Annotated in this window: 57 protein-coding genes and 1 tRNA gene (2 of these 58 running past the window's edge); 48 read left to right on the forward strand and 10 right to left on the reverse strand. The window is 71.0% G+C overall.

Annotation, left to right across the window (positions count from 1 at the left end):
- From OG522_RS27385 to OG522_RS27400, 4 genes are all read left to right on the forward strand, one after another.
- A protein-coding gene (locus tag OG522_RS27385; RefSeq protein WP_329465666.1) for an NYN domain-containing protein crosses the window boundary here: on the forward strand, positions 1–1,099 show its 3' portion. 158 nt of this gene lie to the left of the window's left edge; only the last 1,099 of its 1,257 coding nucleotides appear in the window; its start codon lies beyond the left edge, outside the window; it ends in the stop codon at positions 1,097–1,099.
- Between the two features lie 72 nt (positions 1,100–1,171).
- Positions 1,172–2,179, forward strand: a complete 1,008-nt coding sequence (locus OG522_RS27390; protein WP_329465667.1) for an ABC transporter ATP-binding protein — start codon at positions 1,172–1,174, stop codon at positions 2,177–2,179.
- Positions 2,176–3,012 (forward strand): ABC transporter permease, encoded by an 837-nt coding sequence (locus OG522_RS27395; RefSeq protein WP_329465668.1) that lies wholly within the window; start codon positions 2,176–2,178, stop codon positions 3,010–3,012. Before OG522_RS27390 ends, OG522_RS27395 begins: the two co-directional genes overlap by 4 nt.
- Positions 3,013–3,046: 34 nt before the next feature.
- Positions 3,047–3,712 carry an ABC transporter permease gene (locus OG522_RS27400; protein ID WP_329465669.1) on the forward strand — a complete coding sequence of 222 codons (666 nt, stop codon included), beginning with the start codon at positions 3,047–3,049 and terminating at the stop codon, positions 3,710–3,712.
- Positions 3,713–3,875: 163 nt separating this feature from the next.
- Here OG522_RS27400 and ybaK read toward each other — a convergent pair whose 3' ends face one another.
- From ybaK to OG522_RS27420, 4 genes are all read right to left on the reverse strand, one after another.
- Complete coding sequence (gene ybaK, locus OG522_RS27405; RefSeq protein ID WP_329465670.1) at positions 3,876–4,370, reverse strand: Cys-tRNA(Pro) deacylase; 495 nt, start codon at positions 4,368–4,370, stop codon at positions 3,876–3,878.
- A 17-nt stretch (positions 4,371–4,387) separates the two neighbouring features.
- Complete coding sequence (locus tag OG522_RS27410; protein WP_329465671.1) at positions 4,388–5,164, reverse strand: LON peptidase substrate-binding domain-containing protein; 777 nt, start codon at positions 5,162–5,164, stop codon at positions 4,388–4,390.
- Between the two features lie 5 nt (positions 5,165–5,169).
- On the reverse strand, positions 5,170–6,207 hold the full coding sequence (locus tag OG522_RS27415) for a hypothetical protein (protein ID WP_329465672.1): 1,038 nt from the start codon (positions 6,205–6,207) through the stop codon (positions 5,170–5,172).
- A 172-nt stretch (positions 6,208–6,379) separates the two neighbouring features.
- Positions 6,380–7,984, reverse strand: a complete 1,605-nt coding sequence (locus tag OG522_RS27420; protein WP_329465673.1) for an oxidoreductase — start codon at positions 7,982–7,984, stop codon at positions 6,380–6,382.
- A 135-nt stretch (positions 7,985–8,119) separates the two neighbouring features.
- Between OG522_RS27420 and hisD the strand changes: the two genes are divergently transcribed.
- From hisD to OG522_RS27470, 10 genes are all read left to right on the forward strand, one after another.
- Positions 8,120–9,451, forward strand: a complete 1,332-nt coding sequence (gene hisD / locus OG522_RS27425; RefSeq protein ID WP_329465674.1) for a histidinol dehydrogenase — start codon at positions 8,120–8,122, stop codon at positions 9,449–9,451.
- Complete coding sequence (locus tag OG522_RS27430; protein ID WP_329465675.1) at positions 9,448–10,560, forward strand: histidinol-phosphate transaminase; 1,113 nt, start codon at positions 9,448–9,450, stop codon at positions 10,558–10,560. The genes hisD and OG522_RS27430 overlap by 4 nt, the downstream gene beginning before the upstream one ends.
- Positions 10,557–11,150 (forward strand): imidazoleglycerol-phosphate dehydratase HisB, encoded by a 594-nt coding sequence (gene hisB, locus OG522_RS27435; RefSeq protein WP_329465676.1) that lies wholly within the window; start codon positions 10,557–10,559, stop codon positions 11,148–11,150. Before OG522_RS27430 ends, hisB begins: the two co-directional genes overlap by 4 nt.
- Before the next feature lie 2 nt (positions 11,151–11,152).
- Positions 11,153–11,317, forward strand: a complete 165-nt coding sequence (locus tag OG522_RS27440) for a hypothetical protein (RefSeq protein WP_329465677.1) — start codon at positions 11,153–11,155, stop codon at positions 11,315–11,317.
- Complete coding sequence (gene hisH, locus OG522_RS27445) at positions 11,314–11,958, forward strand: imidazole glycerol phosphate synthase subunit HisH (protein WP_329465678.1); 645 nt, start codon at positions 11,314–11,316, stop codon at positions 11,956–11,958. Before OG522_RS27440 ends, hisH begins: the two co-directional genes overlap by 4 nt.
- Entirely contained in the window at positions 11,958–12,686 is a 729-nt protein-coding gene (priA, locus tag OG522_RS27450; RefSeq protein WP_329465679.1) for a bifunctional 1-(5-phosphoribosyl)-5-((5-phosphoribosylamino)methylideneamino)imidazole-4-carboxamide isomerase/phosphoribosylanthranilate isomerase PriA, read from the forward strand. Before hisH ends, priA begins: the two co-directional genes overlap by 1 nt.
- A complete protein-coding gene (locus OG522_RS27455) occupies positions 12,683–13,084 on the forward strand; it encodes a RidA family protein (RefSeq protein ID WP_329465680.1) in 402 nt (133 codons plus the stop codon). Before priA ends, OG522_RS27455 begins: the two co-directional genes overlap by 4 nt.
- On the forward strand, positions 13,081–13,836 hold the full coding sequence (gene hisF / locus OG522_RS27460) for an imidazole glycerol phosphate synthase subunit HisF (RefSeq protein WP_329465681.1): 756 nt from the start codon (positions 13,081–13,083) through the stop codon (positions 13,834–13,836). Before OG522_RS27455 ends, hisF begins: the two co-directional genes overlap by 4 nt.
- A gap of 113 nt (positions 13,837–13,949) precedes the next feature.
- Complete coding sequence (locus tag OG522_RS27465; protein ID WP_329465682.1) at positions 13,950–14,537, forward strand: ArsR/SmtB family transcription factor; 588 nt, start codon at positions 13,950–13,952, stop codon at positions 14,535–14,537.
- A gap of 41 nt (positions 14,538–14,578) precedes the next feature.
- The gene (locus OG522_RS27470; protein WP_329465683.1) at positions 14,579–15,823 is read left to right on the forward strand and encodes an MFS transporter; all 1,245 of its coding nucleotides are present in this window, start codon (positions 14,579–14,581) and stop codon (positions 15,821–15,823) included.
- Positions 15,824–15,850: 27 nt separating this feature from the next.
- Here OG522_RS27470 and OG522_RS27475 read toward each other — a convergent pair whose 3' ends face one another.
- Positions 15,851–16,483, reverse strand: a complete 633-nt coding sequence (locus OG522_RS27475) for a TIGR03085 family metal-binding protein (RefSeq protein WP_329465684.1) — start codon at positions 16,481–16,483, stop codon at positions 15,851–15,853.
- Between the two features lie 83 nt (positions 16,484–16,566).
- Here OG522_RS27475 and hisI point away from each other — a divergent pair, with 83 nt between their 5' ends.
- Together hisI and OG522_RS27485 are read left to right on the forward strand one after the other, a co-directional pair.
- On the forward strand, positions 16,567–16,917 hold the full coding sequence (gene hisI, locus OG522_RS27480) for a phosphoribosyl-AMP cyclohydrolase (RefSeq protein ID WP_329465685.1): 351 nt from the start codon (positions 16,567–16,569) through the stop codon (positions 16,915–16,917).
- Positions 16,918–16,922: 5 nt separating this feature from the next.
- Positions 16,923–18,407 (forward strand): anthranilate synthase component I, encoded by a 1,485-nt coding sequence (locus OG522_RS27485; RefSeq protein WP_329465686.1) that lies wholly within the window; start codon positions 16,923–16,925, stop codon positions 18,405–18,407.
- Here OG522_RS27485 and OG522_RS27490 read toward each other — a convergent pair.
- Positions 18,397–19,614, reverse strand: a complete 1,218-nt coding sequence (locus OG522_RS27490; RefSeq protein WP_329465687.1) for a S53 family peptidase — start codon at positions 19,612–19,614, stop codon at positions 18,397–18,399. The two genes, OG522_RS27485 and OG522_RS27490, sit on opposite strands and share 11 nt — an antisense overlap.
- Positions 19,615–19,911: 297 nt before the next feature.
- Between OG522_RS27490 and OG522_RS27495 the strand changes: the two genes are divergently transcribed.
- The 9 genes from OG522_RS27495 to lgt all read left to right on the forward strand — a co-directional run bounded on the left by OG522_RS27495 (position 19,912) and on the right by lgt (position 26,805).
- On the forward strand, positions 19,912–20,565 hold the full coding sequence (locus OG522_RS27495) for a TIGR02234 family membrane protein (RefSeq protein WP_329465688.1): 654 nt from the start codon (positions 19,912–19,914) through the stop codon (positions 20,563–20,565).
- Positions 20,566–20,674: 109 nt separating this feature from the next.
- Positions 20,675–20,944, forward strand: coding sequence for an HGxxPAAW family protein (locus OG522_RS27500; RefSeq protein WP_329465689.1), 270 nt, complete (start codon positions 20,675–20,677; stop codon positions 20,942–20,944).
- A gap of 73 nt (positions 20,945–21,017) precedes the next feature.
- Complete coding sequence (locus OG522_RS27505) at positions 21,018–21,464, forward strand: DUF2752 domain-containing protein (protein WP_329465690.1); 447 nt, start codon at positions 21,018–21,020, stop codon at positions 21,462–21,464.
- A 166-nt stretch (positions 21,465–21,630) separates the two neighbouring features.
- The gene (gene trpC / locus OG522_RS27510) at positions 21,631–22,440 is read left to right on the forward strand and encodes an indole-3-glycerol phosphate synthase TrpC (RefSeq protein WP_329465691.1); all 810 of its coding nucleotides are present in this window, start codon (positions 21,631–21,633) and stop codon (positions 22,438–22,440) included.
- Positions 22,441–22,444: 4 nt separating this feature from the next.
- The gene (trpM, locus tag OG522_RS41270; RefSeq protein WP_366342946.1) at positions 22,445–22,588 is read left to right on the forward strand and encodes a tryptophan biosynthesis modulator TrpM; all 144 of its coding nucleotides are present in this window, start codon (positions 22,445–22,447) and stop codon (positions 22,586–22,588) included.
- 176 nt (positions 22,589–22,764) lie between these two features.
- Positions 22,765–24,054 carry a tryptophan synthase subunit beta gene (gene trpB, locus OG522_RS27515; RefSeq protein WP_329465692.1) on the forward strand — a complete coding sequence of 430 codons (1,290 nt, stop codon included), beginning with the start codon at positions 22,765–22,767 and terminating at the stop codon, positions 24,052–24,054.
- Positions 24,051–24,866, forward strand: a complete 816-nt coding sequence (gene trpA / locus OG522_RS27520; RefSeq protein ID WP_329465693.1) for a tryptophan synthase subunit alpha — start codon at positions 24,051–24,053, stop codon at positions 24,864–24,866. The genes trpB and trpA overlap by 4 nt, the downstream gene beginning before the upstream one ends.
- A gap of 84 nt (positions 24,867–24,950) precedes the next feature.
- Positions 24,951–25,784, forward strand: coding sequence for a DsbA family protein (locus OG522_RS27525; protein ID WP_329465694.1), 834 nt, complete (start codon positions 24,951–24,953; stop codon positions 25,782–25,784).
- Between the two features lie 79 nt (positions 25,785–25,863).
- Positions 25,864–26,805 (forward strand): prolipoprotein diacylglyceryl transferase, encoded by a 942-nt coding sequence (gene lgt, locus OG522_RS27530; protein ID WP_329465695.1) that lies wholly within the window; start codon positions 25,864–25,866, stop codon positions 26,803–26,805.
- 160 nt (positions 26,806–26,965) lie between these two features.
- On the opposite strand, the gene rbsK is transcribed toward lgt, so the two are convergent.
- A complete protein-coding gene (gene rbsK / locus OG522_RS27535) occupies positions 26,966–27,853 on the reverse strand; it encodes a ribokinase (RefSeq protein ID WP_329465696.1) in 888 nt (295 codons plus the stop codon).
- A 214-nt stretch (positions 27,854–28,067) separates the two neighbouring features.
- Here rbsK and OG522_RS27540 point away from each other — a divergent pair, with 214 nt between their 5' ends.
- From OG522_RS27540 to OG522_RS27555, 4 genes are all read left to right on the forward strand, one after another.
- Positions 28,068–28,799 carry a VIT1/CCC1 transporter family protein gene (locus OG522_RS27540; protein ID WP_329465697.1) on the forward strand — a complete coding sequence of 244 codons (732 nt, stop codon included), beginning with the start codon at positions 28,068–28,070 and terminating at the stop codon, positions 28,797–28,799.
- Positions 28,800–29,227: 428 nt separating this feature from the next.
- On the forward strand, positions 29,228–33,793 hold the full coding sequence (gene gltB, locus OG522_RS27545; RefSeq protein ID WP_329465698.1) for a glutamate synthase large subunit: 4,566 nt from the start codon (positions 29,228–29,230) through the stop codon (positions 33,791–33,793).
- Positions 33,786–35,246 (forward strand): glutamate synthase subunit beta, encoded by a 1,461-nt coding sequence (locus tag OG522_RS27550; RefSeq protein WP_329465699.1) that lies wholly within the window; start codon positions 33,786–33,788, stop codon positions 35,244–35,246. The genes gltB and OG522_RS27550 overlap by 8 nt, the downstream gene beginning before the upstream one ends.
- 275 nt (positions 35,247–35,521) lie before the next feature.
- Entirely contained in the window at positions 35,522–36,238 is a 717-nt protein-coding gene (locus OG522_RS27555; RefSeq protein ID WP_329465701.1) for a hypothetical protein, read from the forward strand.
- A gap of 542 nt (positions 36,239–36,780) precedes the next feature.
- Here OG522_RS27555 and OG522_RS27560 read toward each other — a convergent pair.
- Positions 36,781–36,854, reverse strand: a tRNA-Cys gene (locus OG522_RS27560).
- A gap of 338 nt (positions 36,855–37,192) precedes the next feature.
- Between OG522_RS27560 and OG522_RS27565 the strand changes: the two genes are divergently transcribed.
- The 14 genes from OG522_RS27565 (at position 37,193) to OG522_RS27630 (ending at position 50,278) form a co-directional block, all read left to right on the forward strand.
- Positions 37,193–38,431, forward strand: a complete 1,239-nt coding sequence (locus OG522_RS27565; RefSeq protein WP_329465702.1) for a hypothetical protein — start codon at positions 37,193–37,195, stop codon at positions 38,429–38,431.
- Positions 38,432–38,530: 99 nt separating this feature from the next.
- A complete protein-coding gene (gene pdxH, locus OG522_RS27570) occupies positions 38,531–39,163 on the forward strand; it encodes a pyridoxamine 5'-phosphate oxidase (protein WP_329465703.1) in 633 nt (210 codons plus the stop codon).
- A gap of 26 nt (positions 39,164–39,189) precedes the next feature.
- Positions 39,190–39,882, forward strand: coding sequence for a B3/B4 domain-containing protein (locus OG522_RS27575; RefSeq protein WP_329465704.1), 693 nt, complete (start codon positions 39,190–39,192; stop codon positions 39,880–39,882).
- 56 nt (positions 39,883–39,938) lie between these two features.
- Positions 39,939–40,637 (forward strand): YggS family pyridoxal phosphate-dependent enzyme, encoded by a 699-nt coding sequence (locus OG522_RS27580; RefSeq protein ID WP_329465705.1) that lies wholly within the window; start codon positions 39,939–39,941, stop codon positions 40,635–40,637.
- 42 nt (positions 40,638–40,679) lie between these two features.
- Positions 40,680–42,770 carry an oxidoreductase gene (locus tag OG522_RS27585; RefSeq protein WP_329465706.1) on the forward strand — a complete coding sequence of 697 codons (2,091 nt, stop codon included), beginning with the start codon at positions 40,680–40,682 and terminating at the stop codon, positions 42,768–42,770.
- On the forward strand, positions 42,770–43,816 hold the full coding sequence (trpD, locus tag OG522_RS27590; RefSeq protein ID WP_329465707.1) for an anthranilate phosphoribosyltransferase: 1,047 nt from the start codon (positions 42,770–42,772) through the stop codon (positions 43,814–43,816). Before OG522_RS27585 ends, trpD begins: the two co-directional genes overlap by 1 nt.
- On the forward strand, positions 43,813–44,604 hold the full coding sequence (gene trpC / locus OG522_RS27595) for an indole-3-glycerol phosphate synthase TrpC (protein ID WP_329465708.1): 792 nt from the start codon (positions 43,813–43,815) through the stop codon (positions 44,602–44,604). The genes trpD and trpC (OG522_RS27595) overlap by 4 nt, the downstream gene beginning before the upstream one ends.
- A 51-nt stretch (positions 44,605–44,655) precedes the next feature.
- Entirely contained in the window at positions 44,656–45,279 is a 624-nt protein-coding gene (locus OG522_RS27600) for a LysE family translocator (RefSeq protein ID WP_329465709.1), read from the forward strand.
- Between the two features lie 64 nt (positions 45,280–45,343).
- A complete protein-coding gene (locus OG522_RS27605) occupies positions 45,344–45,955 on the forward strand; it encodes a phosphoribosylanthranilate isomerase (protein WP_329465710.1) in 612 nt (203 codons plus the stop codon).
- A gap of 19 nt (positions 45,956–45,974) precedes the next feature.
- Positions 45,975–47,372, forward strand: coding sequence for a cysteine--tRNA ligase (cysS, locus tag OG522_RS27610; RefSeq protein WP_329465711.1), 1,398 nt, complete (start codon positions 45,975–45,977; stop codon positions 47,370–47,372).
- A gap of 286 nt (positions 47,373–47,658) precedes the next feature.
- Positions 47,659–48,378, forward strand: coding sequence for a vWA domain-containing protein (locus OG522_RS27615; RefSeq protein ID WP_329465712.1), 720 nt, complete (start codon positions 47,659–47,661; stop codon positions 48,376–48,378).
- 2 nt (positions 48,379–48,380) lie between these two features.
- The gene (locus OG522_RS27620) at positions 48,381–48,935 is read left to right on the forward strand and encodes a HutD/Ves family protein (protein ID WP_329467757.1); all 555 of its coding nucleotides are present in this window, start codon (positions 48,381–48,383) and stop codon (positions 48,933–48,935) included.
- A gap of 41 nt (positions 48,936–48,976) precedes the next feature.
- Positions 48,977–49,501, forward strand: a complete 525-nt coding sequence (locus OG522_RS27625) for a pyridoxamine 5'-phosphate oxidase family protein (RefSeq protein ID WP_329465713.1) — start codon at positions 48,977–48,979, stop codon at positions 49,499–49,501.
- A 57-nt stretch (positions 49,502–49,558) separates the two neighbouring features.
- A complete protein-coding gene (locus tag OG522_RS27630; protein WP_329465715.1) occupies positions 49,559–50,278 on the forward strand; it encodes an SDR family oxidoreductase in 720 nt (239 codons plus the stop codon).
- A 73-nt stretch (positions 50,279–50,351) separates the two neighbouring features.
- On the opposite strand, the gene OG522_RS27635 is transcribed toward OG522_RS27630, so the two are convergent.
- Positions 50,352–51,332, reverse strand: coding sequence for an acyl-CoA dehydrogenase (locus OG522_RS27635; protein ID WP_329465716.1), 981 nt, complete (start codon positions 51,330–51,332; stop codon positions 50,352–50,354).
- Positions 51,332–52,501 (reverse strand): acyl-CoA dehydrogenase family protein, encoded by a 1,170-nt coding sequence (locus OG522_RS27640; protein WP_329465717.1) that lies wholly within the window; start codon positions 52,499–52,501, stop codon positions 51,332–51,334. Before OG522_RS27640 ends, OG522_RS27635 begins: the two co-directional genes overlap by 1 nt.
- 54 nt (positions 52,502–52,555) lie before the next feature.
- On the opposite strand from OG522_RS27640, the gene OG522_RS27645 reads away from it, so the two are divergent.
- The 5 genes from OG522_RS27645 to OG522_RS27665 form a co-directional block, all read left to right on the forward strand.
- Positions 52,556–53,344, forward strand: a complete 789-nt coding sequence (locus OG522_RS27645; RefSeq protein ID WP_329465718.1) for an SDR family oxidoreductase — start codon at positions 52,556–52,558, stop codon at positions 53,342–53,344.
- Positions 53,345–53,359: 15 nt separating this feature from the next.
- A complete protein-coding gene (locus OG522_RS27650) occupies positions 53,360–53,977 on the forward strand; it encodes a TetR/AcrR family transcriptional regulator (RefSeq protein WP_329465719.1) in 618 nt (205 codons plus the stop codon).
- A gap of 43 nt (positions 53,978–54,020) precedes the next feature.
- Positions 54,021–55,178, forward strand: coding sequence for an acetyl-CoA C-acetyltransferase (locus tag OG522_RS27655; protein ID WP_329465720.1), 1,158 nt, complete (start codon positions 54,021–54,023; stop codon positions 55,176–55,178).
- Between the two features lie 205 nt (positions 55,179–55,383).
- A complete protein-coding gene (locus tag OG522_RS27660; protein WP_328313482.1) occupies positions 55,384–55,587 on the forward strand; it encodes a cold-shock protein in 204 nt (67 codons plus the stop codon).
- Positions 55,588–55,708: 121 nt separating this feature from the next.
- Positions 55,709–56,454 carry the 5' end (the start) of a DEAD/DEAH box helicase gene (locus tag OG522_RS27665; protein WP_443074757.1) on the forward strand. Its footprint extends 988 nt past the window's final position, so the window shows 746 of its 1,734 coding nt (coding positions 1–746); it begins with the start codon at positions 55,709–55,711; its stop codon lies off the right edge, out of view.

Here is a 56,454-nt window from a genome sequence, read left to right on the forward strand (position 1 = left end):
GCAACCACTGCTGCGGATCTACTGGTTCGACGGCGCCCCCGACCGCGTGCCGCAGCCGGAGCACCGGCGACTGCGCGTGATGCCCAGGGTGACGGTCCGCCTCGGCGCGCTGACCCGCAGCGACGGCCGCTGGGCGCAGAAGGGCGTGGACGCGGCCATGCACGCCGAGCTGACCGAACTGGCCCGCAACCGCGCCTGCTCGGACGTGGTCCTGGTGACCGGCGACGGCGATCTCCTGCCCGGTCTGATGTCCGCCAAGGAACACGGCGTCGCCGTGCACCTGTGGGCCGTACAGGCCGCCGACGGCGACTACAACCAGTCCGAGGACCTCGTCGCGGAGGCCGACGAGCGCCGGGTGCTCGACCGCGCCTGGATCACCCGCGCGGTCCGGGCCAAGGACCTCAGCGGGATCTGCGCCCCCGCGCCCGCGCCCCGCCCGGAGATCGCCGCGATCCTCTCCGCGCCGCTGCCCGAGTCGGCGCTCGCCGCATCGGCCGAGCGGGCCGCCGAGGCCCAGGCGGTGGCCGCCCGAAACGGCACCGCCCAGCCTGAGGCCCCGGGCGAGAACGGCACCGCGATGCCCGCCCCCGGCGGCGCCAAGGGCGTACCGACACCGAAGGATCTGGCCGGGCTGCGCGGGCCGGCCAGCAGCCCCGCGCCGGCCCCGGCCGCTTCGGCGACCCTGCGCTGGTCCTCCGACAAGGGCTGGGTGGAGCGCCCCGGTGCGGCGCTCGGCGAGTCCCCCGAGACGGCCTCCCTGCCGACGCTGGCGCAGCTCACCAGTGCCGAGCAGCGCTGGGCCGACCGCGAGGAGGACATCACGACGGTCGGCGGCGACCCCTACGAGGTGGGCCAGGTCTTCGCGCGGCGCTGGATGGAACGCCTCCCCGAGCCCTCGCACGTGCAGAAGCTGTCCACGATGTATCCGCGCATCCCGCACCGCATCGACGGTGAACTCCTGCGCTACGCCGCCCGGTTCGGCCTCCTCGCGCACAAGGACGACCAGATCGACGAGCACGACAGGTACGCGATCCGGGCCGGGTTCTGGCGCGAGATCGACGTCCGGGCGGCGGCCGAACGGCAGCCGGTCGGCGAGTAGCCGGACGTGTGGGGTGGCTTGGAACCGCCCCCGGGGCGGGGCGGCCCGCTCGACCCCTTAGGCTCGTTCCCCGTGAGTACCGGCACAGCAGCGGCGCGGGCCGGCACCGTTTGCGCGGTGCGGGGCCTGATCAAGACGTACCCCGCGGCGCGGGGCAGACGGGGCGCACCCGGTACGCCCGAGGTCAGGGCCACCGACGGGGTGAGCCTGGAGGTGACCGGCGGCGAGATCTTCGGGTTGCTCGGGCCCAACGGCGCGGGCAAGTCCACCCTCGTACGCCAGCTCACCGGGCTCATGCGGCCCGACGCCGGCTCCGTCGAGGTGCTCGGGCACGACCTGGTGCGACACCCCGAACGGGCCGCCCGCCTCATCGCCTACCTCGGCCAGGAATCCACCGCGCTCGACGAGCTGACCGTCGCGCTCGCCGCCGAGACCACCGGGCGGCTGCGCGGACTCACCCTGCGCGCCGCCCGCGCCGAACGCGACGACGTACTGGCCGAACTCGGCCTTGACGAGATCGCCGGACGCCCGCTCAAGAAGCTCTCCGGCGGCCAGCGGCGCCTGGCCTGTTTCGCCACCGCCCTCGTCGGCGAGCGCCCCGTGCTCGTCCTGGACGAACCCACCACCGGCATGGACCCGGTGGCCCGGCGCGCGGTGTGGGCGGCCGTCGACCGGCGGCGGGCGGAGCGCGGCGCGACCGTGCTCCTCGTCACCCACAACGTCATCGAGGCCGAGACCGTGCTCGACCGGGTCGCCGTGATCGAACGCGGCAAGGTCATCGCCTGCGACACCCCCGCCGGACTGAAGGCCCGCGTCGCCGACGAGGTGCGGGTCGAGCTCGTGTGGCGCGACCGCGCGCCCATCGAGGTCCCCGAGGTCGCTGCGCTGCGTGCGGCGGCCCAGGAGTCGGGGCGGCGCTGGACGCTGCGGCTGAGCCCTGAGCGGGCGCGGGCCGCCGTCGCCACCGTCACCGGCGGCCCGGCCTTCGCGGCCCTCGACGACTTCACCCTGGCCACGCCGAGCCTCGAAGACGTCTACCTCGCCCTCGGCGGCCGCACGGAAGGGCTGGTGAAGGCATGAGCGCCATTCCCCTGGAGAGCGGCGTGGAGGCCGTGGGCGGCCGGGCTCCGGCGAGCGGCACCGCCGAGCGCCGCACCGACGCCCCGCTCGCCCCCCGCGCCCGGCTGCTGCCCGCGCTCGCCGCCGTCTACCGTGCCCAGCTCTCGCGGGCCCGGGTGGCCCGCATCCCGCTGCTGTTCGTCGCCACCTTCCAGTCCATCGGCATCATGATCCTCATGCGCGGGGTCGTGGACGGCGGGAGCGAGGCGCGGGCCGTGGTCGCCGGATCCAGCGTGCTCGTCGTCGCGTTCGTCGCGCTCAACCTGCTCGCCCAGTACTTCGGGCAGCTGCGGGCCGGCGGCGGTCTCGACCACTACGCGACGCTGCCCGTGCCGCCCGCCTCCGTGGTGCTCGGCACGGCGGGGGCGTACGCCTCCTTCACCGTGCCCGGAACGGCGGTCACGGCCGTGTTCGGCTGCGTCCTGTTCGGGCTGCCGATGGGGCACCTGTGGGTCCTCGCCGCGGTGATCCCGCTCGCCGGCGCCGCGCTCGCCGGGCTCGGAGCGGCGCTCGGGCTGCTCGCGCCGCGCCAGGAACTCGCCACGCTGTTCGGCCAGTTGGGGATGTCGGCCGCGCTGCTGCTCGGGGTGCTCCCGGCCGGGCGCATGCCCGGACCCATCGCGTACGCACGTGATCTGCTGCCCTCCACCTACGGCGTGGAGGCCTTCGCGCGCAGCTTCGACGCGCGCCCCGACTGGGGCGTCGTCGGGCTCGACCTCGCCGTGTGCGCGGCCGTCGGCGCCGTCTCGCTGGCCGTGGCCGCGTGGGCCTATCGTCGGGCGGCGGTCCGGTGAGGCAGCGCACAGCCACGCCTGGCACGATGTCAGGGTGACCGCACCTCTGACACCGCCTCCCCAGCAGCCGCCGGACAACGACCCGTGGCAGACGCACACCGGGAGCTCGCACCCCGGGCCCGTCGAGGAGGTACCCGCAGTGAAGAAGGACGTGCGGGACGCGGTGCTCATCGCCCTCGTGGTGACGCTGACCGGCGTGGTGCTCGGGCTGCTGTGGCTCTGGCTGGCGCCCCGGGTGCCGCTGATCGCCGACGACAAGGCCGTCTTCCTCAAGGACACCGAGGGGGAGGAGGCGATCGGCGGCGACGGAACGTTCATCTTGCTCGCGCTCGGCCTCGGCGCCCTCACCGCCGGTGCGGTCTTCCTGTTCCGCAGGCGCGGCGGCATCGCGGTGGTCCTCGGCCTCGCGGTCGGCGCCCTGCTCGGCTCCGTGCTCGCCTGGCGCCTGGGCATCTGGCTCGGGCCCAACCAGGACGTGGTGGCGGCGGCCAAGGCGGCCGGCAAGGGCGTCACCTTCGACGCCCCGCTCAAGCTCAACGCCAAGGGCGCGCTGCTGACCTGGCCGTTCGCCGCGATGGCCGTCCACCTGGGCCTCACCGCGCTGTTCGGGCCGCGCGACCCGGAACCGGAGTGGGTGCCGGGACCCATGGACGAGATCGGACCGCTCGACTCCGGATCCTCCGGCTCATCGCGGCCGTAGGGCGACGGCGGCCCGGGGCGCTATGCGGGCCGCCTCCCGTGGTTGGCCCGGCCCTTCTTGACGCGCCACTTGCGCTTGCGGGTCCGCTTCGACATGGGCGTACCTCCCGTTCTCGGGTTGTAGCCGAGGACGGGAGGTACGTCGAGCCCCTGGGCGCGGGCTCTTACCCGCGCCCGATCGGAGCCAGTACGGCGTCGGTGAGGGCCGCCAGATCCGCGGGGGACAGCTCGACCTCCAAGCCGCGGCGGCCCGCCGAGACGCAGATCGTCGGATGCCCGGACGCCGAGTCGTCCAGGACCGTGCGCAGCTTCTTGCGCTGGCCCAGCGGGGAGATGCCACCCCGCACGTAGCCGGTGGTGCGCTCGGCCGCCGCCGGATCGGCCATCGCCGCCCGCTTGCCGCCGACCGCCGAGGCCAGTGCCTTCAGATCGAGCGAGCCCGCCACCGGGACCACCGCCACCGTCAGCTCGCCGTCCACGTCGGCGACCAGCGTCTTGAAGACCCGCTCGGCACTCACCCCGAGGGCCTGCGCCGCTTCCTCCCCGTACGAGGCGGCCGCCGGGTCGTGTTCGTAGGCGTGCACGGTGAACGCCGTGCCCGCCCGGGTCAGCGCGACCGTCGCCGGGGTCCCCGCGGACTGCTGCTTCTTCTTGGCCAAGGCGGCCCTCCGGTCGGTCAGTTGGGGCTGGTGGGGGCGCGGGTCAGGTCCACCGCCGGGAGCGAGGGGAGGTGGCGGATGACCGCGGTCTCCTGGCGCAGCAGGTGCAGTTCCTCGCGCAGCCGCGTCGCGGTGTCGGGGGCCTGGAGCAGGCGCTGCTTGGCCGGGACGTCCAGGACCGCGGCGGCGGCGACCAGGTAGGACACCACCGACGGCTCGTCGGGGAGGTCCGCGGTACCGGCGAGCGAGCGCTCGCGGGCCCCGGCGAGCCGCTTCTGGTACGAGCGGAAGGCGCGCAGGACGCCCTCGGCGAGCGCGCCCGCCTCCTCGCCCGACTCCTCCGGAATCTCCTCGATCTCGGCCGTCAGATACGGCCCGCTCGCGTCGACCGACAGGATGCGCACCCGGGTCGTGCCCGTGGCGAGCACCTCGAAGCTGCCGTCCGAGCGCTCCCGGATGGTGGCCGCGTCCGCGACGCAGCCCACCCGGTGGAAGGCCTGGATCGGGTCGGGGCCGAAGCCGGCCGCCGGTCCCTTCTCGGGCTGCGCGGTCTGGTCGGGCAGACCGGGTGCGGTCGGCGCGACCTCGCGGCCGTCCCGGATCGCCACGACGGCGAAGCGGCGCGGCTCGTCGCCGGCTTCGTCGGGCGCGGCGGAGCCGGATCCGTCGGTGCCGGTCTTCAGCAGATCGCGCATCATGGCGCGATAACGCTCCTCGAAGATGTTCAGCGGCAGGACGAGCCCGGGGAACAGAACCGAGTTGAGCGGGAAGAGTGGGAGGCGTGCGGTGGTCACAACGCTCAAGCGTAATGGCCGCCGGACCGGGCTTGTCCGGGCTTCGCCCGCTCCCGCCCCCACGGCATGCCCGCGGCGACCTCGGTTCCCACGAACTCACGTAGTTCCAGGAACTGGCCCAGCGGATCGGCGGCCAGATGCAGCCACGGAAAAGACGTCGCGTACGGCCCGATACGCCGGAATTCCTCCAGCGTTTCCGGCCACCGCCCGCGAATGGCGAGGACGTACGCGAGCAGGTTGCGGACCTCGGCCGGCCACGGGTCGCCCGTCTCGTAGGCGGCGGACAGTTCGATGGCGAGGTCGGCCGCCGCGTCGATGCGCTCGTACGGGATCGCCCGGCCGGCGCCGCCCACCAGGTAGGCGAAGGCCGCGCGGGCCGGGAGCGCGCGGATCAGGGAGCCCGGCAGCGAGTCCTCGGCGGCCCGCTCGGCGAAGTCGAAGCACTCGCGGTGCGAGCCGTACCACTGGGCGGAGAGGTACTGCAGCGCCGCCACGTGGCAGCCGTAGTGGTGCGAGGAACGGCGTATGGCCTCGCCCCACAGTTCCTCGAAGACGGTGTGCGGTGCGTGGGTGCCGCGGGCGTGGTCGAGGGCGATCCGCCAGGGCACCGGGTCGGCCGGGTCGCCGTCCGCCGCCGAGTGGATCAGTGGGGCCACCTCGCGCAGCCGCTCGGCGCGGGCCGGTGAGCCCCAGGCCTGGACGATCGCCAGCTCGGCCTTGACGAGCAGGGCGTCCGGGTCGCGGGGCGCGGCCGCCAGCCAGTCGGCGAGCCAGTCCGGTCTGCTGACCGCGAAGGCCGCGAGCCGCACCGTGTAGCGGTCGCGGTTCTCCCACTCGGCCAGTTCGCGGGTGACGGCGAGCAGTTTCGCCGCCGCCCCGTACTCACCGAGCGCCGCCGAGACCAGCACGGGAGCGAGCCGGGCGTCGGGGGCGTCGAGCAGCACTTCTCGGCCATCCGGCAGCCCGGCGGCGAGGTGGGGCGTATGCCTGGCCCGCCGTGCGGTGCGGATCAGCGCGGATACGAAAGTCATGGTGTGGACCATTGAAATCCGCAGGTGGGAGCCACGCCAGGGGGGTCACTGTGAAGCTTCTGTATCGGTGGTGAGGGTTGTACGGCGCGAAGTCAAGGCCCGGCAAATTCGGCCGCCGACGGCCCGTGGAGGTGTCCGCGCCGGCCCCGCGAAATGGTGCCGCGCGATGTTCCCGCGCCCCAACTCACCCTCTGCGCAAGAGCCGTGAGGCCCCGGCCGCCACCGTCGTCGCCAGGATCCAGCCCAGCATGATCAGCAGGGCCGCCCCCCACTGCCACGCGCCGGTGAGTTTCCAGTAGCCGTCCTGGCCCAGGTTGATCACGGGGATGAGGAGGTCGAGCGCGTAGAGCGGTGCGTTCCACTGGGGGTGCTCGTCGGCCTTGATCGGCTGGGGGTCGTAGTGCGAGAAGGCGAGCGTGCCCGCCGCCCACAGGACCGCCATCCACAGCGCGGCCCGGCCCGGCCGGTAGCCGTACGCCACCGTCAGGTCCTGGAGCACCCCCCACGCCTTCGCGGCCAGCGGCAGCGTCTCGCGGCGCCGGCGCTGCTTGGCCAGCAGCACCTCGCGGGCGTCGGAGTCCTCGCCGCTGTTGCGCAGCACCGCCGCGAGGCGCTCGTACGGCTCCGGGGCGTACTCGGGGGTCGCCGCCGTCACCCAGTCGAGCCGTTCGGCCAGCGTGAAGGTGCCGATCGGAATGAGGTTCTCGTAGGCGAAGCCGTTCATCGCCAGGTTGCCCGGCCCCGGCCAGCTGTCCGCCATGTCGACCAGGTTCACCACCCGGGCGCCGGACAGCACCACCTTGCCGCGCTCCGGGCGCTGACCGGTGAAGCGCAGCTCCGGGGTCTGGATGCGGCGCAGCGACAGCTCCTGGGAATCGGTCAGGACGATCCGGGACTGCGCGAGGTCCACCGCGTCCCCGAACCGCCCGTCGTCAAGGCGAAGCCCGCCCCGGCATTCGAACGGCTGAATAAGGGTGCCCCGCACGGGCGTGTTGGTGTAGTTCGTCCCGTACGGCGGTGTGGTGCCCGCCTCGTTGCCGCTCGGGTAGACCGCCGCCGAGGTCAGATACAGGGTGCGCTCGACGGTCAGCTGCGGGGCGTTGAGCGCCCGCTGGCCGTCCGGGTTGATCAGCCTGCTGCCGCGCAGGCTCAGGGTCACACCGACCTTGGCGGCCCGCAGGCTCACCTCCCCGTACGACTCGATCAGGTCGGCCTGGAGGTCCTGGGCGACGGAGAGCCCGTCGGCCGCGATCGCCCGGCCCCTGCGGTCGGCGTGCACCACGACCTGGCTGAGCAGGAGGTCGGTGCCGATGTGCGCGTCGGTCAGCCGGATGCCGCCGGCGACCCGGCAGCGCGGCAGGTGCAGATCGCCCTCGGTGGTCAGCCGGGCCGCCTCGACCCGCGGAATCGCGCAGCTCACCAGGCGCAGCGTGGTGAAGTGCGCCTCGGGGAGCAGCAGTTCGTTCTCGAAGCGGCAGTTGTTCAGCTCGACGTACGGGGTGACGGTGCCGCCCGACAGGTTCAGCGTGCCGGTGATCTGCACCCCGTTGAGCTTGAGCGCCGCGACCCGGCCCGGCAGCGCCGGCGGCCCGCTGAGCAGCAGGAGCGCCACCACCCTGGCCCGCACGCTGCGCTCGGGGCCCCAGGGACGGACCGAAAACGGATCGTCGCGCACCGGATTGCGGGTGCGCAGATCGTACGTACTGCCGTTGCGGAAGGCCTGCCACAGTCCCAGCTCCGCCGGACTGAGCCAGTCCGGCGCCTCCCCGACATCGGGCGCTTCGGTCAATGCCGTCCCCCTCGCCGTCCACCCTGACAGGAGTAACGCTAGTGCCCGGGGGTGACAGCGGGTGACGTCCGGGTTGCGTATCAGCCACTGATACAGGCGTCCAGTGCTTACGAGCCGTCTGAGAGAATTGGATACGTGATCTCCCGAATCGATCTGCGCGGCAACACCCTCCCCGAGGGTGGCGCCCTGCGCGACCTGCTGCCCCGTGCCGAGTTCGACGTGGAAGCCGCCCTGGAGAAGGTGCGGCCCATCTGCGAGGACGTGCATCATCGCGGCACGGCGGCGCTCATCGAGTACGCGGAGAAGTTCGACGGCGTGCGCCTCACCGAGGTGCGGGTGCCCGCCGAGGCGCTCAAGGAAGCCCTGGAACAGCTCGACCCGCAGGTCAGGGCCGCTCTGGAGGAGTCGATCCGGCGCGCCCGCATCGTCCACCGCGAGCAGCGCCGCGCCGAGCACACCACGCAGGTCGTGCCCGGTGGCACCGTGACCGAGAAGTGGGTGCCGGTCGAGCGCGTGGGTCTGTACGCACCCGGCGGCCGTTCGGTCTACCCCTCCTCCGTGATCATGAACGCGGTCCCGGCGCAGGAGGCGGGCGTGCCCTCGATCGCGCTGGCCTCCCCGCCGCAGAAGGAGTTCGGCGGTCTGCCGCACCCCACGATCCTGGCGGCCTGCGCGCTGCTCGGCGTCGACGAGGTGTACGCGGCGGGCGGCGCCCAGGCCGTCGCGATGTTCGCGTACGGCACCTCGGGGCCCGACGGATGTGCGCCCGCGAACATGGTGACCGGCCCCGGCAACATCTGGGTCGCGGCCGCCAAGCGCTACTTCACCGGCCGCATCGGCATCGACACCGAAGCCGGCCCGACCGAGATCGCCGTGCTCGCCGACGACACCGCCGACCCGGTGCACGTCGCCGCCGACCTGATCAGCCAGGCCGAGCACGACCCGCTGGCCGCCGCCGTCCTGGTCACCGACTCCCTCGCGCTCGCCGAAGCCGTCGAGAAGGAGCTGGCGCCGCAGGTCGCCGCGACCAAGCACATCGAGGACCGGATCAAGCCGGCGCTGGCCGGGCGTCAGTCCGCGATCGTCCTGGTCGACTCGCTCGAAGACGGCCTCAAGGTGGTCGATGCGTACGGCGCCGAGCACCTTGAGGTCCAGACCGCCGACGCCGCGGCCGTCGCCGGCCGGGTCCGCAACGCGGGCGCGATCTTCGTCGGCCCCTGGGCCCCGGTCTCGCTCGGCGACTACTGCGCGGGCTCCAACCACGTGCTGCCCACCGGCGGCTGCGCCTGCCACTCCTCGGGCCTGTCGGTGCAGTCCTTCCTGCGCGGCATCCACATCGTCGACTACACGCGCGACGCGCTCGCCGAGGTCGCCCACCACGTGGTGACCCTCGCCGAGGCCGAGGACCTGCCCGCGCACGGGGCGGCGCTCAAGGCTCGTTTCGGATGGAAGGTGCCGCAACAGTGACCGGCTTCGGCATCGACGACCTCCCCGTGCGGGACGAGTTGCGCGGCAAGTCCCCTTACGGCGCACCCCAGTTGGACACCCCCGTCCAGCTGAACACCAACGAGAACCCGTACCCGCTGCCGGAGCCGCTGGTGGCGCGGATCGCCGAGCGGGTCGCCGAGGCGGCCCGGAGCCTCAACCGCTACCCGGACCGGGACGCGGTCGAGCTGCGCACCGAGCTCGCCAAGTACCTCACCCGCACCGGCAAGCACCCGGTCGCGGTCGAGAACGTGTGGGCGGCCAACGGGTCCAACGAGGTCATCCAGCAACTGCTCCAGACCTTCGGCGGCCCCGGCCGCACCGCGATCGGCTTCGAGCCCTCGTACTCGATGCACGCGCTGATCGCCCGCGGCACCGGTACCGGCTGGATCTCGGGCCCGCGCAACGAGGACTTCACCATCGACCTCGCGGCGGCCGAGCGGGCCATCGCCGAGCACCGGCCGGACGTCGTCTTCATCACCTCGCCCAACAACCCGACGGGCACCGCGGTCGCCGCCGAGACGGTCCTCGCGCTGTACGAGGCCGCGCAGGCCGCGAAGCCCTCGATGGTGATCGTGGACGAGGCGTACGTCGAGTTCAGCCACCGCGACTCGCTGCTCCCGCTCGTCGAGGGCCGCCCGAACATGGTCGTCTCGCGGACCATGTCGAAGGCCTTCGGCGCGGCGGGCCTGCGCCTTGGCTACCTCGCCGCGCACCCGGCGGTGGTGGACGCGGTACAGCTCGTGCGGCTGCCCTACCACCTGTCCGCCGTCACCCAGGCGACCGCGCTGGCGGCCCTGGAGCACACCGACACGCTGCTCGGCTACGTCGAGCAGCTGAAGAAGGAGCGGGACCGGCTGGTCGCCGAGTTGCGCGCGATCGGCTACGAGGTGACCGAATCGGACGCCAACTTCGTCCAGTTCGGCCGCTTCCCGGACGCGCACACCGCCTGGCAGCAGATCCTCGACCGGGGCGTCCTGGTCCGTGACAACGGGGTGCCGGGGTGGCTGCGCGTCACCGCGGGGACCCCCTCGGAGAACGACGCGTTCCTCGACGCGGTCCGTCAACTCAAGAAGGAGCAGAGCGCATGAGCCGCGTTGGCAGGGTGGAACGCACCACCAAGGAGACCTCCGTCCTCGTGGAGATCGACCTGGACGGCACCGGCAAGGTCGACGTGTCGACGGGCGTCGGCTTCTACGACCACATGCTCGACCAGCTCGGCCGCCACGGCCTGTTCGACCTCACGGTCAAGACCGACGGCGACCTGCACATCGACACCCACCACACCATCGAGGACACGGCCCTCGCGCTCGGTGCCGCCTTCAAGCAGGCGCTCGGCGACAAGGTGGGCATCTACCGCTTCGGCAACTGCACCGTCCCGCTGGACGAGTCGCTCGCCCAGGTCACCGTCGACCTCTCCGGCCGCCCCTACCTCGTGCACACCGAGCCCGAGAACATGGCGCCGATGATCGGCGAGTACGACACCACGATGACCCGGCACATCTTCGAGTCCTTCGTGGCCCAGGCACAGGTCGCGCTGCACATTCACGTACCGTACGGACGCAATGCGCACCACATCGTGGAGTGTCAGTTCAAGGCGCTGGCGCGCGCACTGCGCTATGCCTCGGAGCGTGACCCGCGCGCTGCCGGAATCCTTCCTTCCACCAAGGGTGCGCTGTAAGCATGAACGGTCTCAACACCATACTGATCGTGGTCGGCCTCTTCCTGATCGGCGGAATCATCTCCTTCGTCAAGCAGGGGATGCCGAAGAGCCTGATCGTGCTGCTGACCATCGGTGCCGCGATGTGCCTGGTCGCGGGCGTCATGCGGCTGGACGTCTGGTCATGAGCGGATCCGCGAGGAAGGTCGTCGTCTTCGACTACGGCTTCGGGAACGTCCGGTCCGCCGAGCGCGCCCTGGCCCACGTCGGCGCCGACGTCGAGATCACCCGCGACTACGACAAGGCCATGAACGCCGACGGCCTGCTCGTCCCCGGCGTCGGTGCCTTCTCCGCCTGCATGAAGGGGCTGCGCGAGGCCCGCGGCGACTGGATCGTCGGGCGCCGGCTGTCCGGCGGCCGCCCGGTCATGGGCATCTGCGTCGGCATGCAGATCCTCTTCGAGCGCGGCATCGAGCACGGCGTCGAGACCGAGGGCCTGGACGAGTGGCCCGGCGTGGTCGAGCCGCTCAAGGCCCCGATCGTGCCGCACATGGGCTGGAACACCGTCGAGGCGCCGAAGGACAGCGAGCTGTTCGCGGGCCTGGACACCGAGGCCCGCTTCTACTTCGTGCACTCCTACGCCGTGCACGACTGGAGCCTCGAAGTCACCAACCCCAAGATCCGCGCACCCCGCGTCACCTGGGCCACCCATGGCGAACGGTTCGTCGCCGCGGTGGAGAACGGTGCGCTGTGGGCCACCCAGTTCCACCCCGAGAAGTCCGGCGACGCCGGAGCCCAGCTGCTGACCAACTGGATCGGAACCCTGTAATGGCTGCCAAGCTCGAACTCCTCCCCGCCGTGGACGTCCGCGACGGCCAGGCCGTCCGACTCGTCCACGGCGAGTCCGGTTCGGAGACCTCCTACGGCTCCCCCCTGGAGGCGGCCCTCGCCTGGCAGCGCTCCGGCGCCGAGTGGCTGCACCTGGTCGACCTGGACGCCGCGTTCGGCACCGGCGACAACCGCGCGCTGATCGCCGAGGTCGCGGGCGCCATGGACATCAAGGTGGAGCTGTCCGGCGGCATCCGCGACGACGCCTCGCTGGCCGCCGCGCTCGCCACCGGCTGCACCCGCGTCAACCTCGGCACCGCGGCACTGGAGACCCCCGAGTGGGTCGCCAAGGTCATCGCCGAGTACGGCGACCGGATCGCGGTCGGCCTGGACGTACGCGGCACGACGCTGCGCGGCCGCGGCTGGACCCGCGACGGCGGCGACCTGTACGAGACCCTGGCGCGCCTGGACTCCGAGGGCTGCGCGCGTTACGTCGTCACCGACATCGCCAAGGACGGCACGCTCCAGGGCCCCAACCTGGAACTCCTTCGCGACGTGTGCGCGGCGACCGACAAGCCGGTGGTGGCGTCCGGCGGGGTGTCCTGTCTGGACGACCTGCGGGCCATCTCCTCGCTCGTCCCGGCCGGTGTCGAGGGCGCGATCGTCGGCAAGGCCCTGTACGCGAAGGCCTTCACCCTGGAAGACGCGCTGAAGGCGGTCTCCGCATGAGCCACGAGGTTCGCAAGGTCTCCTCCGGCGCCCCCCTGGAGGAGCGCTTCGGCTACTCCCGCGCCGTGGAACTCCCCAACGGCCTTGTCCTGGTGGCCGGTTGCACGTCGACGGTCAACGGCCGCATCGACGAGGGCGGCCCCCACCAGCAGACGGTCACCGCGTTCGGCGTCGCCATCAAGGCACTTGAGGGCCTGGGCCTGGGCCGCGAGGACATCGTGCGCACCCGGATGTACCTCTCGCACGCGCGGGACGTGGAAGAGGTGGGCCGCGCCCACAAGGAGTTGTTCGACGACGTGCGCCCGGCGGCCTCGATGCTGATCGTGTCGGGTTTCGTGGACCCGAGCCTGGTGGTCGAGGTAGAGGTCGAGGCGTACCGGGGAGGTTCGGCGTCATGACCCTGGCGGTACGCGTGATCCCCTGCCTGGACGTGGACAACGGCCGGGTCGTCAAGGGCGTCAACTTCCAGAACCTGCGCGATGCGGGCGACCCGGTCGAGATGGCCAAGCTGTACGACGCCGAGGGCGCGGACGAGCTGACGTTCCTGGACATCACGGCGTCGTCCGGCAACCGCGAGACGACGTATGACGTGGTGCGCCGCACGGCGGAGCAGGTCTTCATCCCGCTGACGGTCGGCGGCGGCGTACGCAGCGCCGACGACGTCGACAAGCTCCTGCGGGCGGGTGCGGACAAGGTGGGTGTGAACACGGCCGCCATCGCCCGCCCCGACCTGATCCGCGAGATCGCGGAGCGCTTCGGCCGCCAGGTGCTGGTCCTCTCCGTCGACGCCCGCCGCACCGCGTCCGGCTCCTTCGAGGTGACGACCCACGGCGGGCGCAGGTCCGCCGGGATCGACGCGGTCGAATGGGCGCACCGGGCGGCCGAGTTGGGGGCGGGGGAGATCCTGCTCAACTCGATGGACGCGGACGGGACGAAGGACGGCTACGACACCGAGATGATCGCGGCGGTCCGCCGCCACGTCAGCGTGCCGGTGATCGCGTCCGGCGGCGCGGGCCGCCTGGAGCACTTCCCGCCCGCGATCGCGGCGGGCGCGGACGCGGTGCTGGCCGCGTCAGTGTTCCACTTCGGCGAGCTGCGGATCGCGGAGGTCAAGGAAACCCTGGCGAAGGCGGGCCACCCGGTCCGCTGAGCCGGGCGAAGGGCCCGGGGGTTCGCCCCTGGGCCCTTCGTCTGCCCATATGTGCAGGATTAATTGCGCAACTTTTATTGCGCAAGTTTTCTTTCGTATCTACTCTTGGTGTCATGACAGCGAAGGAACCCCGCAGGATCACCGACGTGGACACATTGAAGGCGTTCGGTCATCCCCTGCGCATGAAGCTGTACCGGGCCCTGTTCGTGGCCCGCACGGCCACCGCCTCCCAGCTCGCCGAGCAGGTCGACGAGGCGGTCTCGCTGGTCAGCTACCACCTGCGCAAGCTCGCCGACCACGGTCTGATCGAAGCGGCCGAACCGCAGGGCGCGGACGGCCGCGAGCGCTGGTGGCAGACGAGCTCACAGGGGTTGAGCTTCCGGCAGGAGGACTTCCGGGACGCCCCCGAGAAGGCCGCCGCGCACGCCTCGGTCACCCGGCTGATCTTCCAGCAGCGCAGCGACAGCTACCTCCGCTATCTGGACGAGGCGCAGGCCTGGCCCGACGAGTGGAAGAACGCCGCCTCCAGCTCCGATTCGGTGGCCCGGCTCAGCGCCCGGGAACTCGCCGCGCTCACCGACGAGATCCTCGCCCTGATCCGGAGGTACGACGAACAGGGCCGGGCTGCCGAGGCCGGCGGTGACGGCGAGGGACGCGAGAACGTCGCCCTGCACCTGTACGGCTTTCCCTTCCGCGCCTGACGCCACCCCACCCCGACCGCACGAGAGGACCCGCCCCTCCCATGAGCGCCACCCTCACGGCCCCGACAGCCCCCGCCGAGCGCGCCGCGCACCGGGACGGAAACGTGCTGCGCTGGCTCGGCGCCTACACGTCCTCGCTGGTTGGCGACAGCGTGTACTACATGGCGCTGTCCTGGGCGGCCGCCCAGTCCGGCAGCGCCGCCCAGGCGGGCCTGGTGCTCGCCGTGGGCGCCGTTCCGCGGGCGCTGCTGATGCTCGGCGGGGGAGTCGTCGCCGACCGGTTCGGGCCGCGCCGGGTCGTCATCGCGAGCGACGCCGTGCGCTGCGTGGTGATCCTGGCGATGGCCGCGGCCCTGCTCCTCGCCAGCCCCGGCCTGTGGCTGCTCATCTCGGTGGCCCTGGTGTTCGGGGCGGTGGACGCGGTGTTCCTGCCGGCTGTGGGCGCACTGCCGCCGCGCATCACCGGGACGGGCCAGCTGGCCCGCATCCAGGGTCTGAAGGGCCTCGCCGCCCGCATCGCCACCATCACAGGTGCCCCGCTCGGCGGTCTCGCCGTGGCACTCGGCGGCTCGGCCGCGGCCTTCGCCGCGGCCGGTGCGCTGTTCGCCGTCTCCACCGCGCTGCTGACCGGAGTGCGCATCGCCGCGGCGTCGGCCGACGGCGCCAAGGACAGGGGCGCGGCGGGCCGCGAACTCGTGGACGGGCTGCGCTACGTCCGCGGCCACCCCGTCCTCTTCCCGCTGATGCTGGTCATCGCCATCGGCGAGCTGGGCTTCGCGGGGCCGCTCAACATCGGGCTCACCCTGCTTGCCGAGGAGCGCGGCTGGGGCGCCGCCGGCATGGGGTGGATCGTCGCCGCGTTCGGTACGGGTGCGGGCCTCGTGTCGCTGATGCTCTCGGTCCGCGGCCGGGTCCCGCGCGCCGGGCTCGTCCTGCCGGCGTCCCTGCTCGGCGGCGTGGCGTCCATTGCGGGCCTCGCCTACGCTCCCTCGGTGCTGCTCGCCGCCACCGCCGGACTCTTCATCGGTCTGCTCGCCGGGCTGAGCGGCGCCCTGTGCGGGGCGCTGCTCCAGCTGGCCACCGACCAGGCCTACCTCGGCCGGGTCAGCTCGGTGTCCGCCCTTTTCACCCTCGGCGTCGCGCCGCTCAGCTACCCGGTGACGGGCGCCGCGATCGGCGCCTGGGGGACGACGCCCGTCTTCCTGGTCAGCGCCGGGGTGTGCGCGACGGGAGCCCTGATCGGCCTGGCTTCCGCGAACCTGCGCCGCGCCGAGCTCCCCCGATAGGTCAACTGCCCTATGGGCAACCGGAGTTCAGAACCCCAGCTTGGCCTCGATCGCTCGTGTCGTGGCGTCCTTCTCGCCCTCGATCTCGACCTGCGCCGCCTCCTGGCGGCCGGACGCGAACAGTGTCAGTTCGCCCGGCTCGCCGGTCACCGTCACCACCGGGGTGCCCTTGTGCGCCACCGCGGTCTGGCCGTCCGGGCGGCGCAGCACGATGCCGACCGGCGACTTGCGGCCCATCAGCCGGGCCGCCTTCTCCAGGCGGGACCACAGCGCGTCCGAGAACACCGGGTCGAGTTCGCGGGGCGTCCAGTCCGGCTGGGCCCGGCGGACGTCCTCGGAGTGGACGTAGAACTCCACCGCGTTGGCACCCTCGTCCACCTGCTTGAGGTTGTACGGGGAGTACTTCGGCGGGCCCGTGCGGATCAGCTGGATCAGTTCCTCGTACGGCTTGGCGGCGAATTCCGCCTGGACCCGGTCGAGGCGGCTCTTCAGCGCGGGGATCAGTATCCCGCCCGCGGCGTCCAGGCGCCGTTCGCGCACCACGACGTGGGCCGCGAGTTCCCGGGTGGTCCAGCCCTCGCAGAGGGTGGGGGCCTCGGGGCCCGCGGACTCCAACAGGTCGGCGAGCAGAAGCCGTTCACGCTTGGCATGGGTCGACATGTCCGCCAGCGTACGGCCGTCGAAGTCGTCCGGACAGTGGACGCACCGCCCTGGAGCCCGCGCGGTCACGGCAGAATGGGGGCATGACCAGCAATCTCGACCCCGCCATCGCCGCCCGCCTCAAGCGGAGCGCCGACGGTCTGGTCCCGGCCATCGCCCAGCAGTACGACACCGGTGAGGTGCTCATGCTCGGCTGGATGGACGACGAGGCCCTGCACCGCACCCTGACCACCGGCCGGTGCACCTACTGGTCGCGCAGCCGCCAGGAGTACTGGGTCAAGGGCGACACCTCCGGGCACGTCCAGCACGTGAAGTCGGTCGCGCTCGACTGCGACGCCGACACGATTCTGGTCAAGGTCGACCAGGTGGGCGCGGCCTGCCACACGGGTGACCGCACCTGCTTCGACGCCGACGTACTCGACCTCGGGAAGTAGCCCTCATGGATCTGGAGACGTTCCGCAAGCTCGCCGTCGACCGCCGGGTCATCCCGGTCCACCGCCGCCTCCTCGCGGACGGCGACACCCCGGTCGGCCTCTACCGCAAGCTCGCCGCCGAGCGCCCCGGCACCTTCCTGCTGGAATCCGCGGAGAACGGCCGCTCCTGGTCGCGGTACTCCTTCGTGGGCGTACGGTCCGCGGCGACCCTCACCTCGCGCGACGGCGAGGCCCACTGGATCGGCACCCCGCCGGTCGGCGTGCCCACCTCGGGTGATCCGCTGCGGGCCCTGAAGGCCACCGTCGAGGCCCTGCACACCCCGCGCGACATGGTCTCGGGCATGCCCCCGTTCACCGGCGGCATGGTCGGCTACCTCGGCTACGACATCGTGCGCAGGCTCGAAAAGATCGGTGAGCACGGCGGTGACGACCTCCGGCTGCCCGAGCTGACCATGCTGCTGACCTCGGACCTCGCGGTGCTCGACCACTGGGACGGCTCGGTCCTGCTGATCGCCAACGCGATCAACCACAACGACCTCGACACCGGGGTGGACGAGGCGTACACCGACGCGGTGGCCCGGCTCGACGCGATGGAGCGGGACCTCGCCAAGCCCGCCGAGTACGCGCCGGTCGCGCTGCCCGAGTCGGAGCTTCCCGAGTACACGGCGCTGTGGGGCGGCCCGGCCTACCAGGCCGCCGTCGAGGACATCAAGGAACGCATCCGGGCCGGCGAGGCCTTCCAGGTGGTGCCCTCGCAGCGCTTCGAAACCCCGTGCGGGGCGAGCGCGCTGGACGTCTACCGGGTGCTGCGGGCCACCAACCCGTCGCCGTACATGTACCTGTTCCGTTTCGACGGCTTCGACGTCGTGGGCTCCAGCCCCGAGGCGCTCGTCAAGGTCGAGGACGGGCGGGCGATGGTCCACCCGATCGCCGGGACCCGGCCGCGCGGCGCCACCCCGCAGCACGACCAGGCGCTCGCCGACGAACTGCTCGCCGACCCCAAGGAGCGCGCCGAGCACCTCATGCTCGTCGACCTCGGCCGCAACGACCTGGGCCGGGTGTGCGAACCCGGATCGGTGGAGGTCGTGGACTTCATGTCGATCGAGCGGTACTCGCACGTGATGCACATCGTGTCGACCGTGACCGGCCGGGTGGCCCCGGGACGCACCGCCTTCGACGTCCTGACGGCCTGTTTCCCGGCCGGCACGCTCTCCGGTGCCCCCAAGCCCCGCGCGATGCAGATCATCGAGGAGCTGGAACCCAGCCGCCGCGGGCTCTACGGGGGCTGTGTCGGCTACCTCGACTTCGCGGGCGACCTGGACACGGCGATCGCCATCCGCACCGCACTGCTGCGGGACGGTACGGCGTACGTGCAGGCCGGAGCCGGTGTGGTGGCCGACTCCGACCCGGTGGCGGAGGACAACGAGTGCCGCAACAAGGCGGCCGCGGTCCTGCGCGCCGTCAACACGGCCAATCGGCTCAGCCGGTGAAAGCGGCGGTTCCGTTCGGGGTGCCGAGCCCCGACGGGCCGTCGTATCCGCTGCCTCCCTTGCACAGGTAGCTCGGGGAGCAGCTGCCGTTCGAGCCGCTCGTCACGTCGTTGAGCGAGCCGGTGTGGGCGTACGGGAACGAGGCCGGAGTGGAACCCGAGGACGGGGTGCCGGCCAGCGCGTACACCGCGGCGATCAGCGGCGAGGACGCGCTGGTGCCGCCGAAGACCTCCCAGCCCGGGTCGCCGCCGTAGGTGTCGTACACGGCGACACCCGTGGCGGGGTCGGCCACCGCGGAGACGTCGGCGACGGTCCGCTTCGAGCAGCCGGTGTCCTTCTGCCAGCTGGGCTTGGTGTCGTAGGCCGAGCAGCCGGAACCGGCGCCGCTCCAGATGGTGTCGGTCCAACCGCGGGTGTTCGAGGCGGACTTGAGCGAGGTGCCGCCGACGGCGGTGACGTAGCGGGACGCCGCCGGGTACTCGGTGCCGTAACCGTTGTCACCGGAGCTCACGGTGATCGCGACGCCCGGGTGGTTGAAGTACTTGGAGTCGTACGTCGTGTCGGAGGAGGACTCGCCGCCGCCGTAGCTGTTGGACACGTACTTCGCGCCGAGCGAGACGGCCGTGTTGACGGCCGTGCCGAGGTTGGCCATGGAGGCGGTCTTCGCCTCCACCAGCAGGATCTTGCAGTTGGGGCAGGCCGCGCTGACCATGTCGAGGTCGAGGGATATCTCCTCGGCCCAGCCCGCGTTGGCGCTCGGCAGGGTGGACGTGCCGCTCTGACCGACCTTCTTGAAGCAGCCGTTGGCCGTGGTGCAGGCCGAAAGTCCGTACTGCGCACGGTATTTGCCGAGGTCGGCCTCCGCGCTGGGGTCGTCGTAGGCGTCGACGATCGCCACCGTGTGGCCCGAACCGGCCGACGAGGACGGAAGCTTGTAGGCCGCCTGGAGCGAGGCGGGGCCGTAGCCGGAGGGCGCGGCCGCGGCGGTCAGCGCGCGTTCGGCGTTGGCGGACTGGACCGTGCCGCCGGTCACCTTGAGCGCCTTGCAGGCCATGACGTCCTTGTGCGTGGGGGTCGCACAGGAACGCACGGTGGTGACGTGCGCCGCGGTGGAAGAGGTGGCCGCCTGGGCGAGGGGAGTTGCCAGGGCGAGCGCTGCCGCGGCCAGTGTGGCGGCCGCGGCGGTGGGGGAAAGGGATCTGCGCAACTTACTGCCTCCGTGAGTTGGGTGAACCAGGAGTACGTGCGGGTGCGCTGTGCGGGCCGTGACGCGTGGTGCGCGGCATGGACCGGCGGTGACCGTAGAGGTGACCGGGGCATGCCAACAAGTAGCGGGCTGGAATCTCTATCTCCGCTTTGCCTCCGCCGCCCGTTCGAGGACAATTCGCCGCCCGTTCACGGCCAAGCGATGGCCGATCCGTTGCCCGCTCTTGGTTCCCGGCGCCCGGCGCCGTGCGGGAAGCACCGGGCCCCGGGTGACACGCCGGGCCGCGCGCAGGCGATAGTGGAGTACGTGAGTGCCGCATCCGTACCCCAGCCCCGCGCCGAAGCAGCCGCGCCGTCCGCCCGCGGCGGGCGCCGCAGTCTCGCCGCCGCACTGTTCCTCGGCGCGGTCGGTGCCGCCGTCGTCCTGCTGGCCTCCGGCCAGACCTGGGCCAACGGCAAGGCGGCTGTCGGCGGCGGAACGCTGCCCCTGAAGGCGTCCGGCGGCGACATCACGGGCGTCCCCTCCGCCCTCGCGATCGTGGGTCTTGCCGCCCTGGTGGCGGTCTTCGCCGTCCGCGGCGCGGGCCGCGTCCTGGTCGCCGCGTTGCTCACCCTGAGCGGCGTCGGAGCCGCGGTCACCGCCTGGCTCGGCGTCGACGACAGCGCGGCCCTGGACGAGAAGGCCGCCCGCAGCAGCGGCGACGCCGCCGCCGCGATCGGCGCCCTCACCCACACCGGCTGGCCGTACGTCGCGGTCGCGGGCGGCGCGCTGCTGCTGCTCGCCGGGCTGCTCGCGCTGCGCTTCGGCGCGGCCTGGCCAGCGATGGGCGGCCGCTACGAGCGCGACGGCAGCCCCCGCCCCCGCAAGGCGCGCACCGTGCCCGACCCGGAGCGCCCCGAGGAACTCTGGAAGGCGCTGGACCGCGGCGAGGACCCGACGCGCGAGAGCTGACCCCCGCACCAAGGCACCGGCGCCGGTGCTGGACAATGGCAGCGAGCGTCGGGTCCGGTGACCGCGACAACGGCGACGACAACACGGAAACACCTACGAGGAGCAACCCATGGCGAAGAGCGGCCACGGCCACACCCCGGCAGCCTGGACCGGTGTCATCATTGCCTTCATCGGATTCTGCGTGGCCTGCGTCTTCATAGTGGCCGCCAACCCGGTGGGCTTCTGGGCCGGCATCGCCCTCCTCGGCATCGCCGCCGTCGTCGGCGGCGTCATGAAGATGGCCGGCCTCGGAACCCCGAAGGACACGCCCGAGATCCAGCGCATGCGCGAGGACGCCGCCGCCAAGACCCGCGCCCGCCTTGAGGCCCAGGCCGGCTGACCCGGCAGCCACCGCGCAAGGCGCAGCCCCGTTCGGGCTGCGCCTTTCCCTGTGAACGGGGGAGAATCACCCAGTGGACGCAGCCCAGCGAAACCCCGCCCCCACGCCGGCGCACCCGGCCGCCCCCGGCGCCCGCGGACTCCTGGTGCCGTTGGGCACCCTCGGCGCGGTCGCCGCGGCCTTCGCGTACGTGGGCGCGGTCGACCCGAACCACCCCGGCCACTACCCGGTCTGCCCGCTGTTCCGGCTCACCGGTGTCTACTGCCCCGGCTGCGGCGGACTGCGCAGCGCGCACGACTTCATCACCGGCCACTTCGCCGCCGCCGTCCACGCCAACGCGCTGGCCGTCGCGGGCTATGCGCTCTTCGTGGCGCTCTGGATCGTGTGGGCGGTGCGCTCGGCCCGCGGGCTGCCTTTCAAGATCGTGCTCGGTGACCGCCAGTGGTGGTTGATCGGATCCGTTGTGCTGATCTTCTCGGTGGTCCGGAACCTGCCGTTCGGATCGGCGCTCGCGCCGTGACACGCTCGGAGGATCCGCAGGTGGCGTCCCACTTACTGGGACGTCCGTCAACCGGATGCGATCCCTTCGCTCCGGTGCGGATACCATCGACATGGCTGATCGTGACCGTTCCGTACGGTCACCCTCGTCCTGACCGCCATCACCGTCCCGGAAGGGGGCCGCTCGCGTGAGTGTGCTCGACGAGATCATCGAAGGCGTCCGCGCCGACCTCGCAGAGCGGCAGGCGCGCGTCAGCCTCGACGAGCTGAAGGAGCGCGCCGACAAGGCGCCCCCGGCCCGTGACGGGGTCGCCGCGCTGCGCGGCGACGGCGTGAAGGTCATCTGCGAGGTCAAGCGCTCCAGCCCCTCCAAGGGTGCGCTCGCCGCCATCGCGGACCCCGCTGCCCTCGCCGCCGATTACGAGGCGGGCGGCGCGTCCGTCATCTCGGTACTGACCGAGCAGCGCCGCTTCGGCGGCTCCCTCGCCGACCTGGAAGCCGTCCGCGCCAAGGTCGACATCCCGGTCCTGCGCAAGGACTTCATCGTCACCGCCTACCAGCTGTGGGAGGCGCGGGCGCACGGCGCCGACCTGGCGCTGCTCATCGTCGCCGCCCTGGACCAGCCGGCCCTGGAGTCGCTGATCGAGCGCGCCGAGTCGATCGGCCTCACCCCGCTGGTCGAGGTGCACGACGAGGACGAGGTGGAGCGGGCCGTCGAGGCCGGCGCGAAGATCATCGGCGTCAACGCGCGCAACCTCAAGGACCTCAAGGTCGACCGCACCACCTTCGAGCGGGTCGGCCCGGAGATCCCGAACCACATCGTCAAGATCGCCGAGTCCGGTGTGCGCGGCCCGCACGACCTGATCGCATACGCCAACGCCGGCGCCGACGCCGTCCTCGTCGGCGAGTCCCTGGTCACCGGCAAGGACCCGCGCGCCGCCGTCGCCGACCTGGTCGCCGCGGGCGCCCACCCGGCCCTGCGCCACGGGCGGAACTGACCTCATGTCCATTGCCGTCCGCCTCGCCCCCGGCTGCCGCCCCCGCGGCTGCCGCGCCCCGGCACGCCGGGTGCACGGGCGACGCGTGCGCTATGTGATCGGCTCGGAGCCGGGCCAGGTCAACGGCATGCGATGGCGATGCCGCTGAGCTGAGCGCCCCGAAGGGGCGCGGGGCTGTGACATTCTGCGGCTCCGCCGCGTGGGCGCGACCGGCCCACGACGGCGGCCGGACGCGGATCCGCGCGCACCCGCGTCGACGCTCGGCGACAAGCGACCACCCGCCACCCCAGGACCGGGGCCGCAACGCCCCCGCGAGGTATCCGCATGTCCCATGAGAACGAGTTCTTCATCCCCGACCCCGAGGGTCAAGTCCCCAGCGCCGAAGGCTACTTCGGCGCGTTCGGCGGCAAGTTCATCCCCGAGGCGCTCGTCGCCGCGGTCGACGAGGTCGCCGTCGAGTACGAGAAGGCCAAGCGCGACCCCGCCTTCGCGGCCGAGCTCAACGAGCTCATGGTCAACTACACCGGCCGGCCGAGCGCGCTGACCGAGGTGCCCCGCTTCGCCGAGCACGCGGGCGGCGCCCGGGTCTTCCTCAAGCGCGAGGACCTCAACCACACCGGTTCGCACAAGATCAACAACGTGCTCGGCCAGGCGCTGCTCACCAAGCGCATGGGCAAGACCCGCGTCATCGCCGAGACCGGCGCCGGCCAGCACGGGGTGGCCACCGCCACCGCCTGCGCCCTGTTCGGCCTCGAATGCACCATCTACATGGGCGAGATCGACACCCAGCGCCAGGCGCTGAACGTCGCCCGCATGCGGATGCTGGGCGCCGAGGTCATCCCCGTCGCCTCCGGCAGCCGCACCCTCAAGGACGCCATCAACGAGGCGTTCCGCGACTGGGTCGCCAACGTCGACCGCACCCACTACCTCTTCGGTACGGTCGCCGGCCCCCACCCCTTCCCCGCGATGGTGCGCGACTTCCACCGCGTGATCGGCGTCGAGGCCCGCCGCCAGATCCTGGAGCGCGCCGGACGGCTGCCCGACGCGGCCGTCGCCTGCGTCGGCGGCGGCTCGAACGCGATCGGCCTCTTCCACGCCTTCATCCCGGACGCCTCCGTACGCCTCATCGGCTGCGAGCCCGGCGGCCACGGCGTCGAGACCGGCGAGCACGCGGCGACCTTGACCATGGGCGAGCCCGGCATCCTGCACGGCTCCCGCAGTTACGTCCTCCAGGACGAGGAGGGCCAGATCACCGAGCCCTACTCGATCTCGGCGGGCCTGGACTACCCCGGCATCGGCCCGGAGCACTCCTACCTCAAGGACAGCGGCCGCGGCGAGTACCGCGCGGTCACCGACGACGCGGCGATGCAGGCTCTGCGCCTGCTGTCGCGCACCGAGGGCATCATCGCGGCCATCGAGTCGGCGCACGCGCTGGCGGGCGCCCTCGACGTCGGCAAGGAGCTCGGCAAGGACGGCCTGATCCTGGTCAACCTGTCCGGGCGCGGCGACAAGGACATGGACACCGCGGCCCGCTACTTCGGCCTGTACGGCACCGACGCCGAGGTCGCCGCCGACGCGGCGGGCTTCGCCGAGATCGAGGGAGACGCGAAGTGAGCGGGAACGTAGAACTCCTTGACGCCACCCTCGCCCAGGCGAAGGCCGACAACCGGGCCGCGCTCATCGCCTACCTCCCGGCCGGCTTCCCGACCGTCGACGGCGCCATCGAAGCGGTCAAGGCCGTCTTCGACGGCGGCGCCGACGTGGTCGAGGTGGGACTCCCGCACAGCGACCCGGTACTCGACGGCCCGGTCATCCAGACCGCCGACGACATCGCGCTCAAGGGCGGCGTGAAGATCGCGGACGTGCTGCGCACGGTCCGCGAGGCCCACGCGGCCACCGCAAAGCCCGTCCTGGTCATGACGTACTGGAACCCCGTCGACCGCTATGGCGTGGAGCGTTTCACCGCCGAGCTCGCCGAGGCCGGCGGCGCCGGCTGCATCCTGCCCGACCTGCCGGTCGAGGAAGCCGGGGTGTGGCGCGAGCATGCCGAGAAGCACGGTCTCGGCACGGTGTTCGTGGTCGCCCCCAGCAGCAGGGACGAGCGCCTCGCCAAGATCACGGCGGCCGGGTCCGGCTTCGTGTACGCGGCCTCGCTCATGGGCGTCACGGGCACCCGCGAGTCCGTCGGCGCCTCGGCCGAGGACCTGGTCCGCAGGACGAAGGCCACCACCCAACTCCCTGTCTGCGTGGGCCTCGGCGTTTCCAACGCGGTCCAGGCCAAGGAGGTCGCGGCCTTCGCCGACGGCGTGATCGTCGGCTCGGCCTTCGTCAAGCGCATGCTGGACGCGCCGGACCACGCCGCGGGCCTTATCGCCGTACGGGAACTGGCGGCCGAGCTCGCCGAGGGCGTTCGCCGGGCGTCGTAGCGCGTTCATCGCACGGATCATCCGTACGAGTGGAAGTGGGACCGGGGAGGCACGAGCGTGCCTCCCCGGTTCGTTGCTGCGGGTGTGAGTGACAACCGTGATGCGAAACGGGCCGCGCGAGACCGGCTCATCAAAGAACGCGAGCAGCAGAAGGCCGGCGAGCGCCGCCGACGGCAGCTGATCGTGGCGGGCGCCGTGGTGGGCGTCCTTGGCCTGGCCGCCGTGATCGGGGTGATCGCCGCCAACTCGGGCGGCGGCGACAGCGGCAAGAGCACGGCCGCCGGACCGACGGTGGCGCCGTCCGGGGCCGACGACAAGGACGGCCTCGCCATCCCCGTGGGAGCCGCCGGCGCCCCGTCCACCCTCACCGTGTGGGAGGACTTCCGCTGCCCGGCCTGCGCGGCGTTCGAAAACGGCTTCCGGGCCACCATCCACGAGCTGGAGAACAGCGGCCAGCTGCGCGTCCAGTACCACCTGGCCACCCTCATCGACGGCAACCTGGGCGGCAGCGGCTCGCTGCACGCGGCGAGCGCGGCGGCCTGCGCGCAGGACGCCGGCAAGTTCTCGGCGTACCACGACGTCCTCTACACCAACCAGCCGGAGGAGACGGACGACGCGTACGCCAAGAACAGCAAGCTGATCGAGCTGGCCGGGAAGGTACCGGGCCTGGACACGCCCGCCTTCCGCTCCTGTGTCGAGAACGGCACGCACAACAGCTGGGTCGTGAAGTCGAACAACGCCTTCCAGGCGGGCAAGTTCAGCGGGACGCCGACGGTCCAGCTCAACGGCGAGTCGATCTTCCCGAAGAAGGGCACCGAGAGCATCACCCCGGCCAACCTGAAGAAGTGGGTGACCGAGGCCAACAAGGGCGAGCACCCGGCCAAGTCCACCCCGCCGGCCGCGCCCTCGGAGTCCTGAGCACGCGGTATCCCGTTACTCATAAGTTGCCGGGCGGGTTCCCGCTGTGCCCGCCCGGCACGGTAGCGTCGACCTTGCCATGACACTTGCCTTCATCCCCAGCCCGTCGACCGGGGTGCTCCACCTCGGACCGATCCCGCTGCGCGGCTACGCCTTCTGCATCATCATCGGTGTCTTCGTTGCCGTCTGGTACGGCAACAAGCGATGGGTCGCCCGCGGCGGCCGTACCGGTACCGTCGCCGACATCGCCGTCTGGGCGGTCCCGTTCGGGCTCGTCGGCGGTCGGCTCTACCACGTCATCACCGACTACCAGCTGTACTTCAGCGACGGTGAGGACTGGGTCAACGCCTTCAAGATCTGGGAGGGCGGCCTCGGCATCTGGGGCGCGATCGCGCTCGGCGCGGTCGGCGCCTGGATCGGCTGTCGGCGCCGCGGCATCCCGCTGCCGGCCTGGGCCGACGCGCTGGCCCCCGGCATCGCCTTCGCCCAGGCCATCGGCCGCTGGGGCAACTGGTTCAACCAGGAGCTGTACGGCAAGCCCACCGACCTGCCGTGGGCGCTGAAGATCAGTGAGGGCCCGAACCGAATCGCGGGCACCTACCACCCGACCTTCCTGTACGAGTCGCTGTGGTGCGTGGGCGTGGCGTTCCTGGTCATCTGGGCCGACCGCCGCTTCAAGCTGGGCCACGGCCGCGCGTTCGCGCTGTACGTCGCCGCGTACTGCGTGGGCCGGTTCTGGATCGAGTACATGCGGGTGGACGAGGCCCACCACATCCTTGGCCTGCGCCTGAACGACTGGACCGCGGGCGGCGTTTTCCTGCTGGCGGTCGCCTACATCGTCATCTCGTCGAAGCTCCGCCCCGGCCGCGAGGAAATCGTCGAGCCGGGCGCCCAGGACGAGGCGGCTCAGGACGGGGCCGCCCAGGACGAAGCGGCCCCGGACAAGCCCGACGCCGCCGAACCGGAGGACGAGCCGAAGGCCGAGTCGGCGACGGTCGAGCCGGAGCCGAAGAAGGCCTGAACCGGATCGAGCCGGGGGACCAGGGAAAACAGGCCCTCACGGCCCCCCCTGGCCCTTCAGGCTTCAGGCCGGGGGGTTCGGGAGCGGGGGAGCGGGAGCAGAGCCCCCGCAGCCTCTACGGCACGGCGGCGCGGGGTGCTCGGCGGCCCCCCGCACCACCTCACGCGTCGATCTCCGCCCGATACGGCATGGACGCGGCCGCCCCCGGTCGCTGAACGGACAGTGCCGCCGCGGCGGACGCCCAGGTGAGCGCGTCCGTCATCGGGCGGCCCTCGCCCAGCGCCACCGCCAGGGTTCCGACGAACGTGTCGCCCGCCCCCGTCGTGTCCACGGCGGTGACCGGCGGGGCGAGCACGGCCACCGGCTCAGGCTGTGCCCGCGACGCGTACAGACAGCCCCGCGCCCCCAGCGTGATCACGACCTCGGGCACGTCGGCGAGGAGCGCGCGGGCGGCCCGCTCGGGGTCGCCCGAGACGCCGGTCAGGGTGGCCGCCTCGTGCTCGTTGGGCACCAACAGGTCGGTGACGGCGAGGAGTTCGCAGGGCAGCGGCTGCGCGGGCGCGGGCGTCAGGATCGTACGGACGCCGTTGCGGCGGGCCGTCTCGGCGCCCGCGAGGACGGCGCTCATCGGCAGCTCCAGCTGGAGCAGCAGCGACTGCGCCTCGGCGATCAGCGCCCGGTCGGCATGGCTGAGCGAGATGAGCGAGCCGTTGGCGCCCGGGATGACGACGATCGCGTTGCCGCCGTCGCCGTCGACCACGATGTGGGCGGTGCCCGAGGGGCCCTCGGTGGTGCGCAGCAGATCGATGTCGACGCCCGCGTGTTCCAGCGCGGTGCGCAGTTGGTCGCCGAAGTCGTCCGTGCCGACCGCGCCGATCATCGCCACGTCCGCCCCGGCGCGGGCGGCGGCGACGGCCTGGTTGGCGCCCTTGCCGCCGGGGGCGGTGCGGAACTCGTGCCCCGTGACGGTCTCGCCGCTGCGGGGCGCGGTGGTGACATAGGCGACGAGGTCCATGTTCGTGCTGCCGAGCACGGCGATGCGGGTCATGCGGGAATTGTCCACCCTGGGCGGCCCCTCCCGCGGGTGGCGGCGGCCCGGCGCGTTCGCCGGGGTGACCGTAATTTCCGGGCCCCAAGTGAGCCCACCCTCACTAAGTAAGGCCTTACTTGCTGGCGCGGCCCTTACGTCGAGCGTAGTTTCGAGGGTGTTGAGGGGGCGCGGGACGTAAACGGTGCCCGCTGCTGAGCGCAAGGGGATAGCTGTGTCCATCATCGATACCGAAGCGACGCTGCACGAGGCGCACCGCGACAACCACACCCACCGCGATGTCAACGGTGGCTGGCTGCGCCCGGCCGTGTTCGGCGCGATGGACGGCCTGGTCTCCAACCTCGCCCTGATGACCGGCGTCGCCGGCGGCGCGGTCTCGCAGCAGACCATCATCATCACCGGCCTCGCCGGACTCGCGGCCGGAGCCTTCTCGATGGCGGCCGGCGAGTACACCTCGGTCGCCTCCCAGCGTGAGCTCGTCCAGGCCGAACTCGACATCGAGCGGCGGGAGTTGCGCAAGCACCCGGCCGACGAGGAGCGCGAGCTCGCCGAGCTGTACATGTCCCGGGGCGTCGAGCCCGACCTCGCCCGCGAGGTCGCCCGCCAGCTGTCGCAGGACCCCGAGCAGGCGCTGGAGATCCACGCCCGCGAGGAGCTCGGCATCGACCCGTCCGACCTGCCGTCGCCCACCGTGGCCGCGGTGTCCTCCTTCGCCTCCTTCGCCCTCGGCGCGCTGCTGCCCCTGCTGCCGTACCTGCTCGGTGCCACCGCGCTGTGGCCGGCGGTGCTGCTCGCGCTGGTGGGGCTGTTCGGCTGCGGCGCGGTGGTCGCGAAGGTCACGGCCCGCTCGTGGTGGTTCAGCGGGCTGCGCCAGCTGATCCTGGGTGGCGCAGCCGCCGCGCTGACCTTCGGGCTCGGCGGCCTCTTCGGCGCGGCCATCGGCTGACGGGCATCGCGGTCGTCACACGGGGCGGGGCCAGTGGCCCCGCCCCGTGTGACGTACGTCCTGCGCGCTTTCCGGCTCCGCCGCGTAGAATGGCGGAGTATGCAAGCGGCCACATAAATAGTCGTTACTCAGCGGTTTCGCATCTTTTGCCGCTGGGCATAGGTCGTACACACCCGAGAATCGCACCCTTGTGCACCCCTGTGGGCAATGAAGCCCGCATACCCGGGTGTCCGCATGTTGGAAGGCACTATCCGGTTCCCGAGATACGTTCCATCATGTAACCTGCACGAAATTTCGCAGAGGGCCAACGTCGCCCCTCGGCTATGCCTCCCCAAGCTCCCTCCCCCAAGCGCTCGACTTCGTTCGAGCCGGGGGCCACAGGATCGAGCAGGGGAGACCCCAATGCCACAACGACGACGGGAGAGCCGATGCGTTCCGACGCCTGGTCGCCCATGGACGGTCGCCCCGCCCAGCAGGGGATGTACGACCCCCGTAACGAACACGACGCCTGCGGTGTCGGGTTCGTGGCCACCCTCACCGGTGTTGCCAGCCATGAGCTGGTCGAACAGGCGCTGACCGTACTGCGCAACCTCGAACACCGGGGTGCCACCGGCTCCGAGCCCGACTCCGGCGACGGCGCGGGCATCCTGCTCCAGGTCCCGGACGCCTTCCTCCGCGAGGTCACGGACTTCGAACTGCCCGAGACGGGCTCGTACGCGGTCGGCATCGGCTTCCTGCCGCTCGAAGAGACCGCCGAAGCCGTCTCACGGATCGAGACGATCGCCGGTGAAGAGGGCCTCACCGTGCTGGGCTGGCGCGAGGTCCCCGTGACGCCCGAGCTGCTCGGCAACGGCGCCCGCGCCACCATGCCCGCCTTCCGCCAGCTCTTCGTGAGCGACGGCAGCACGTCCGGGATCGCGCTCGACCGCAAGGCCTTCGTGCTGCGCAAGCGCGCCGAGCGGGAGGCCGGTGTCTACTTCCCGTCGCTCTCCGCCCGGACCATCGTCTACAAGGGCATGCTGACCACCGGCCAGCTGGAGCCGTTCTTCCCGGACCTCTCCGACCGCCGCTGCGCCACCGCCGTGGCCCTGGTGCACTCGCGGTTCTCCACCAACACCTTCCCGTCCTGGCCGCTGGCCCACCCGTACCGATTCGTCGCGCACAACGGCGAGATCAACACGGTCAAGGGCAACCGCAACTGGATGGTGGCCCGCGAGTCCCAGCTGGCCTCGAACCTCTTCAACTCCGGCGCCGGCAAGATCGACCGCATCTTCCCCGTCTGCACGCCCGACGCCTCCGACTCCGCGTCCTTCGACGAGGTGCTCGAACTCCTCCACCTCGGCGGCCGCTCGCTGCCGCACTCGGTGCTGATGATGGTCCCCGAGGCGTGGGAGAACCACGAGTCGATGGACCCGGCACGCCGTGCCTTCTACCAGTTCCACGCCACGATGATGGAACCGTGGGACGGCCCGGCCTGCATCACCTTCACCGACGGCACCCAGGTCGGCGCCGTCCTCGACCGCAACGGCCTGCGTCCGGGCCGGTACTGGGTCACCGACGACGGCCTCGTGGTCCTGTCCTCCGAGGTCGGTGTCCTCGACATCGACCCCGCGAAGGTCGTCCGCAAGGGCCGCCTTCAGCCCGGCAAGATGTTCCTGGTCGACACCGCCGAGCACCGCATCATCGAGGACGACGAGATCAAGGCGGCCCTCGCCGCCGAGAACCCGTACAAGGAGTGGCTGGAAGCCGGCGAGATCGAGCTGGAGGACCTGCCCGAGCGTGAGCACATCGTGCACACCCACGCCTCGGTCACCCGCCGCCAGCAGACCTTCGGCTACACCGAGGAAGAACTCCGCGTCATCCTCGCGCCGATGGCCCGCACCGGCGGCGAGCCGCTCGGCTCCATGGGTACGGACTCGCCGATCGCCGCGCTCTCCGAGCGCCCCCGGCTGCTCTTCGACTACTTCACCCAGCTCTTCGCGCAGGTCACCAACCCGCCGCTGGACGCGATCCGCGAGGAGCTGGTGACGAGCCTGCGCTCCACGCTCGGCCCGGCGAGCAACCTCCTGGAGCCGACGGCCGCCTCGTGCCGCACCGTCACGCTGCCCTTCCCGGTCATCGACAACGATGAGCTGGCGAAGCTGATACACATCAACGCCGACGGCGACATGCCGGGCATGAAGGCCGCCACGCTGTCGGGCCTGTACCGGGTCTCCGGCGGCGGTGACGCGCTGGCCGCCCGCATCGAAGCCATCTGCAAGGAGACCGACGCCGCGATCGAGGGCGGCGCCCGCCTGATCGTCCTGTCCGACCGGCACTCCGACGCCGAGCACGCGCCGATCCCGTCGCTGCTGCTCACCGCGGCCGTCCACCACCACCTCATCCGCACGAAGCAGCGCACCCAGGTGGGCCTGCTCGTCGAGGCCGGTGACGTGCGCGAGGTGCACCACGTCGCGCTGCTCATCGGGTACGGCGCCGCCGCGGTCAACCCGTACCTCGCCATGGAGTCCGTCGAGGACCTGGTCCGGGCCGGCACCTTCATCGAGGGCCTGGAGCCCGAGCAGGCCATCCGCAACCTGATCTACGCGCTCGGCAAGGGCGTCCTGAAGGTCATGTCCAAGATGGGCATCTCGACGGTCGCCTCCTACCGCGGCGCCCAGGTCTTCGAGGCCGTCGGTCTTGAAGAGGCCTTCGTGCAGAAGTACTTCATCGGTACGGCCACCAAGATCGGCGGCGCCGGTCTCGACGTCGTCGCCAAGGAGGTCGCCGCCCGGCACGCCAAGGCGTACCCCGCCTCCGGCGTCCCCTCCGCGCACCGCGCGCTGGAGATCGGCGGCGAGTACCAGTGGCGCCGCGAGGGCGAGCCGCACCTGTTCGACCCGGAGACGGTCTTCCGCCTGCAGCACGCCACGCGCACCAAGCGGTACGACATCTTCAAGAAGTACACGGACCGCGTGAACGAGCAGTCCGAGCGCCTGATGACGCTGCGCGGCCTCTTCGGCTTCAACTCCGACCGCCCGTCGATCTCCATCGACGAGGTCGAGCCGGTCTCCGAGATCGTCAAGCGCTTCTCGACCGGCGCCATGTCGTACGGCTCCATCTCGCGCGAGGCGCACGAGACGCTCGCCATCGCCATGAACCAGCTGGGCGGCAAGTCCAACACGGGTGAGGGCGGCGAGGACGCGGACCGCCTGTACGACCCGGCGCGCCGCTCCTCCATCAAGCAGGTCGCCTCCGGCCGCTTCGGCGTGACCAGCGAGTACCTGGTCAACGCGGACGACATCCAGATCAAGATGGCGCAGGGCGCCAAGCCCGGCGAGGGCGGCCAGCTGCCCGGCCACAAGGTCTACCCGTGGGTCGCCAAGACTCGGCACTCCACCCCGGGCGTCGGCCTCATCTCGCCGCCGCCGCACCACGACATCTACTCCATCGAGGACCTGGCTCAGCTGATCCACGACCTCAAGAACGCCAACCCGGCCGCCCGCATCCACGTGAAGCTGGTGTCCGAGGTCGGCGTCGGGACCGTGGCCGCGGGTGTCTCCAAGGCGCACGCGGACGTCGTCCTCATCTCCGGCCACGACGGCGGAACGGGCGCCTCGCCGCTGACGAGCCTCAAGCACGCGGGCGGACCCTGGGAGCTCGGCCTCGCCGAGACCCAGCAGACGCTGCTGCTCAACGGCCTGCGCGACCGCATCGTCGTGCAGACCGACGGCCAGCTCAAGACCGGCCGGGACGTGATCATCGCCGCGCTGCTCGGCGCCGAGGAGTTCGGTTTCGCGACCGCGCCGCTCGTCGTCTCCGGCTGCGTCATGATGCGCGTCTGCCACCTGGACACCTGCCCGGTCGGCATCGCCACCCAGAACCCGGTCCTGCGCGACCGCTTCTCGGGCAAGCCCGAATTCGTCGTGAACTTCTTCGAGTTCATCGCCGAAGAGGTCCGCGAGATCCTGGCCGAGCTCGGTTTCCGTACGATCGAGGAGGCCGTCGGCCACGCCGAACTCCTCGACACCGACCGGGCCGTGACGCACTGGAAGGCCCAGGGCCTCGACCTGGAGCCGCTCTTCTACGTGCCCGAGCTGCCCGAGGGCGCCGTGCGCCACGCGGTCATCGCTCAGGACCACGGCTTGGCGAAGGCGCTGGACAACGAGCTCATCAAGCTCGCCTCCGACGCCCTGGAGGCCGAGTCCGCCGAGGCCGCCCAGCCGGTCCGCGCCCAGATCGCGATCCGGAACATCAACCGGACCGTCGGCACCATGCTCGGCCACGAGGTCACGAAGAAGTTCGGCGGTGCGGGCCTGCCCGACGACACCGTCGACATCACCTTCACCGGCTCGGCCGGCCAGTCCTTCGGCGCCTTCCTCCCGAGCGGCGTGACGCTGCGCCTTGAGGGCGACGCCAACGACTACGTCGGCAAGGGCCTCTCCGGCGGCCGCGTCATCGTCCGCCCGGACCGGGGCGCCGACCACCTCGCCGAGTACTCGACCATCGCGGGCAACACCATCGCGTACGGCGCGACCGGCGGCGAGCTGTTCCTGCGCGGCCGCACCGGCGAGCGCTTCTGCGTCCGCAACTCGGGCGCCACCGTCGTCTCGGAGGGCGTGGGCGACCACGGTTGCGAGTACATGACGGGCGGCCGGGCGGTGGTCCTCGGCGAGACCGGCCGCAACTTCGCGGCGGGCATGTCCGGCGGCATCGCCTACGTGATCGACCTCGACCGGGACAACGTCAACTCCGGGAACCTGAACGCCATCGAGGCCCCGAGCGACACCGACAAGCAGTGGCTGCACGACGTCGTGCGCCGCCACTTCGAGGAGACCGGCTCGACGGTCGCCGAGAAGCTGCTCGCCGACTGGTCCGTGAACGCGGACCGTTTCAGCAAGATCATCCCGACCACGTACAAGGCAGTGCTCGCCGCCAAGGACGCCGCTGAGCTCGCCGGTCTCTCCGAGCAGGAGACCACCGAGAAGATGATGGAGGCGGCGACCAATGGCTGACCCCAAGGGCTTCCTGACCACCGGGCGCGAGGTCGCCAAGACCCGCCCGGTGGGCGAGCGCCTCAAGGACTGGAACGAGGTCTACGTTCCCGGTTCGCTGCTGCCGATCATCAGCAAGCAGGCCGGGCGCTGCATGGACTGCGGCATCCCGTTCTGCCACAACGGCTGTCCGCTGGGCAACCTGATCCCCGAGTGGAACGACTACGCCTACCGCGAGGACTGGTCGGCCGCCTCCGAGCGGCTGCACGCCACCAACAACTTCCCGGAGTTCACCGGGCGGCTGTGCCCGGCTCCCTGTGAGTCGGCGTGTGTGCTCGGCATCAACCAGCCCGCCGTCACCATCAAGAACGTCGAAGTCTCGATCATCGACAAGGCGTGGGACACGGGTGACGTCCGGCCGCAGGCGCCCGAGCGCCTGTCGGGCAAGACCGTCGCGGTCATCGGTTCGGGCCCGGCGGGCCTGGCCGCCGCCCAGCAGCTGACCCGGGCCGGACACACGGTCGCCGTGTACGAGCGCGCCGACCGCATCGGCGGTCTGCTGCGCTACGGCATCCCCGAGTTCAAGATGGAGAAGGTGCACATCAACCGCCGCATCGAGCAGATGCGCGCGGAGGGCACCAAGTTCCGCACCGAGGTCGAGATCGGCCGCGACATCGACGCCGCGAAGCTGCGCAAGCGTTACGACGCGGTCGTCATCGCGGCGGGCGCGACCGTCTCCCGTGACCTGCCGGTCCCCGGCCGCGAGCTGAACGGCATCCACTTCGCGATGGAGTACCTGCCGCTCGCCAACAAGGTGCAGGAGGGCGACTTCGTGGCGCCCCCGATCACCGCCGAGGGCAAGCACGTCGTCGTGATCGGTGGCGGTGACACCGGTGCGGACTGCGTGGGCACCGCCCACCGTCAGGGCGCGGCCTCGGTCACCCAGCTGGAGATCATGCCGCGGCCGGGCGACGAGCGTACGGCGGGCCAGCCGTGGCCGACCTTCCCGATGCTCTACAAGGTGACCTCCGCGCACGAAGAGGGTGGCGAGCGGGTCTACTCCGTCTCCACCACCCACTTCGAGGGCGACGAGGACGGCAACGTCCAGTTCCTGCACCTCGTGGAGGTCGAGTTCGTCGAGGGCAAGCTGACCCAGAAGCCCGGCACCGAGCGGAAGATCCCCGCCCAGCTGGTCACCCTCGCCATGGGCTTCACCGGCACCGACCAGGCCAACGGCCTCGTCCAGCAGTTCGGTCTCGAACTGGACGAGCGCGGCAACGTGGCCCGCGACGCGGACTTCGCGACCAACGTCGACGGCGTGTTCGTCGCCGGTGACGCGGGCCGCGGCCAGTCCCTGATCGTGTGGGCGATCGCCGAGGGCCGCTCGGCCGCCCGCGGCGTCGACCGCTTCCTGACCGGGGCGAGCGACCTGCCGGCCCCGATCCGCCCGACGGACCGCGCCCTCATGGTCTGAGGTCCGCCCCCCATAGACGTCCCGTACAAAGACGTGCGGAACTGAGCACGGCGCCTGCCCAACTGTCCCCGACCGGACGACAGGGCAGGCGCCGCGCGCGTTCCGGCCCGTCGGCGGACGCCCCTGTCGACTCTATTGACTAAAAGTCAATTCCGCTCCAGTCTCGGGACGAGCAGCCGTCCGTCACGGGGAGGTCCCGTGAGCAACGAAGCGCTGGCGCGGTTGAGTACGGAGCTGAGGGCCGCGCCCCCCAAGAGCCTCACCGAGCTGAGGGAGTGTCAACTCGCGCCGGGGTCCTCGCCGAACGCGGCGACCACCTCACCATGGGCCGGTTCGTGAGCCATCTGCGTGACTCGGCGCTGACCCGCATCCTGCCCCAGGTCGACGACGCCGTCGTGCTGCGCACCGGATTCGCCATCGACCGGCCCCAACGCCTGGGCAGGATCATCAAGTTGATGGGCCCGGAGCGGCTCACCCGGGTCGTCGCCTCGGCCGCCGACGGACTATGGCCCGAGGCGCTCGCCGTCGCCGCGATGGTGCCCGGGGAGCAGCGCGGCGCCATCGCCGCGCTCGCCGCCCGCCAGCCGCGGGACCGGCTCGACTCGCTGGTGCGGACGGTGGCCGAGGAGGGCCTGTGGGAGTCGCTGCTCCCGCTGGTGGCGCTGCTCGGCGAGGAGGACCGCCGGGCGGTCGCCGTGCTCCCCGCACTGACCGACCCCGCGGTCCTGGCCGGGGTCGTACCGGCCGTCGTGGCGACCGCGCTGTGGGCGGAGTTCCTGCCGCTGGTCGAGCTGCTGCCCGAGCGGTCCCGCACGGTCGTCGCCGAGGCCGCGAGCTCCCTCACGGACGAGGAGCTGGACGCGCTGGCCCGCGAGGTCGACAAGCGGAACCTGTGGGAACTGGTTTTGCCCCTGGACGAGTTGATGACTGACCCGGTCAAGGAACGCATCTTCGCGCTGCCGGCCTTCCAGGACCAGGGCGACGGGGCATAGGCCCGGCGCCGCAGTTCCTCGACGCCGTATGGGTGCACAGGAACAGCGTCCTTTCGGTCACCCACTTTCCGGCCAGGCGGCTATCCGGTCGCACGCATTCCATTTCTTTCGGAGCCGGACACCGACAGGGCGTACGGCCGCGACTGGTGCGCCGAGTCCGCAGGGCGCAAGGATCCGCGAAGGAATGCCTGGCCGTGCCACCGGGAATCCGGAATCGCCCACGGAGAAATAAGAAGGCGGATTCCGCTAAGCTGTCCGACCGGTCGGCAGAACGAGGGAATTCCCGATTGTGAGGGGCGCGCACGGGACGTTCCGTCATCGTCATCGGAAACGGAGCAGGGCCCGAAAGCGGAGAGGTCTGTGCCCGGGAGATGTTCCTGGGCGCACCGAATTCACCTACCGGCTCCCGGCGAGCCGGGACCCGGGCGGGCCTTGGGCCGACCCGCCCATGGCGGGGGCGCTCCTGCCTGCCACAGCGGGACGAACGGCGCCCGGTGTCCAGGATGAACAGGGCGAAGAGATTCGGGATGAGTTTTGTCGCATGGAGGCCGCGATTGGAATCGAACCAATGTAAGCCGCTTTGCAGGCGGCTCCCTGACCACTCGGGCACGCGGCCGTGAAGGTATTGCCCCCCGGCCTTGGTGTTGACGTCTGACGTGGCACCGACGTTACGTCGATGATCCGGTACAGCGTCAACGGCTGTCCAAATGCTGAACATTGCAGGAGTATGAACAGGCCAACTCCGGGAATGTTGGCCAGAACCCACGGATCAGTGTTGTTGCCATCCTCCTCACACTGCTAGGACTTACGGCTGTCCGGACCCGTCGCGTCTGAGCGAAGCAATGCTTCGCGGTGAATGCAGCTTCTGCGTGGCCAGTAGCCCCGGTCGTTCTTCAGAAGCATTCGCCTTCAAGACCCGATGGACAGTAAAAGCACAAGTACGGGAGTTGTGTCTTGACAGCACTGTCCGAATCGTGGCTGAGCGGGATCGACCTGAAGCTCATCGCCGAGCAGTTGGGCACACCGGTCTTCATCTACAGCGAGGCCCAGTTACGCAAGAACCTCGCCCGGGTCCGCAGAGCCGCGGACGATGCCGGCCTCGGCGAGCGGGTCGAGTTCTACATACCGTTCTTCCCCAACTCGAACCCGCACCACCTCGCCCCGCTCAAGGGGATGGACGGCTTCGGCGTCCTGGTGCAGCTGCCCAGCGAGTACCGGATCCTGCGTGCCCACGGGTTCGACAAGTTCATCGTCTCGCCCGGCCACGTGTCCGACGAGGAGATCGACTTCTGGGACGGCACCGGCTGTCCCACGTTCCTGGCCAGCCTCGATGAGGTCGCGCATTCCCTCGCGGCGCACGCGCCGTCCATCAGCGTCCGCGTCGACTCCCTCGACTCCGGGAAGCCGGGCGTCAAGTACGGCGAGCTGGACCAGCTCTCAGCCCTGCTGAAGGAGTACGGACGGGAACTCGACTACGTCGAGGTGTACTGCGGCAGCGGCAACTCCCTCGATGACATGGTCCACACGGTCGAGGAGATGTTCGCGGTCTTCCAGAAGCACTTCCCCACCGTCCGGGGCATCAACTTCGCCGGTGGCCACGGCTTCGACTACGAAGCGATCACGGAGTCGGACAAGCACTTCGACTGGGACACCTACTTCCGTCGGCTCGCCGAGGCCGCCGAGCGCATGGGCATCCCCCAGAACGTCAGGTTCCTCTTCGAACCCGCCCGTGACGTACTGGCCGACACCGGCGCCCTGCTGATGTCGGTGCAGCGCTCCGTCATCACCACCCCGGTGTCGTCCATCGTCGTCACCGACGGGTGCCGGATGCTGATGCCGTCGGCGCAGCTGAGGAACCGCGGCCACAACACCGCCTTCCTCGACCAGGACATGCGAGAGATCGTCGACGAGCGCGGTATCAGCGCGGCCATCCGGGGTCGCACCATCCTGCGCAACGACTACCTGCTGCCGGGTGAAGTCCACGTGCCGCAGGGCGTCGACGCGACCAGCCACCTGGTCATCCTCGACACCGGGGCCTACTGCGCCACCCAGCACATGGAGTTCCTGAACGTACCGCCGGCCGCCGAAGTCCTGGTGAACAGCGACGGGTCCATGGAGCTGATCACCGCCGCCGGTGACGAACTCGACAAGTGGCGCAACCTCCTCGCCGAGAAGCAGCCGGTCAAGGGCTGACGACACCGTTGCCCCGAGTGCGGAGCGCGTCGCCCGACGGCACGCCGCCGCCCTCGCACGCTGCCAGGCCCGGACATCCCCGCCAGACAGGAGAACCCCATGCCGACGCCCCATGACGGGCTGCCGGAAACAGCTCAGGGTCCCGCCGACGAAGACATGCCCTTCGACCTCTTCGAGCGCTGGTACGCAGAGGCCGAGGCCGCCGAACCGAACGACCCGAACGCCATGGCCATCGCCACGGCCGACGCCACCGGTCTCCCCGACGTGCGCATGGTGCTGCTCAAGCACCGTGACTCCCAGGGGTTCGTGTTCTTCACCAACGCGACCTCGGCGAAGGGCCGCGAACTCGCGGCCAACAGCCAGGCGTCCGGCGTACTGCACTGGAAGAGCCTGCGGCGCCAAGTCCGCTTCCGTGGGCCCGTGGAGCGCGTCACCCCGAACGAGTCCGACGCCTACTTCACCTCCCGCGCCCGTGACAGCCAAGTGGGCGCCTGGGCCAGCCAGCAGTCCAGCCCGCTGCCTGCGCGAAAGGTGCTCAAGGACGCCGTCGTGGCCGAAACCGCGCGCTTCGAGGGGCAGCAGATCCCGCGCCCCGCGCACTGGATCGGCTACCGCGTTCGGCCCACTTATCTGGAGTTCTGGTCCGATAGGCCGTTTCGCCTCCATGACCGCATCGCGTTCACCAGGATGACTCCCCAGGGCGCCTGGGAACACGGGCGCCTCTACCCGTAGCGGATGCCGTAGAAAGGTTCACCCCCATGTACTTCACCCACGCCGACGATGTCTGGGCCGCACATCCGGACCTGCGGGCGCTGGTCTGCACGGCCGACGGACTCACTCTGGCCACGACCGACCAGGCGCGGCTCGCCGAACTGGCCGAGCGTATCGACCGACGCCAGAGCGACATGAGCGAGGCGGACATGCCGGAGATCGCGGCGTGGCGTGAGGCGTTCTCGCGGATGGGTCTCAAGCCCACCCAGTACCGCTGTGCCTCGGAGGCGCTGCTGCGCCGCTACCGCAAGGACAAGAAGCTCCCCAGCTTCCACCCGGTCGTCGACTACCTGAACCACGTGTCGATGGCCCACGCGATCCCCATCGCGGTCTTCGACACCGAGCACATCGGTGCCGGCATCTCCGTGCGCCCGGCGACGGGAACGGAGAGCTACGCGACGTTCCAGGGCGGTACGGAGACCCCCGAACCGGGCGAGATCGTCTTCGGGGACCCCGAGGGGCACGCCCACTCCCGGCGCTGGACGTTCCGCCAGTCCGCCCGTTCGGCGATCTCGCAGAACAGCGAATCCGCCCTGATCGTCGTGGAGGCGCATCACGCCTCGGCGGCCGAGGACCTGGCCGAGATGGAGAGCGAACTGAGGACGGGGCTCACCGCCCTCGGCGCCACCGTGGGCGCCACCGCGCTTCTTTCGCAGAACAACCGCCTGTTTGAGTTCTGACCCAAGTGGCGCCCCGCACCCGGCGTGCGGGGCGCCCGCCGGACGAGGAGAACTTCGTGAGTACGTCCGACTACCGCGGCATAGCCGATGGTCTTTCCCGAGTACGTGAACAGATGGCGGCCGCCTGTGCCCGAGCGGGCCGGGCCGTTGAGGACGTACAACTGATCGCCGCCTGCAAGACCTTCGGGGCCGACGCCGTGAGCGAGGCGGTCGGTTCCGGGCAGAGAGTGTTCGGCGAGAACTACGTACAGGAGGCGAAGGCCAAATGGCCCGGCCTCAAGGACAGGTTCCCGGACACCGAACTGCATCTGATCGGCCCGTTGCAGTCCAACAAAGCCCGTGAGGCGGTGGCTCTCTTCGACGTCATCCACTCCCTGGACCGCCGCTCCCTCGCCAAGGCGCTGTCGCGCCAGTGCGAGAGCCAGGAGCGCCACCCCGCGATGCTGGTCCAGGTGAACACCGGCGTCGAGCGGCAGAAGTCCGGCGTGCTGCCGGACGAGGCGGACGACTTCATCGCGCTGTGCCGCGATCTGTACCAGCTGAACGTCACCGGGCTCATGTGCATCCCGCCGGCCGGTATGCCGCCCGAGCCGCACTTCGACCTACTCGCCAAGATCGCCGAACGCAACGGGCTCGGCGCGTTGTCGATGGGGATGAGCAGTGACTACGCCGCAGCCATCGAACACGGCGCGACCAGCGTGCGCGTGGGTTCAGCGATCTTCGGGAGCCGGTCCTATCCGGCCACCGGTCAGTGATTCGTCCAGCCGCCCCACGCGTTGCATGAAGGGAACACCCCGTTGTCCCGCCCAGCCCGTTTCGACATCCTCTTCGAGCCGCTCCGCATAGGCCCCGTCACCACGAAGAACCGCTTCTACCAGGTCCCGCACTGCAACGGCATGGGCCGGGCCTACCCGTCCTCCATGGCGGCGATGCGCGGGGTCAAGGCCGAGGGCGGCTGGGGGGTCGTCTGCACCGAGCAGTGCGACATCCACTACTCCGGACAGCATCAACGCGAACTTCGCCTCTGGGACGACCAGGACATCCCCACGCTCTCCAGGGCCAGTGACCAGATCCACGAGTACGGGGCCCTGGCCGGCGTCGAACTCGCGCACAACGGCAGCCACGTCGCCAACCTCGAATCCCGTGCCGTACCCATCGCCCCCAGCGCGGAGGCCACCCGCAGCCTCTTCCCCGGCACTGCCCGCGCCATGGACAAGAACGACATCAAGGACTTCCGGCGGTGGCATCGCCAGGCCGCGCTCAACGCCCGGCGGGCGGGCTTCGACATCGTCTACATCTACGCCGGGCACAGCATGACGCTGCCCATCAACTTCCTCTCGCCCACCAGGAACAAGCGCACCGACGAATACGGCGGCTCCCTGGAGAACCGTGCCCGACTGCTGCGCGAGCTCATCGAGGACACGAAGGAGGCCGTGGGCGACACGTGTGCCGTGGCGGTCCGCTTCTGCGTGGACGAGATGATGGGCCCGCGCGGGATCACCGCGGACGGCGAAGGCCACGAGGTCATCGAACTCCTCGGTGAACTACCGGACTTGTGGGACGTCAACATCGCCAACATGGCGTACGACGGGGCGACCGCCCGCTTCGAGCAGGAGGGCTGGCAGGAGCGGTACGTCAAGCGGGTCAAGCAGGCCACCACGAAGCCCGTGGTGGGTGTGGGCCGCTTCACCTCGCCCGACACCATGGTGGCCATGCTGCGCTCCGGCACCCTGGACCTCATCGGCGCCGCCCGCCCTTCGATCGCCGACCCCTTCCTTCCCGTGAAGATCGAAGAGGGCAGGTTCCAGGACATCCGGGAGTGCATCGGCTGCAACGTCTGTCTGGCCTTCGACTCCCTGGGCGCGCCCATCCGTTGCACCCAGAACCCCACGATGGGTGAGGAGTGGCGGCGAGGGTGGCACCCCGAGCGCATGCCGGCGAAGGACACCGACGACACCGTCCTCATCATCGGCGGCGGCCCCGCCGGACTGGAGGCGGCCAGAGGCCTGGGCCAGCGCGGATACGAAGTGATCCTCTGCGAGGAGAAGCGAGAGCTGGGCGGTCGGGTCACCCGTGAGTCCCGGCTGCCCGGCCTGGCCACCTACGGGCGGGTCCGGGACTGGCGTCTGGAACAGCTCAAGCGGATGAAGAACGTGCAGCTCCTGCCGGAGAACCGCGGCACGGCCGAACTGGTCCTGGAAGCGGGATGTTCCCTGGTGGCCGTCGCCACCGGAGCGACCTGGCGCGATGACGGCGTCGGCCGCCACCGCTCCGAGCCGGTCCCCGGCCTGGCGGATCTGCCGGTCTTCACCCCCGACGACATCATGGACGGCAGACTCCCCCAGGGGCGGGTCGTGGTGTACGACGACGACCACTACTACATGGCCACCGTCATCGCCGAGCAGCTCGCCGCTGCGGGGTGCGCCATCACGTTCGTGACCCCCGAACCCACGGTCGCGGCGTTCACGCAGTACACGGCGGAGCAGAAGCGCGTCCAGCGGCGCGTCATCGAACTCAGCGCCGCCGTCCACACCTCCACCACCGTCGCCCGTGCCGTGCCCGGCGCCGTCCATCTCGCCTGCACCTACACCGGACGGGAGAGCGTCGTGGACGCCGACGCCCTCGTCCTGTCCACCGCGCAGCTTCCCCGGGAAGGGCTCTACCACGAGCTGACCGGCCTGGAGCCCGCCGTCCTCGGCTCGGCGGGCGTGCGCCGAGTGGTACGGGTGGGCGACGCTCTGGGCCCCGGGATCATCGCCGGCGCGGTACACAGCGGGCACCTGTTCGCCCGCACTCTCGACACCGCACTCACCGACCGGACCCCCTATCGGCGCGAGAACGTCACACCTGACTGGGACCGGCCCCTGCCCCCGAAAGGCGCCGTGTGATGGGGACGTTCAAGGAGTTCCTCGCCAAGACCGCCGACGGCCATCCGCTGACCCGGCACGAGGCCGCGGCGGCCTTCACCGTCATGACGAGCGGCGAGGCCACGCCCTCCCAGATCGGCGCGTTCCTGATGGCCCTGCGCGTACGGGGGGAGACGGTCGCCGAGATCACCGGCGCGGCGACCAGCCTGCGCGCCCGCATGCGCACCGTGGCCGCGCCTTCGGGCGCGGTCGACATCGTGGGCACGGGGGGTGACGCCTCGGGCACGTACAACATTTCCACCTGCGCCGGGCTCATCGTCGCCGGCGCGGGCGTCCCCGTGGCCAAGCACGGAAACCGTGCCCTGTCCTCGCGCTCCGGCGCCACCGACGTGCTGGGGGCGCTCGGCGTACGGACCGAACTCACTCCGGCCGAGGTCGAGCACTGCATCGCCACGGCCGGCATCGGCTTCATGCACGCCCCCAACCACCACCCCGCCCTCAAACACGTGGCGCCCACCCGCGTCGAACTGGCCACGCGTACCGTCTTCAACCTGCTCGGCCCCCTGCTCAACCCGGCAGGCGTACGCCATCACCTGGTCGGCGTCTACTCCCGCCACTGGGTCGAGCCACTCGCCCAGGTTCTGGGCGAACTGGGCTCCACCCACGCGCTGGTCGTGCACGGCTCGGACGGCCTGGACGAGGTCACCACCACCGGCCCCACCTACGTAGCCGAACTCGCGGACGGCGTGGTGAAGACCTTCGAGGTCACCCCCTCACAGCTCGGCATCCCCACCGCACGCCCGCAGGACCTGCGCGGAGGCACCCCCGCCGAGAACGCCCAGGCGCTGAAGGGCGTCCTGGAAGGGGCCCGCGGTCCCTACCGGGACGTCGCGGTACTCAACGCCGCTCTCGCTCTCGTCGCGGCCTCCCGCACCGCCGACTTCGGACAGGCGGCCGACCTCGCCGTCGAGTCCATCGACTCCGGACGGGCGCGGGCCTGCCTGTCCGCCCTGATCGACGCGTCCCACGCGCATGCCCGTGCCCATCTCTCCAAGGGGATCTCATGAGTGACCTGCTGACCCGTATCAAGGCCTACAAGTACGACGAGATCGCCGAGGCCAAGAAGGACCGTCCGCTGAGCGTCCTGCGCGACCGGGCCGCCGGGATGGCGCCGCCGCGCGGATTCCTCGCCGCCATCGAACAGCGGCAGCGGGAGGGCAGGTACGCCCTGATCGCCGAGGTGAAGAAGAAGAGCCCGTCCAAGGGACTCATCCGCGCGAACTTCGACGCCGCGTCCATGGCCCGTGCCTATCGGGCCGGGGGCGCCACCTGCCTGTCGGTGCTCACCGACGCCCCCTCCTTCGACGGCAGCCTGGAGCATCTGACCGCGGCTCGCACAGAGGTCGAACTGCCGCTGCTGCGCAAGGACTTCATGCTTGACCCCTACCAGGTGGTCGAGGCGCGGGCCTGGGGAGCGGACGCCATCCTGCTGATGCTGTCCACCGTCGACGACGACACCGCCGTCGCCATCGAGGACACCGCGCGGGAGTGGGGCATGGACGTCCTGGTCGAGGTGCACGACGAGGAGGAACTCAAGCGTGCGGCGCGGTTGCGGTCGCGGCTGGTCGGGATCAACAACCGCGATCTCAAGACCATGAAGACCAGCCTCACCACGGCCGAGAACCTCGCTCCCCGGGTCCCCGCGGGCAAGGTCGTCGTCGGCGAGAGCGGGCTGAGCACCCCCGAGGACCTCAAGCGCATGGAGGTGGCCGGCATCACGGTCTTCCTCGTCGGTGAGAGCCTGGCGCGCGTCGAGGATGTCGAAGCCGCGACGCGGACGCTGCTGGCAGAGTAGAACCGACATCTACATGGCAGTCCTGACTGCCCATCAAGGGAGCGTCACTTCATGAGTGTTGAGTTCTTCCTGACCGCGTTCATCATCGTGGTCTCACCGGGAACCGGCGCGGTGTACACCGTCGGCACGGGCTTGACACGCGGCTTCCGCATGTCGGTCGTGGCGGCCTTCGGCTGCACCCTCGGGATCGTTCCGCATCTGGCCGCCGCGATCGCGGGTCTGGCCGCCATCCTGCACACCAGCGCCGTGGCCTTCGCCAGCTTCAAGTGGGCCGGCGTCGGCTATCTGCTCTTCCTCGCCTGGCAGACCCTGCGCGAGAAGGGTGCCATGCGGATCGACACGGAGGGCGGTGGCCAGCCGCAGGAGCGTTCGTCGGCGCAGGTCACCTGGACCGCCATTCTGATCAACTTCCTCAACCCGAAGCTGTCCATGTTCTTCCTGGCGTTCCTGCCCCAGTTCGTTCCGGCGGGCAGCACCAACACGCTGCCGAACATGCTCGAACTCTCGGCCGTTTTCATGATCATGACGTTCGTCGTGTTCGTGATCTACGGTGCCTTCGCCGCGGGCGTGCGCGACCACATCATCTCCCGCCCCAAGGTGCTGGCCTGGATGCGCCGGACGTTCGCCGTGGCCTTCGTCGGCCTGGGTGTGCAACTGGCCCTGGCCAGCCGCTGACCCACCTTGTTCACGTCTGCCCCCGAAGACGCTTCCGGGGCAGACGAACCGCCGAGGAGACCCTGTGCCCGACCGTCTGTTCATCAAGCTCTGCGGGCTCAAGACCGAACAGGATGTGGACACCGCCGTCGAAGCCGGGGCCGACGCCATCGGCTTCATGTTCGCCGACAGCCCCCGGCGAGTGGATGCCACCACCGCCATCCGCCTCGTCGAACGGGTGCCGCCGCACGTGATGACCGTCGGCGTGTTCCGTGACCAGCCGACCGACCAGGTCCGGTCCCTGGCCGACATCACGGGCGTGCGCGCCATCCAGCTGCACGGCCACGAGGAGCGGAGCCAGTTCACCGAGCTCAGGAACGGCGGGTGGACCCTCATCCGGGGGACTTCGTACCGCGAGCCCGTACCACGGCGCGGGCAGATGGGCGAGGACATCCTCCTCCTCGACGCGCCCACGCCGGGCGCCGGAATCCCCTGGGACTGGACCCGGGGGGCCCTGCGGTCCCCGGATGCGGAGTGGCTCCTGGCCGGTGGCCTCACACCGGGCAACGTCGCCGCGGCCGTACGGGCCACCCGGCCCTGGGGCGTGGACGTGTCCAGCGGGATCGAGAGGACCCGGGGAGTCAAGGACCCCGCTCTCATCGAGGCCTTCGTCAAGGCTGCGCGTGCCGCAGCCTGATCACCCCGAGGAGGACGACTTGCCCATCCGTTTCTACGACACCAGCGCCCGGCAGATTCGTGATTTCGTTCCGCTCTCGCGGGGTTGTGTCTCGATCTACCTGTGTGGTGCGACTGTTCAGGCGGCCCCGCACATCGGGCACATCCGGTCGGGGTTGAACTTCGACGTCATGCGGCGTTGGTTCGAGTACCGCGGTTATGGCGTGACGTTCATCCGCAATGTCACCGACATCGACGACAAGATCATCAGGAAGGCGGGCGAGCAGGGCCGTCCGTGGTGGTCGATCGGGTACGACAACGAGCGTGCGTTCAACGACGGCTATACGGCGCTGGGCTGCCTGCCGCCGACCTACGAGCCGCGGGCGACCGGGCACATCACCGAGATGGTCGAGATGATGCGGGGTCTGATCGAGCGTGGTCACGCGTATGAGGCGGACGGCAGTGTCTACTTCGATGTGCGTTCCTTCCCGGAGTACCTGGCGCTCTCCAACCAGGACATCGACGATCTGCGCCAGCCTGACGAGGGTGTGTCGGGTAAGCGGGATCCGCGGGATTTCGCGATGTGGAAGGCGACCAAGCCGGGTGAGCCGGACTGGGAGACGCCGTGGGGGCGCGGCCGGCCGGGCTGGCATCTGGAGTGCTCGGCGATGGCTCACAAGTATCTGGGCAGTGCGTTCGACATCCACGGCGGCGGCCTTGATCTGATCTTCCCGCACCATGAGAACGAGATCGCTCAGGCGAAGGCCTTCGGTGACGCGTTCGCGCGGTACTGGGTGCACAACGCCTGGGTGACGATGTCCGGCGAGAAGATGTCGAAGTCGCTCGGGAACTCGGTGCTGGTTTCGGAGATGGTCAAGCGCTGGCGGCCGATCGTGCTGCGCTATTACCTGGGTACTCCGCACTACCGGTCGATGATCGAGTACAGCGAGGAGGCTCTGCGCGAGGCGGAGTCGGCGTTCGCGCGGATCGAGGGTTTCATCCAGCGTGTGGTGGAGAAGGCGGGCGGCATTGTCGAGCCTGCCGCCCAGGTGCCGCCCGCGTTCGCCGAGGCGATGGACGACGACCTCGGGGTGCCGCAGGCTCTCGCGATCGTCCACACCACGGTGCGCCAGGGCAACAGCGCGCTGGCGGCCGATGACAAGGAAGCCGCGACGGCGCGTCTGGCTGAGGTCCGGGCGATGCTGGGTGTTCTGGGTCTGGACCCGCTGGATGCCCACTGGGCGGAAGAGGCCGACCGGGGCGGGGAGCTTCACGGCGCGGTGGACACTTTGGTGCGCCTGGTTCTGGAACAGCGTGAGGCGGCCAGGGCTCGTAAGGACTGGGCGACCGCGGACGCGATCCGTGACCAGCTCACCCAGTCCGGCCTCGTCATCGAGGACAGTCCCAGCGGCCCGCGCTGGACCCTCGGCCCCCGCTGAACCCACACGATCGCCGTCGATACGGGGCAAGGGTCCTGCCCGGGGCAACTCGTCTGCGAGGGCGTGCGATTGCCGCGCGCCCCGGTGGGACCAGGGCGCCTCGGTCCGACCCCGCGCTCGCGCCAAGGCCCCGGTGTCGCGGGCCATGCACAGCCGCGGCCGCCCCGAACTGCCGGACCCGGCCTCGCCCTGCGCACAGGACAGCCGCACACTCCCAACTGCCCCCGCCCGTCGCGTAACCTCAGCACTCCCGCCCCCGGACGGCGAGTGAACGGAGACGAGCCGCATGGCCGCACTGTCGCTCCGTAAAGTGGAGGAAGCCGCGCCCGCGCTCGTCTCCCTCTACAAGAGCGCCGCCGTCTCCCTGGAGAGACACGGCCTCGATGACGAGACCGCCGCCGTCTACCTGGTCATCGACCACTCCGGCTCGATGCGCCCGTACTTCAGAGACGGCAGCGTGCAGGCGCTCGCCGACAGGGTGCTCGGCCTGTCCGCGCACCTCGACGACGATGGCCGCGTGCCTGTGGTCTTCTTCTCCACGGGCATCGATGCAGAGACGGAGATCGCCCTGGAGAACCACAGCGGGCGCATCGAACGGATCGTCGCCAACCTCGGCCACATGGGCCGGACCAACTACCACGTGGCCATGGACGCGGTCATCGACCACTACCTGGACAGCGGCGCGACCGCCCCCGCGCTCGTCGTCTTCCAGACGGACGGCGCCCCCAGCAGCAGACTCGCGGCCGAACGCTACGTCTGCAAGGCGGCCACACTGCCGATGTTCTGGCAGTTCATCGGCTTCGGCAATCCGCGCAGCCACCAGTTCGACTTTCTGCGCAGACTGGACGAGTTGGCCGTCCCCCAGCGCCGACGCGTCGACAACGCGGGCTTCTTCGCCGCCGGGAGCGACCCGCGAAGGATGAGCGACGCCCAGCTCTACGATCGGCTGCTCGGCGAGTTCCCCCACTGGCTGCGCTCGGCACGGGCGGAAGGGATCGTACGGTGAGGATGCTGCGGGCCGCCGACAGGGTGGCCGTGCCGTGGCGGAACGGGGGCGGTGTGACGCGGAACGTCGCCGCGTACCCCGAAGGCGCGGGGACGGCCGGATTCGAGTGGCGGGTGAGCCTCGCGGACGTCGCGGCGGACGGCCCCTTCTCCGGCTTTCCCGGGGTGGACCGGATCCTCACGGTGGTCGAGGGCGCCGGAATGGACCTCACCGTCGGCGGTCAACGCCGCCTGGTGGACGAGCGGTTCGTGCCCCAGCACTTTCCGGGCGACGCGCCCACCCAGTGCCGTCTCCTGGCCGGGCCGGTGGTCAACTTCAACGTGATGTACCGCCGGGGACGCCCCGCGCCCTCGGTCGCCGTGGTGCGGGGCGCCCTGACGATCGCCGGACCCGCGCTCGTCGTCGCCCTCGACGCGCCCGTACGGGTCGACGCCGTCGTCCTCGACCCGTACGACGCGGTGCTGAGCGACGAGGGCGCCGCGAGCGTGCGGGCCGAGGGGCGCGCCGCGATCGTCACGCTCCCGCGATCGGGCATGGCCGCCTCGCCGATGCGGTAATCAGGACAGAATCTGTCCGCCTCGTGCGGTTTGCTTGAGCCATGGCATCCAATGAGACAGCGCGCCCGGCAGTTGGCTGGTCGGACTTCCGCAGTGCGGAACCAGCGTTCGCCGACGTCGTCGAAGCGCGGTTCAAGCAGTACAAGCACCACGTCCTCGCGACCCTCCGCAAGGACGGCTCGCCCCGCGTGACCGGCCTGGAGGTGGAGTTCAGGGACGGCGAGCTGTGGCTCGGCATGATGCCGAACTCGATGAAGGCGTTCGACCTGCTGCGCGATCCGCGCTTCGCCGTCCAGGCCAACCCGGGACCGGATGCCGAGATGGCCGACGGCGACGTACGGGTCAGCGGGCGTGCCGTGGAGGTCACCGACTCCGCCGTCCTCGCGCGGTTCGCCTCCCAGGTGCACCCGCCCGAGCCCTTCCACCTGTTCCGCGCCGAGCTGACCGAGGTCGTGCGCACCGGCGTCGAGAACGACGAACTGGTCGTACGGGCCTGGCGACCCGGCGCCGCCCTGCGCACCCTCAGGCGCGGCAACGCGGACGCCGGCGTTCGCGAGGATGCCTGACGGCCCGGCGGTTACAGTCACCGGGGCAGCGACGGGCCAGGAGATCCAGGGGAGTTCATGAGCAGCGAACACAGCAACGGCGCGGTCACCCTTGTCACCGGTGGTGCGAGCGGGATCGGCGCCGCGACCGTACGGCGGCTCGTCGCAGACGGCCACCGGGTCGCCGTCACCGGCCGCGACCAGGCGAAGCTCGACGCTTTCGTGGCCGAACTCGACGCGGGGGAGCGGGTGGTGGCCCTCGCCGCCGACACCACCGACCCGGCCTCGATCAGCGGGGCGGTGGAGGCGGCGCTCAAGACGTTCGGGCGGCTCGACCACGTGGTCGCCAACGCCGGGTTCTCCACCCACGACAACCTCGCCGACGGGGACCCCGCGCACTGGCGCGAGATGCTCCTGGTCAACGTGCTCGGCCCGGCCCTCCTGGTGAAGGCCGCGCTGCCCGCGCTCACCGAGAGCGGCGGGCGGATCGTGATGGTGGGCAGCACGGCGGGGATCAAGAACACCCCGGGCAACATGTACTCGGTCAGCAAGAGCGCGCTCACCTCGCTCGCCGAGAACACCCGGGTCCTGGTCACCGGCTCGGGCGTCGCCGTGACGCTGATCGCGCCGGGCCGGGTGGACACCCCGTTCTGGGAGAGCCACCCCACGGGCGTCGTCCCGGACGGCCCGGCCATGACCCCGGACCACGTGGCCGAGGCGATCGTCTGGTCCCTGGCCCAGCCGGCCGGGGTCGAGGTGAACACGGTGGTGGTCCGGCCCACGGGGCAGGTGCACTGAGGGGTGCCCTGAGGACCGGTCACCCCTTGCCCTTGAGGCCTTGGGAGAGTTCGGGTCCCGGGCGCGACCGCGCTCAGCCCGCCAGTACCGCCGCCCGGCACTCTCCGGGCGCTCCCCACGCACCGCGCAGCACCCGCGCCTTCCGCAGCCACAGCGAAAGGTCCAGCTCGTCCGTGTAGCCCACCGCCCCGTGCAGTTGCAGCGCGGTGCGGGCGGCGTCGTACGCGGCCTCCGACGCCGTCACCTTCGCGGCGGCGACATCGCGCGGCGCGAGCGACAGCGCCGCCCCGTACAGCAGCGGCCGCGCGAACTCCACCGCGACCAGCGTGTCCGCGAGCCGGTGCTTCACCACCTGGAACGAGCCGATGGGCGCACCGAACTGGGTGCGCTGCTTGACGTACGCCACCGTCCGGTGGAGCAGTGCCTCGGCGACCCCGAGGCACTGCGCGGCCGCCGCGAGCCGGGCCAGGGCGGTGGCGTGCGCGAGGGCCGCCGTCAACCCGGACCCCGCGGCCAGGAGTTCACCGCCCGGCGCGAGGCGGGCCAGGCGCCGGGCCGGGTCGAGGGAGGGCTGGAGGGGCCCGTGCCCCGGCGCGAGCCGCAGCTCGCCGCCGTCGACGGCCAACACCGCGTCCGCCGTGTCCGCGTCGAGCGCGTACGGGCCGCCCTGCGGGAACAGGACGCTCGCCACGCACGCCCCCGACACGATCGACGGCAACAGCCGCTTGGCCGGGCCGTCCTCGCCCAGCTCGGCGAGCCGGGCGAGCAGGGCCGCCGCGGCCACCGTCTCGACCAGCGGACCCGGCGCCGCGTGACGGCCCAACTCAACGAACGCCACGGCCAGTTCGACGGGCAGCGGCCCGACACCGTCGTACGTGTCCGGCGCGACCAGCGCGAACACCCCGGCCTCTGCGATCCGGGACCACAGGGCGCGGCCCGGCCCGGCCTCGCCCGCACCCCACGCCCGTACCACCGAAGGCGTGTCGGCGGCGGTCAGCATCGCGTCCAGCGAGCGCGCGAAGTCGAGCTGTTCCACATCGAGCAGGAACCTCATCAGCGCCGGCCCTTAGGGAGGCCGAGCAGGCGCTCGGCGATGATGTCGCGCTGGATCTCGTTCGTACCGGCGTAGATTGGACCGGCCAGCGAGAAGACGTAGTTCTCGGCCCAACTGCCGTGTTCGGGTGCCTCGTTGGCGTCGCTCGACAGCTCGCCGTACGGGCCAAGCAGGTCGAGCGCGGTCTCGTGCAGGGCGATGTCGTAGTGCGACCAGAACACCTTGTTGAGGCTCGACTCGGCGCCGCTCGGCTCGGCCGCCGCGAAACGGGAGGCACCGGCGCAGGTGAAGAGCTCGTAGGCGCGCGCCCCGATCACCGCGTCGGCCACCCGGTCCCGCAGCGCCGTGTCCGCCGGATCGCCCTTCGCGCGCCACAGGTCCACGAGCCGCCGCGCGCCGGCGAGGAAGCGGCCGGGGGAGCGCAGCATCAGGCCGCGTTCGTTGCCGGTGGTCGACATGGCGATCCGCCAGCCCGCGCCGACCTCGCCGATGACGTCCTCGTCCGGCACGAACACCCCGTCAAGGAAGAGCTCCGCGAAGGCCGGTTTGCCGTCGAGGCGCCCGATGGGCCGGACCGTCACCCCGGGCGCCCGCAGGTCGAACATCAGGTAGGTCAGGCCCTGATGGGGTCTGGCCGCGGCCGGATCCGTACGGAAGATGCCGAAGGCGCGGTCGGCGAACGCGGCCCGTGATGACCAGGTCTTCTGCCCCGAAAGCAGCCAACCCCCCTGGGTGCGCACGGCCTTGGACCGCAGCGAGGCGAGGTCGGAACCGGCCTCCGGCTCCGACCAGGCCTGCGCCCAGATGGTCGCGCCGCTCGCCATGTCCGGCAGGATCCGTGCCCGCTGCTCGGGCGTGCCGTGGTCGAACAGGGTCGGCGCCAGCAGGTTGATGCCGTTCTGCGAGACCCGGCCGGGGGCGCCCGCCGCGAAGTACTCCTCCTCGAAGAGGAGCCACTTGAAGATGTCGACGCCCCGGCCCCTGTACTCCTTCGGCCACGAAACCACCGACCAGCGGTCCGCGGACAGCTCCGCCTCCCATGCGCGGTGGGCGGCGAAACCGGCCTGCGTCTCCAGGGAGGGGAGGGGCCTGGCGGGAACGTGCGCGGCCAGCCAGGCCCGCGCCTCGGCCCGGAAGGCCTCCTGGTCGGGGGTGGGGTCCAGGTCCATGGTTGCGGTGCACCGTCCTTCCCTAACAAGTGTTTGGTAGGTTAGCGTGGCGCCGTGACGGACAACAAGGCTCAGTACGTGCCGGGACACGGGCTGCTCGACGGCCGCACCGCAGTCGTCACCGCGGCGGCCGGCGCAGGGATCGGCGGCGCCACCGCCCGCCGGCTCCTGGAGGAGGGCGCCAGGATCGTCATCGGCGACGCGCACGCCCGCCGCCTCAAGGAGACCGAGCAGGCGCTCGCCGCGGAGTTCGGCGCCCGCAACGTCGCCTCCCTGCCGTGCGACGTGACGGACGAACAGCAGGTCGGTGCCCTCTTCGCGCTCGCCACGCGCGTTCACGGCGGACTCGACATCGTCGTCAACAACGCTGGCCTTGGCGGCACTTGCTCCCTCGTCGACATGACCGACGAGCAGTGGTCCAAGGTCCTCGACGTCACCCTGAACGGCACCTTCCGCTGTACCCGCGCGGCCCTGCGCGTCTTCAAGGACTCCGGCCGCACCGGCGTGATCGTCAACAACGCCTCCGTCGTCGGCTGGCGTGCCCAGGCCGGCCAGGCCCACTACGCGGCCGCCAAGGCGGGCGTCATGGCACTCACCCGCTGCGCGGCCATCGAAGCGGCAGACCTCGGCGTCCGGGTCAACGCGGTCGCGCCGTCGCTCGCCATGCACCCCCACCTCGTGAAGGTCACCTCCGCCGAACTGCTCGAAGAGCTCACCGCCCGCGAGGCGTTCGGCCGCCACGCCGAACCCTGGGAGGTCGCCAACGTCATCGTCTTCCTGGCCAGCGGCTACTCCTCGTACCTGACCGGCGAGGTCGTCTCCGTCAGCAGCCAGCGCGCGTGAGGAGACAATGACGGGGTGCCGACGAACAGCAAGAAGAAGACGCAGGTGACCGCCTCGCCCGAGCGGCGTCGTGAACTCCTCGCCACGGCGGCCGACGTGTTCGCCGCCCAGGGGTACAACGCCACCACCGTCCGAAGGATCGCGGACGAGGCGGGCATGCTCGCGGGCAGCCTCTACTACCACTTCGACTCCAAGGAATCGATGCTCGACGAGATCCTCTCGGCCTTCCTGAACGAGCTCTGGGAGGGGTACGACGCCGTGCTCGCCGCCGGACTCGGCCCCCGGGAGACCATCGAGGCCCTCGTCACCGAGTCCTTCCGGGAGATCGACCGGCACCGCGCCGCCGTCGCGATCTACCAGAAGGAGGCCAAGCACCTCGTGGACCAGGAGCGCTTCCACTACCTCGCCGACTCGCAGCAGAAGTTCGAGAAGGCATGGCTGGGGACGCTGGAGCGCGGAGTCGCCACCCACGCCTTCCGCGCCGACCTCGACGTCCGCCTCACCTACCGGTTCGTGCGCGACACCGTGTGGGTGGCCGCGTCCTGGTACCGGCCCGGCGGACAGCACAGCCCGGACGAGATCGCCCGCCAGTACCTCTCGATGGTCCTGGACGGAATCGCCGTACGTACATGACCGCCGTACGTACCCAACTCACGTGTGTGAATGGGGAGTTGTCATGGCCGAGGCCTACATAGTCGAAGCGGTACGCACGCCGGTTGGCCGGCGCGGCGGAGGGCTGGCGGCAGTCCACCCGGCGGACCTCGGGGCGCATGTGCTCACGGCGCTCATCGCGCGCTGCGGCATCGACCCGGCCGCCGTCGAGGACGTGGTCTTCGGCTGCCTGGACACCGTGGGCCCGCAGGCCGGCGACATCGCCCGCACGGCATGGCTGGCGGCCGGGCTCCCCGAGGAGGTGCCCGGCGTCACCATCGACCGCCAGTGCGGTTCCTCCCAGCAGGCCGTCCACTTCGCGGCCCAGGGCGTCCTGTCCGGCACCCAGGACCTGGTGGTCGCGGGCGGCACCCAGAACATGTCCATGATCCCGATCGCCTTCGCCTCCCGGCAGGCCGCCGAACCGCTCGGCCTGACCGACGGCCCCTACCTCGGCAGCGCGGGCTGGCGGGCCCGCTACGGCGACGCGCCCGTCAACCAGTTCCACGGCGCCCAGCTCATCGCCGAGAAATGGGGGATCTCGCGCCGCGACATGGAGGAGTTCGCGCTCAGCTCCCACCGGCGCGCCGTCCGCGCCATCGACGAGGGCCGCTTCACCCGTGAGACGGTCCCCTGTGCCGGGGTCGCGGTGGACGAGGGTCCGCGCCGGGACACCACCCTGGAGAAGATGGCGGGCCTCGGGCCCGTCACGGACGGCGGCACCATCACCGCCGCCTGCTCCTCCCAGGTCTCCGACGGAGCCGCCGCCCTGCTCATCGCCTCCGAACGCGCGGTCGCCGACCACGAGCTGACCCCGCGCGCCCGCATCCACCACCTCTCGGTACGCGGCGACGACCCCATCCGGATGCTGTCCGCGCCGATCCCCGCGACCGCGTACGCCCTGAAGAAGACCGGCATGACGATCGACGACATCGATCTGGTCGAGATCAACGAGGCCTTCGCGCCGGTGGTGCTCGCCTGGCTCAAGGAGACCGGCGCCGACCCGGCCCGGGTCAACGTCAACGGCGGCGCCATCGCGCTCGGCCACCCACTCGGCGCGACCGGCGTCAAGCTGATGACGACGCTGCTGCACGAACTGGAACGCACCGGTGGCCGCTACGGCCTCCAGACGATGTGCGAGGGCGGCGGTCAGGCCAACGTGACGATCATCGAGCGGCTGTAACCGGCATCACGGCTGGGCCGCGCGACGGCATGCTATCGTGGGGGCTGTTGCAGTTTTGGTACCCATATACTTTATGTGCGCCTGACGGGAATGCTCCTCAGGCGCATATTTGTTTTCCGGGTTTCTCCGGATGGGCTCAATGCGGCGACGAGGAATCCGTAATTCCGCGGATTTCCGGAACTGCCCCTGTCTTAGGAGAAATGACATGGCTACTGGCACCGTGAAGTGGTTCAACTCGGAAAAGGGCTTCGGCTTCATCGAGCAGGACGGCGGCGGCCCCGACGTCTTCGCCCACTACTCCAACATCGCCTCCAACGGCTTCCGTGAGCTCCTTGAGGGCCAGAAGGTCTCCTTCGAGGTCACCCAGGGCCAGAAGGGCCTGCAGGCGGAGAACATCGTTCCCGCCTAATCGCCGACGAGGCGTATTTTGCAGCCGCGCACCCCGCGGCTCGCGAATTTCGCAGCCGGGGCCCGCACCCTCAGGTGCGGGCCCCGGCTTGTGCTGTCTTGTCCCAGGAAGGCAAAACCGTATGACGCGCATGACCAGCAAGCGCTCGGGCTCCGGTGCCGGCACCGGCTCCCGTTCCGGTTCCGGCTCCACTTCCGGTCCCCGCAGGGGCTCCGGACGACCCGCCGCCAAGCCCGCCAAGGGCAAGACCATGGCGCCGCAGGGTGAGTTCAAGCTGCCGGAGACCCTGACCCCCGCGCTGCCCGCCGTCGAGGCCTTTGCCGACCTGGACATGCCCGCGGCGCTCCTCAAGACGCTCGACGCCCAGGGCGTCACCGAGCCGTTCCCGATCCAGGGCGCCACCCTGCCGAACTCGCTCGCGGGCCGCGACATCCTCGGCCGCGGCCGCACCGGCTCCGGCAAGACCCTCGCCTTCGGCCTCGCGCTGCTCGCCCGCACCGCGGGCAGGCGCGCCGAGCCCAAGGCGCCGCTCGCGCTCGTCCTCGTACCCACCCGGGAACTCGCGCAGCAGGTCACCGACGCGCTCACGCCGTACGCGACCTCCGTGAACCTCCGCCTCACCACCGTCGTGGGCGGGCTCTCCATCACCAAGCAGTCCAACGCGCTGCGCCGCGGCGCCGAAGTGATGGTCGCGACCCCGGGCCGCCTCAAGGACCTCATAGAGAGAGGTGACTGCTCGCTGGAGAACGTGGGCATCACCGTCCTCGACGAGGCCGACCAGATGGCCGACATGGGCTTCATGCCGCAGGTCACGGCGCTGCTCAAGCAGGTCGAGCCGGACGGCCAGCGGATGCTGTTCTCGGCGAC

This window comes from Streptomyces sp. NBC_01431, from assembly GCF_036231355.1.
In the GTDB taxonomy this organism is placed as follows: domain Bacteria; phylum Actinomycetota; class Actinomycetes; order Streptomycetales; family Streptomycetaceae; genus Streptomyces.

What these genes read in the sequence shown, in the direction of transcription:
- OG522_RS27395 (WP_329465668.1), top strand. Translation starts at nt 2,176, where the DNA reads ATGAGCGCCATTCCCCTGGAGAGCGGCGTGGAGGCCGTGGGCGGCCGG.
- OG522_RS27415 (WP_329465672.1), bottom strand. Translation starts at nt 6,207, where the DNA reads ATGGTCCACACCATGACTTTCGTATCCGCGCTGATCCGCACCGCACGG.
- hisB (WP_329465676.1), top strand. Translation starts at nt 10,557, where the DNA reads ATGAGCCGCGTTGGCAGGGTGGAACGCACCACCAAGGAGACCTCCGTC.
- OG522_RS27440 (WP_329465677.1), top strand. Translation starts at nt 11,153, where the DNA reads ATGAACGGTCTCAACACCATACTGATCGTGGTCGGCCTCTTCCTGATC.
- hisH (WP_329465678.1), top strand. Translation starts at nt 11,314, where the DNA reads ATGAGCGGATCCGCGAGGAAGGTCGTCGTCTTCGACTACGGCTTCGGG.
- priA (WP_329465679.1), top strand. Translation starts at nt 11,958, where the DNA reads ATGGCTGCCAAGCTCGAACTCCTCCCCGCCGTGGACGTCCGCGACGGC.
- OG522_RS27455 (WP_329465680.1), top strand. Translation starts at nt 12,683, where the DNA reads ATGAGCCACGAGGTTCGCAAGGTCTCCTCCGGCGCCCCCCTGGAGGAG.
- hisF (WP_329465681.1), top strand. Translation starts at nt 13,081, where the DNA reads ATGACCCTGGCGGTACGCGTGATCCCCTGCCTGGACGTGGACAACGGC.
- OG522_RS27465 (WP_329465682.1), top strand. Translation starts at nt 13,950, where the DNA reads ATGACAGCGAAGGAACCCCGCAGGATCACCGACGTGGACACATTGAAG.
- OG522_RS27470 (WP_329465683.1), top strand. Translation starts at nt 14,579, where the DNA reads ATGAGCGCCACCCTCACGGCCCCGACAGCCCCCGCCGAGCGCGCCGCG.
- OG522_RS27475 (WP_329465684.1), bottom strand. Translation starts at nt 16,483, where the DNA reads ATGTCGACCCATGCCAAGCGTGAACGGCTTCTGCTCGCCGACCTGTTG.
- hisI (WP_329465685.1), top strand. Translation starts at nt 16,567, where the DNA reads ATGACCAGCAATCTCGACCCCGCCATCGCCGCCCGCCTCAAGCGGAGC.
- OG522_RS27485 (WP_329465686.1), top strand. Translation starts at nt 16,923, where the DNA reads ATGGATCTGGAGACGTTCCGCAAGCTCGCCGTCGACCGCCGGGTCATC.
- OG522_RS27500 (WP_329465689.1), top strand. Translation starts at nt 20,675, where the DNA reads ATGGCGAAGAGCGGCCACGGCCACACCCCGGCAGCCTGGACCGGTGTC.
- trpM (WP_366342946.1), top strand. Translation starts at nt 22,445, where the DNA reads ATGTCCATTGCCGTCCGCCTCGCCCCCGGCTGCCGCCCCCGCGGCTGC.
- trpB (WP_329465692.1), top strand. Translation starts at nt 22,765, where the DNA reads ATGTCCCATGAGAACGAGTTCTTCATCCCCGACCCCGAGGGTCAAGTC.
- lgt (WP_329465695.1), top strand. Translation starts at nt 25,864, where the DNA reads ATGACACTTGCCTTCATCCCCAGCCCGTCGACCGGGGTGCTCCACCTC.
- rbsK (WP_329465696.1), bottom strand. Translation starts at nt 27,853, where the DNA reads ATGACCCGCATCGCCGTGCTCGGCAGCACGAACATGGACCTCGTCGCC.
- gltB (WP_329465698.1), top strand. Translation starts at nt 29,228, where the DNA reads ATGCGTTCCGACGCCTGGTCGCCCATGGACGGTCGCCCCGCCCAGCAG.
- OG522_RS27550 (WP_329465699.1), top strand. Translation starts at nt 33,786, where the DNA reads ATGGCTGACCCCAAGGGCTTCCTGACCACCGGGCGCGAGGTCGCCAAG.
- pdxH (WP_329465703.1), top strand. Translation starts at nt 38,531, where the DNA reads ATGCCGACGCCCCATGACGGGCTGCCGGAAACAGCTCAGGGTCCCGCC.
- OG522_RS27575 (WP_329465704.1), top strand. Translation starts at nt 39,190, where the DNA reads ATGTACTTCACCCACGCCGACGATGTCTGGGCCGCACATCCGGACCTG.
- trpD (WP_329465707.1), top strand. Translation starts at nt 42,770, where the DNA reads ATGGGGACGTTCAAGGAGTTCCTCGCCAAGACCGCCGACGGCCATCCG.
- trpC (WP_329465708.1), top strand. Translation starts at nt 43,813, where the DNA reads ATGAGTGACCTGCTGACCCGTATCAAGGCCTACAAGTACGACGAGATC.
- OG522_RS27600 (WP_329465709.1), top strand. Translation starts at nt 44,656, where the DNA reads ATGAGTGTTGAGTTCTTCCTGACCGCGTTCATCATCGTGGTCTCACCG.
- OG522_RS27615 (WP_329465712.1), top strand. Translation starts at nt 47,659, where the DNA reads ATGGCCGCACTGTCGCTCCGTAAAGTGGAGGAAGCCGCGCCCGCGCTC.
- OG522_RS27620 (WP_329467757.1), top strand. Translation starts at nt 48,381, where the DNA reads ATGCTGCGGGCCGCCGACAGGGTGGCCGTGCCGTGGCGGAACGGGGGC.
- OG522_RS27625 (WP_329465713.1), top strand. Translation starts at nt 48,977, where the DNA reads ATGGCATCCAATGAGACAGCGCGCCCGGCAGTTGGCTGGTCGGACTTC.
- OG522_RS27630 (WP_329465715.1), top strand. Translation starts at nt 49,559, where the DNA reads ATGAGCAGCGAACACAGCAACGGCGCGGTCACCCTTGTCACCGGTGGT.
- OG522_RS27635 (WP_329465716.1), bottom strand. Translation starts at nt 51,332, where the DNA reads ATGAGGTTCCTGCTCGATGTGGAACAGCTCGACTTCGCGCGCTCGCTG.
- OG522_RS27640 (WP_329465717.1), bottom strand. Translation starts at nt 52,501, where the DNA reads ATGGACCTGGACCCCACCCCCGACCAGGAGGCCTTCCGGGCCGAGGCG.
- OG522_RS27655 (WP_329465720.1), top strand. Translation starts at nt 54,021, where the DNA reads ATGGCCGAGGCCTACATAGTCGAAGCGGTACGCACGCCGGTTGGCCGG.
- OG522_RS27660 (WP_328313482.1), top strand. Translation starts at nt 55,384, where the DNA reads ATGGCTACTGGCACCGTGAAGTGGTTCAACTCGGAAAAGGGCTTCGGC.